Below are 57,671 nucleotides of genomic sequence, written 5' to 3'. Positions count from 1 at the left end.
CTGTTGGTGCACGCGGAGAAACCGGCCATCCTGCTGGGCAGCCAGGTGTGGACGACCCGGGGCACCGAGGCGGCCATCGACCTCGTACGCACCCTCAACATCCCCGCGTACATGAACGGCGCGGGCCGCGGCACCCTGCCGCCCGGCGACCCGCACCACTTCCAGCTGTCGCGCCGGTACGCCTTCTCCAACGCCGACGTCATCGTGATCGTCGGCACGCCCTTCGACTTCCGCATGGGCTACGGCAAGCGGCTGTCGCCGGACGCGACCGTCGTCCAGATCGACCTCGACTACCGCACCGTCGGCAAGAACCGCGACATCGACCTCGGGATCGTCGGCGACGCCGGGCTGGTGCTGAAGTCGGTGACCGAGGCCGCCTCGGGGCACGCTTTTAATGGATACAGCAATGGTGGGGCGTCCCGGCGCAAGGAGTGGCTCGACGAGCTGCGGGCCGCCGAACAGACCGCGATCGAGAAGCGGTTGCCCAGCCTAAAGTCCGACGCCTCGCCCATCCACCCGTACCGGCTGGTCAGCGAGATCAACGACTTCCTCACCGAGGACTCCATCTATATCGGCGACGGCGGCGACATCGTCACCTTCTCCGGTCAGGTCGTGCAGCCCAAGTCGCCGGGCCACTGGATGGACCCGGGACCGCTCGGCACGCTCGGCGTCGGCGTCCCCTTCGTGCTCGCGGCCAAGCAGGCGCGGCCCGACAAGGAGGTGGTGGCCCTCTTCGGTGACGGCGCCTTCTCCCTCACCGGCTGGGACTTCGAGACCCTCGTCCGCTATGACCTCCCCTTCGTCGGCATCGTCGGCAACAACTCCTCCATGAACCAGATCCGTTACGGCCAGGCCCAGAAGTACGGCCAGGAGCGCCAGCGGATCGGCAACACCCTCGGCGACGTCCACTACGACAAGTTCGCCCAGATGCTGGGCGGTTACGGCGAGGAGGTCCGCGACCCCGCCGACATCGGCCCGGCACTGCGGCGCGCCCGCGAGTCGGGCAAGCCGTCGCTGATCAACGTCTGGGTCGACCCGGACGCGTACGCCCCCGGAACCATGAACCAGACCATGTACAAGTGAGGTGGCCGCCATGACCGGCACGACGGGAACACCGCCCAAGGCTCTCGAAGGCATCCGCGTCCTGGACATGACCCACGTCCAGTCCGGGCCCTCCGCGACCCAGTTGCTCGCCTGGCTCGGCGCGGACGTCGTCAAGCTGGAGGCGCCGACCGGTGACATCACGCGGGGGCAGCTGCGCGACCTCCCGGACGTCGACTCCCTCTACTTCACGATGCTCAACTGCAACAAGCGGAGCATCACCCTCAACACCAAGACCGAGCGCGGCAAGGAGATCCTCACCGAGCTGATCCGGCGCTCCGACGTCATGGTCGAGAACTTCGGACCGGGCGCGGTCGACCGCATGGGCTTCACCTGGGACCGCATCCAGGAGATCAATCCGCGGATCGTCTATGCCTCCATCAAGGGGTTCGGGGACGGCCCGTACACCAACTTCAAGGCGTACGAGGTCGTCGCGCAGGCCATGGGCGGGTCGATGTCGACCACCGGTTTCGAGGACGGGCCACCGCTGGCGACGGGGGCCCAGATCGGGGACTCGGGCACGGGCGTCCACGCCGTGGCGGGGGTTCTCGCGGCGCTGTACCAGCGGGAGAACACCGGGCGCGGTCAGCGGGTCAATGTGGCCATGCAGCACGCTGTGCTCAACCTCTGCCGGGTGAAGTTGCGCGACCAGCAGCGCCTGGCACACGGCCCGCTCGCTGAATATCCCAACGACGACTTCGGCGACGAGGTTCCCCGGTCCGGGAACGCGTCCGGCGGCGGGCAGCCCGGCTGGGCGGTCAAGTGCGCGCCCGGCGGGCCCAACGACTACGTGTACGTCATCGTGCAGCCCGTCGGCTGGCAGCCGCTCAGTGAGCTCATCGGCAGGCCCGAGCTGGCCGACGACCCCGAGTGGGCGACCCCGGAGGCCCGGCTGCCCAAGCTGGGCAAGATGTTCCAGCTGATCGAGGAGTGGTCCGCCACGCTCCCGAAGTGGGACGTGCTGGAGAAGCTCAACGCACACAACATCCCGTGCGGGCCGATCCTGTCCACCAAGGAGATCATCGAGGACCGCTCGCTGGTCGCCAACGAGATGGTCGTCACCGTGCCACACCCCCAGCGGGGCGACTTCAAGACCGTGGGCAGCCCGCTCAAACTCTCCGACTCCCCCGTGGACGTGACCAGTTCACCCCTGCTGGGCGAGCACAACGAAGAGGTCTACGTCGGCGAGCTCGGTCTCGGCGACGAGGAGCTGCGCCTGCTCAAGTCGAACGGAGTGATCTGACGTGATGGCCGAAGACCGCGCCCTGAGGGTGCGCACGCTTCTCGACTCCGTGCGGGCCGAGGGACGGACCGCGCTGACCGCGCCCGAGGGCAAGGTGATCGCCGACGCGTACGGGATCGCCGTACCCGGTGAGGAACTGGCGACCGACGTCGACGAGGCGGTGGCGTACGCGGCGCGCTTCGGCGGGCCGGTCGTGATGAAGATCGTCTCCCCGGACATCCTGCACAAGACCGACGCCGGCGGTGTGATCGTCGGCGTGGAGGGCGCCACGGACGTACGGGCCGCCTTCCACCGACTCGTCGACAACGCGCGCGCGTACGACGCGCGGGCCCGGATCGAAGGCGTCCAGGTCCAGGAACTGCTCCCCAAGGGGCAGGAGGTCATCGTCGGCGCGGTGACGGATCCGACGTTCGGGAAGGTCGTGGCGTTCGGGCTCGGCGGGGTGCTGGTCGAGGTCCTCAAGGACGTCACCTTCCGGCTCGCGCCCGTGGACGCCGACGAGGCGCTGTCCATGCTGGACTCGATCCGGTCGGCGGAGATCCTGCGCGGGGTGCGCGGCGCGCCGGCCGTGGACCGGTGGGCGATCGCCGAGCAGATCCGGCGGGTGTCCCAACTCGTCGCGGACTTCCCGGAGATCGCGGAGGTGGACCTCAACCCGGTGATCGCGACGCCCGAGGGTGCCGTCGCCGCCGACATCCGGGTCATCCTCGCCCAGTCGCAGCCGCCACCCCGCAGGACGTACACGCGCGACGAGATCCTCACCTCCATGCGCCACCTGATGCAGCCGAGCTCTGTTGCCGTGATCGGTGCCTCCAACGAGCAGGGCAAGATCGGCAACTCGGTGATGCGCAACCTCGTCGACGGCGGCTTCGCCGGGGAGATCCATCCGGTGAATCCCAAGGCCGATGACATTCTGGGCCGCAAGGCGTACAAGAGTGTCACGGACGTTCCCGGTGAGGTGGATGTGGCGGTCTTCGCGATACCCGCCAAGTTCGTGGCCGCGGCCCTGGAGGAGGTGGGACGCAAGAAGATCCCCAACGCCGTACTGATTCCCTCCGGGTTCGCGGAGACCGGCGAGCACGAACTCCAGGCGGAGATCGTGGCGATCGCCGAACGGCACGGCGTAAGGCTGCTGGGTCCGAACATCTACGGCTACTACTCGACGTGGCAGGACCTGTGCGCCACGTTCTGCACGCCGTACGACGTCAAGGGCGGGGTCGCGCTGACCTCGCAGTCCGGTGGCATCGGCATGGCCATCCTGGGCTTCGCGCGCACCACGAAGACGGGCGTGTCGGCGATCGTGGGCCTGGGCAACAAGTCGGACCTGGACGAGGACGACCTGCTGACCTGGTTCGGCGAGGACCCGCACACCGACTGCATCGCGATGCACCTGGAGGACCTCAAGGACGGCCGCGCCTTCGTCGAGGCCGCGCGCGCGACCGTGCCCAAGAAGCCGGTCGTCGTCCTCAAGGCGGGCCGTACGGCGGCGGGGGCGAAGGCCGCCGGGTCGCACACCGGTGCGCTGGCGGGCGACGACGCCGTGTACGACGACATCCTGAAGCAGGCCGGCGTCATCCGGGCGCCCGGTCTCAACGACATGCTGGAGTACGCGCGCGGGCTGCCCGTACTTCCCGCTCCCCAGGGCGACAACATCGTGATCATCACCGGGGCCGGCGGCAGTGGCGTACTGCTCTCCGACGCGGTGACCGACAACGGCCTCACCCTGATGGAGATCCCGCCGGACCTGGACGAGGCGTTCCGGAAGTTCATCCCGCCCTTCGGGGCCGCGGGCAACCCGGTGGACATCACCGGGGGCGAGCCGCCGTCGACGTACGAGGCGACGATCCGGCTCGGTCTTGAGGACCCGCGCATCCACGCGCTCGTCCTCGGTTACTGGCACACCATCGTGACTCCCCCGATGGTCTTCGCGGAGCTCACCGCGCGCGTGGTGGCCGAGTTCCGGGAGCGCGGCATCGAGAAGCCCGTGGTGGCGTCGCTCGCGGGGGACGTCGAGGTCGAGGAGGCCTGCCAGTACCTCTACGAACGGGGCGTCGTGGCGTACCCGTACACGACGGAGAAGCCGGTGGCGGTGCTCGGCGCGAAGTATCGCTGGGCGCGGGCGGCGGGGTTGTTGGGGGGCGGCGCATGAGGTGAGCGAGGAAGGGGTCGGCCGACGGTGCGCGTCGGCCGGCTCCGGGACCCGTGCGCACACGAAAGGCATTGGACAGGGGGCGCTGGCCAGCACTTTCGACGCAAGGGGCGACATATGACAACCACCGACTTCTCGACGTCCGTCCCCTACAGGGAGGTGACGGACCGCAACGGCCGCGTGTACCGGATCGGCGAGACCGACCGGGACATCATGGGCCGGCCACGATGGACCATGGTGCTCTTCCCGTGGATGGGCATGCTGGGCATCAGCTCCTCGGAGTACGCGTTCACGTCGGCCGAGGACACCCTGCACGAGGCACACCTCTGGAACAGTGGGCACATCTTCTGGCTGATGGGCGTCTGGGTGTTCTTCCAGGCCGCCGTCGCCTTCCCCGCCGGACAGCTGCGGGAGAGCGGGAGGCTTCCCGCGCGGTACGCGATGATGCTCGGCGCGCTGGGCACGATCTGCGGTTACCTCTCGCTGGCGTTCGCGCCGCACGTGATCGTCGCCTACATCGGCTTCGGCATGTTCAGCGGCATCGGCGCCGGTCTCGTCTACGCGACCTGCGTGAACATGGTCGGCAAGTGGTATCCGGAGCGCAAGGGCGGCAAGACCGGCATGGTCAACGGCGGTTTCGCCTACGGCTCGGTGCCCTTCGTGTTCCTGTTCACCTCGTACATGGACCTGGGCAACTACGAGGGCGTCCTCGTGATGGTGGGCCTGATCTGCTGTGCCGTCGTGGCGTTCGCCGGCTGGTTCTTCAGGGACCCGCCGAAGAACTGGTGGCCGGCGCACGTCGACCCGCTCAGGCTGACCGACGACCCGAAGATCCGCCGGGCGCTGGAGAAGAACCCGCCGGCGGTCAAGCAGTACACCCCGAAGGAGGCTTCCCGCACACCCGTTCTATGGATGATGTGGTTCTGTCTGCTGTGCACCGCCGGCATCAACATCTTCGGCATCGCCTTCCAGGTGCCGTTCGGCAAGGACATGGGCTTCGCGGGCGGGATCGTGGCCACGGCGATGTCCCTGAAGGCCATCGTCAACGGCACGGGACGCGGCGTGATCGGCTGGATCTCCGACAAGTTCGGCCGCCGCAAAACACTGATCATCGTGTGTCTGGTGCTGGGGACCGCCCAGTTCGGGGTGCTGGTCTCCGGCCAGATGGGCAGCATGCCGTTCTTCCTGTTCTGCTCCATGGTCTCCGGCTTCGGCGGCGGGGCGATCTTCCCGCTGTTCGCGGCGATGACCGCCGACTACTTCGGCGAGAACAACAACGCCTCCAACTACGGAATGGTCTACAGCTCGAAGCTGATCTCGGGCCTGGTGGGATCCGGGATGGGCGCGGTCGTGGTCGACGCGTGGGACTACGAGGGCGCGTTCGTCATAGCGGGCTCCGTAGGGCTGGCCTCCGCGGTTCTGGCGCTCTTCCTGAAAGCACCGGGCAGGCCGAAGGCCCGGCGAGTCGCACCCAACCCGCAACCGCTCGGCGAGGAGATGGCGTGACATGACGGCTGACCCCGTCGCACCGCCATGATGGCCATCAGCGTCTTCGAATAGGCGTACGGCTCGGCGGCCGGCGGTGTGTCGATGGTGGCGGCGATCGCGCTGCTGCTGTGGCAGCCGGGGCGGACATCCGGGGTCACCACTTCCCCGGAACCTCAGCCCGCCGGCTGATCCGTCGCGTATGTGAGGAGGCCCTCCCCGGGGCGGGGAGGGCCTCCTCCTGTGTGTGCTCGACGTCCGTCAGCACTTCTCCCGCAACGAGTGCAGATGGTCGCTCGAACGACGTGCGAACGTGAAGGACTCGGTCGGGTTGTCGTGCTCGACCTGCCAGTGGTGGGCCAGGCGTTCGCCGCGCAGCCGGGTCACGGCGGAGAGGAACCGCTGGTAGTCGATGTCGCCGTCACCGACGTCGGTCATCCGGTAGCCGTACTGGTTCGCCGGGTCGCTCACGCCGTCCTTGACGTGGAAGAGCGGGTAGCGGTGAGGCTGCCTGAGGACGTAGTCGAGCGGCTCGAAGGGGGCGGCGGTGCCGTCGGGCCGCCGCGAGAAGCGGAACTGGCCCGAATACGCCCAGAAGATGTCCATCTCCAGGTAGACGAGGTCGGGGTCGGTCTCGGCGAGCAGCACGTCGTAGAGGCGGACCTTGGGGTTGTCGGTGGCGAAGGAGAACTCCTCCGAGTGGTTGTGCTGGTAGAACTTCATGCCGCGGGCCCGCGCCGCCGCGCCGTAGGTGTTGAACTCCTCGGCCGCCCGCTTCCACGCGTCGACCGTGGAGCCGTAGCGGAACGGGCCGGAGGCGGTGCCGATGTGCTTGAGGCCGAGGGCCTGGGCGTCGTCGAGGACCTTGGTGAGGTTCTGGGCGAAGGTGTAGGCGTTCGGGTCGTCGGCGTAGTAGCCGACGTGGCTGCCGATCGGGTTCAGGCCGTGGTTCCGTGCCAGCCGCTTGAGCTGGGCGAGCGTGATCGGGCCCGCCGAGCCCTGGGTGTACCCGGCGAACTCGACCTCGTCGTAGCCGTACTTCTCCAGTTCGGCGAAGACGGGCGCGAAGCCCAGCGTGGAGACCTTGTCGCGCAGGCTGTAGAGCTGGATGCCGAGCCTGCCGGGCGGCAGGACGGGACGGCCACGTCCTGCCGCGGAGGTGTCGGAGACGGTGGCTGCCGTGGCCGGTGAGGCGGCGGCCCCCAGCAGTGCGGCGGCGGTGGCGCCCGCGGCCACGCCGAGCATGCCTCGTCTGGTGAGGCGGTGGGTGAGTTCGGGATCCGTCTGGGAGGTGCGGCTCATGCTGGAACTCCTCGGTGTCGGAGGGCGTTGTCAGTGGTGAGTGCTTCACTTGTGACCAGTCAGAACAGTCAGAACAGTCGGACCGGTCAGAACAGTCAGGACAGACCGGCCAGTTGGAGCAGCAGTGCTTTCACGTCGGTGGCCTCGATGCGGCCGTCGACAGCGTGGGGGGTGGAGCAGATGAGGAGCGGACCGTCGTCGTCGCTCGCCGGAAGGCGGCCGTGGCTGCCGCGAATAGGTGAGGGATCCAGGGGCACGACCGCCATGCGGTAGCGCAGCCCGAGTTTCTTGCGGGCCAGCGCCGTCGCCGCCTTGACCTTCACATAGGGGTCGAGCGGGTCCATGAAGAGTTCGACCGGGTCGTAGCCGGGTTTGCGGTGGATCTCGACCAGTCGCGCGAAGTCGGGCGCGCGGGCGTCGTCGAGCCAGTAGTAGTACGTGAACCAGGCGTCCGGTTCCGCGACGGCGACGAGTTCGCCCGCGCGCGGATGGTCGAGGTGGTGGGCCTTCTTGCCCTCGTCGTCCAGTAGTTGCTCGATACCGGGCAGGCCGTCGAGGGCGGCCCTGGTCGCGTCCAGGTCCTCCGGCCGGCGGACGTAGACATGGGCGATCTGGTGGTCGGCGACCGCGAAGGCGCGGGAGGCCATCGGGTCGAGGTACTCCATGCCGTCCTGCGTGTGCACCTCCAGCAGGCCGGCGCGGCGCAGGGCGCGGTTGATGTCGACGGGGCGCTCCGCGCGGGTGATGCCGTACTCGGACAGGGCGACGACGGTACGGCCCTCGGCGCGGGCGTCGTCCAACAGCGGGGCGAGGGCCGCGTCCAGGTCGGTGGCGGCCTTGAGGGAGCGTGGGTCGTCGGGGCCGAAGCGCTGCAGGTCGTAGTCGAGATGCGGGAGGTAACACAGTGTCAGGTGGGGGTGGCGGGTGCGCAGGATGTGCCGGGTCGCGTCGATGATCCAGCGGCTGGAGACCAGGTCCGCGCCGGGTCCCCAGAAGTGGAAGAGGGGGAAGGTGCCGAGTTTGTCGGTGAGTTCGTCGTGCAGGGCGGCGGGCCGGGTGTAGCAGTCCGGTTCCTTGCGGCCGTCGGAGTAGTAGATCGGGCGGGGGGTGACAGTGATGTCGGTGTCGGCGCCCATGGCGTACCACCAGCAGATATTGGCGACGGTGTAGCCGGGGTGCGCGCGACGGGCGGCGTCCCAGAGTTTGTCCCCGGCGACCAGACCGTTGTGCTGCCGCCACAGGAGTACGTCGCCGAGCTCGCGGAAGTACCAGCCGTTGCCGACGATGCCGTGCTCCGACGGGTGGGTGCCGGTGAGGAACGTGGACTGGGCGGCGCAGGTGACGGCGGGCAGGACGGTGCCGAGGGGCGCGCGGGAGCCGGACCGGCCGAGCGCCTTGAGGTGGGGCATGTGGTCGAGGAGACGCGGGGTGAGGCCGACGACGTCGAGGACGAGGAGGGGCACGGGGTGCTTGGCGTCGCTCTCGCCGTCGGTGCCTGGGTGGGCCCGGGAGGGCAGGTCGGCTTCGGCACCGGGAGAGGCGGGGCTGCTCATGGGAGCTCCTTCAGGCCAAGGTCGGTCAACAGGTCGCGAGCCAGGGCGAGTTCGGCGGCGATGCCGTCGGCGAGCTGGGCCCGGCCACGGGGCCTGAGCTCGGGCGGGAGCGCCTGCCAGGTGTAGGTCTCGACCTCCAGATGGCGGGTGAGGGGGTTCGGACCGCCGACGAGCCGGGTCAGCGCGGCCTTCAGGACGGGAAGGGTGGAGGTGAGGGGCGCGGCGGGGGCCGCGTGCAGGGGGACGTGGAAGTGGGCGCGCCAGGGGGCGCCGTCAGGGAGGGTGTCGCCGGCGAGGGCCTCCCCGAGGTCGTCGGTGCCGCGCAGGCCGGCGGCGGTGGCCGTGCGGGTCTGGTGCAGGAAGCGGGGTTCGTCGAACGCGGCTAGGGCCGCGCGGACCTCGGGGAGGTGGGGGTGCTCGGCGTGCAGGGCGGCCGAGAGCTGGGACTTGACGACGGGGATGCCGGCTTCGACGAGTGCGTCGACGGCGGTGTGCGGGTCTTCGAAGGAGGTGGCGAGGTGGCAGGTGTCGACGCAGATGCCGATCCGGTCGTGGGCGATCGCGGTCAGCGGGGTGATGGCGTCGTGGGTGGTCTCGACGACGCAGCCGGGTTCCGGCTCCAGACCGACACGGATGGAGCGTCCGGTCAGCTCCTCCAGGGCGTCGAGGCGTTCGGCGAGGGCGAGCAGGGCGGTGCGGGCCGCCTGTGCGGTGCGCTGGTCGTAGACGGTGCGCCAGGCGAGCGGGAGGGTGGAGATGCTGCCCTCGGTGACGTCGTCGGGGAGAAGTCCGGCCAGGACGCGGGCCAGGGCGGAGGTGTGGTCGAGGCGTTCGGGGTCGGCCCAGTCGGGTTTGTAGACGCGGTACTTGACCTCCTCGGCGCCGAATCCCTGGTACGGGAAGCCGTTGAGGGTGACGACCTCGAGGCCGCGTCGGTCGAGTTCGGTGCGCAGTCGGCGCAGCGCGGACGGGTCGGTGACGAGGGCGTGCGCCGCGTCCCGGGCGAGCCACAGGCCGATGCCGAGCCGGTCGCGGCCGAGGCGCCGGCGCACGGGTTCGCAGTGGTCGCGCAGTTGCGCGAGGACGCCGTCGAGGGTCTCGGCGGGATGGACGTTGGTGCAGTAGGCGAGGTGGACGATGCTGCCGTCGGGGTGCCGGAAGCGCATCGCTCACTCCCCGCCGCGCAGGACGGAGTTGCCCTCGTGGGTGCCGGAGGTGTCCGGGACATCGAGGATCAGGCGGCCGCTGAGACCGTAGAAGGCCACGGGGTTGCGCCACAGCACCTGGTCGACGTCGTCCTCGCCGAAGCCGCTCGCCAGCATGGCGTCGGCGACGCTCCGGGTCTTGAGGGGGTCGCTTCTCCCCCAGTCCGCGGCGGAGTTCACGAGGACCTTCTCGAGGCCGAACTCCTTGAGGATCACTACCATCCGCTCCTCGTCCATCTTGGTGTCCGGATAGACCGAGAAGCCCAGCCAGCAGCCGCTGTCCCTGGCCTCCTTGACGGTGGTCTCGTTGAGGTGGTCGACCAGCACCCGCTCGGGCGGCAGGGCGGATTCCCGGATCACGTCGAGGGTGCGGCGCAGGCCGGCGAGTTTGTCGCGGTGCGGGGTGTGGACGAGGGCCGGCAGTTGGTGGTCGGCGGCGAGCTGGAGCTGTGCGGCGAGGGCGGTGTCCTCGGCCGGGGTCATCGAGTCGTAGCCGACCTCGCCGACGGCCACCACCTGATCCTTGACGAGATACCTGGGCAGTTCTTCGAGAATCGGGACACAGCGCGGGTCGTTCGCCTCCTTGGGGTTGAGGGCGATCGTGCAGTGGTGGGCGATGCCGTACTGGGCGGCCCGGAAGGGCTCCCAGCCCAGCAGGGAGTCGAAGTAGTCGAGGAAGGAGGAGGGCGAGGTGCGGGGCTGGCCGAGCCAGAAGGACGGCTCGACGACGGCTCGGATGCCCGCGGCTCGCATGGCCTCGTAGTCGTCGGTGGTGCGGGACGTCATGTGGATGTGGGGGTCGAAGAGGCGCATCAGGACTCCTTGCCGTCGAGGCCGCGGGTGCCGGGGCCGGCGGGCGGCGTGGTCGTGGGGCCGGTCAGGGTCAGGACGCGGTGCAGGTCTTCGGGCACGGGGCGGCCGGCGGCGGTGCGTTCCTCGGCGTAGTCGTGGAGCATGCGGGCGAGTTCCGCGTCGGCGCGGGCGCGGCGGTCCAGGTCGGCGACCTCTGCCACGGGCACGCCCGTGAACAGGCACTTCAGGACGGCGTGCCGCCAGGCGTGGGCGGGCAGATGCCGGGCGGTGTAAGGGCCGACGGCGGCGGCCAGGAGCCGGGTGTCGTTGGTGCGCAGGGCGTCCTCGACCAGCGGGAGCGCTTCGGGTCCGGGCACCAGGTGGGGCAGGGCGTACAGGACGGCGCGGCGTTCGGCGGCGGTGCCCTGGACGTAGACGCGGGAGAGGGCGCCCGGGTCGGCGCGGGCCGCGTCGAGGATCAGGACACGGACGGCGTCGGCGTACTCCGGGCCGCAGCGGCGTCCGGCTTCGGCGAGCCGGAGTTCCCATACGGAGATGGGCCCGTGGGTGCCTCGGTGGGCGGCGGCCTCGTCGAGGGCCTGGTCCAGCCAGGCGTGGGCGGCTTCATCGAGGCCGGTGACGACATGGTGGTGCAGGTCGGACGGCCGGGTGCGGGCGAGGGTGGTGCCCTGGGTGCCGGCCGCCGGGGACGCCGGGTGGGCGTGCGCGCGGGTCATGGGGTGCTCCCTTGTGAGGGCGCGGCTGCGTTACGGAGGTAGGGAAGGGAGATTTCGGCGAAGTGGGGGCCCGCGTGGGAGTGGCGGGGCAGTTCGACGACGGTCAGGCCCTGGTAGCCGGTGGCGGCGAGGGCGGCGAGCACGGGCGGGAAGTCGATCTCCCCGTCCCCGAACGGGAGGTGTTCATGGAGGCCGCGGCGCATGTCCTCGATCTGGACGTGGCGCAGCCAGGGAGCGGCGGCGCGTACGCAGTCGGCGGGTGGGAGCGGTTCGAGGCACTGGCAGTGGCCGATGTCGAGGGTCAGACCGAGGGGCTCCGGGTCGCCGAGGGTACGGCGGAGCCGGTGGAAGTCCGCGAGGGTGGCGAGGAGGTGGCCTGGTTCGGGTTCGACGGCGAGCGGGACGCCGGCTGTGGTGGCCGCGTCCAGCACCGGGCTGAGTGCCTCGGCCAGGCGCTTCCATGCCGTGTCCTCGTCGGTGCCGGTCGGGGTGGTCCCGCTGAAGCAGTGGACGGCGTGGGCGCCGAGGTCGGCGGCGACGCGGACGGCGCGGGTCAGCAGGTCGACGCGCCGGGCGCGGTCGTCGGGGTCGGGGTCCAGCAGGCAGGGCCCGTGTTTGCGGCGCGGGTCGAGGACGTAGCGGCCGCCCGTCTCGACGGTGACCGTCAGGCCGAGTTGGTCGAGCCGGTGCGCGAGGCGACGGGTGCGGGCCGGGAGGTCAGGGGCGAGCGGGTCGAGGTGCATGTGGTCGAGGGTCAGTCCGACGCCGTCGTAGCCGAGGTCGGCGAGCAGGGCCAGTGCGTCGTCGAGACGGAGGTCGGCGAGGCCGTTGGTGCCGTAGCCGAAGCGGAGGGCGGTGGTGTCGGGGCCGCCTGCACCGTTCTCCGGGTGGGGAGCCTCGGAGTTCATGTGACGCTCACCTTCCTCGCGAATCTCGCCGCGAGCGGGGCCAGGGACGCGGTGAGCAACGCGGTGGCGGTCGCGCCGGAGCGGGCGGCGAGGGCGGACTGGAGGGGGATCGTGGCGCGGATGCCGCCGCCGACGGCTCGTTGGGTGAGCGGGGGTGACGGATTGAGGGTGGCGTGGAAGTAGGGGCGGGCGGCGGTGGCGTACGCGGTGGCGAGAGTGGCCGCCAGAGCGGTGCGCAGGGTGCCGGCGGCGGGGGGCTTGAGGGTGCCGGGCCCGGTGCCCTGCCTGGCATCCGGCCTGCCGTTCGGCCCGCTGGACGGGTGTGCCAGGAGTCGCGTGAGTACGGCGGTCGTGGCCAGGGCGCCGAGGGGAGCCAGGGGTGAGCCGCCCTGGGTTTCGCCGCGCGAGACGGTGGTGACGGCGAGGGTGTGCGTGCTCAGCAGGGCGGCGGACGGCAGGGCTTGGCGCACGCGGCTCGTGGCAGTCGACGGTACGGCGGCGAGGGCGGGGGCGGCGGTCCTTCCCGCTCCGGCCGTGCCCTGGGTGCCGACGGCCGTCGCGGACTGCGCGCCGGTGCCCGTAGGACGGGTCGTGCCCCTTGGTTTGCTCCTCCCCCTGGTTCCCCTGGTTCCCGTGGTCGCCGCGGCGCCGAGCAGCAGGTCGAGGCCACGGGCGGTCGCCATGGCGAAGGGGCCTGCCGGCGTGTGCTTCAGGGCGAGGTCGTACGCCCAGACGGTCGCGGCCAGCGGGACCGCCACGGCGAGGGCGGGTCGGCCGGCGCAGGCTGCCAGGGACAGGCCCGCGCCGGTGAGGGCGCAGGCTGCGGTGAGGGCCGCGGTCGGGCGGATCCGTCCGGAGGGGAGGGGACGGTGCGGACGTTCGACGGCGTCCTCGGCCCGGTCGGCCCAGTCGTTGAGGGCCATGCCCGCCTCGTACAGGCACAGGGAGGAGCAGATGGCGAGCAGGGTGCGGGAATCGGCTCGCGCGCCGGCCGCGGCAGCGCCCGCGAGGGCGTCCCCGGGGACGGTGAACAGGGCCGGGAGACGCAGCAGTTCGGCCCAGGCGCAGGCGCCGGCGCCGGCGGCACGATGTGAGGGCCGGGCGCCCATCGGTCCGGCGGGGCCGCTCGGTGAGACCCGGGTGTGCGACGCCTCGCCGCCCGCCCGGCGCACCGTGGGGCCCTCACCGGGGGCCCGGGTCGGGGTGACCGGGGCCTGCGATCCGGCGCCACGGGTCGGAGTGACCGGAACACCCGACCCAACGGCACTGCGCGGCGGCGCGACGGGCACGTCGGAGGCGTCCGGCTCGTCGGTATGGGTCGGGCTTTCGGCAGGGGGTGGGTCGGGCGGGCCGCTGCGTCCGACGGGGACGATAGGGCGGGCGGCGCCATTCACGTGTCCGGGCTCCGGTCCGGTGCGGCCGGCCATCAGCCTTCCCCCCTCTCATCCGCAGCCGGGTCCGGGATATCCCCGGCCCGCTCGCGCGGACGCGAACCGGATCCACCGGCCCGCAACCGCTCCGCGAACCCCACGAGTGCGGCGTACTGTTCGCCCAGCGCCGCCGGGCCCTCTCCCACCGGGTCCTTGAAGTAGAAGCCCAGCTCGGTCAGCGGTCCGGCCAGGCCCTGTTCGTGGGCGCGGGCGGTCAGGCGGGCCAGGTCGAGGATCAGGGGGGCGGCCAGGGCCGAGTCGCAGCCCTGCCAGATGGTCTGGAGGATCATGCGGGCGCCGAGGAAACCGTCGAAGGCGATGTGGTCCCAGGCGGTCTTCCAGTCGCCGAGCACGGGGACGTCGTCGATGTGGACCTCGCCCTCGGGGACGGTGCCGAGGGTGTCGGCCAGCACCCTCTCCTTGCCCGCGTTCTTCGCCGCTGCGGCGGCCGGGTCGGCGAGGGCGGCTCCGTCACCGCCGCCCAGCAGATTGGTGCCGGACCAGGCGCGGACGGCGAGGGCCCGCTGCGCGAACATGGGGCCCAGTACCGAGCGCAGCAGTGTCTGGCCGGTCTTCCCGTCGCGCCCCGCGTAGGGCAGCCCGCTGGTCGCCGCCGGGGCCGCGAGCGCCGGGTGGTGCAGTCCGGTGGAGGGGGTGAAGTTGACGTAGGGGCAGCCGGCGCGCAACGCGGCCGCCGCGTACAGCGAACTCGGGGGCAGGGACCGGCCGTCGGCCGCGGGTTCGGTGGAGGCGACGTTCACCACCACCGCCCGCGCCAGCACGTGTCGTCGTACGAAGTCCCGTAGGTCCGCGGCGAAGGCGGCGATGAGTTCCTCCTCGCTCCGTGTGTCGCCGGGGAGCGGGCCGCCGGGTGCGATCTCCCGGTCGGCGGCGCCGAGTTCGGACTGGACCGCTGCCGCGAGGCCGGGCGGTAGGACACCGCCCGCCGCGAGGGTCTCCGCGCGTTTGGGCAGCGGGCAGTCCACCGTGTCATGGCCGCCGAAGACCAGCGAGGCCAGCGGCGGCAGGCCGCTGTCGGCGAACGCGGGAGTCTCGGTGACCAGGCCGGTCGGCGGGTGCAGGCCCGCGGTCACGGCGGCGCAGCCCGCCACGACGGTGGTGGCGACGGAGCCGCGGGCGCCGATCAGCCAGACACCGACGCGCGGTGCGGAAACGGACGCGGACATGGGCAGCCTCCTTCTCGAACACGACGTACGCACCCCGAGGTGGGGAAGTTGACGGCGGGCGGAGGTCCGGCGTCCCCCGCCCGCCGCCGTTCAGTCGCCCTGCGAAGCCGTGGGTGCCGGGGACTTCGCGGGCAGTTCCTTGATCCGGATGTCACGGAACGACACCCGGTCGTCGGCTCCGTGGTTCTGGATACCGATGTGTCCGTCGCCGAGGCTCCGGGCCGGATCGGTGTTGGTGAAATCGTTGATCTTCACGCCGTTGAGCCAGATGCGGAGGCGTTCGCCCTCCACGCGGATCTCGTACGTGTTCCACTCCCCCGGCGGGTTCAGCGCCCGGTCGCGCCTGCCCAGGTCCGCGGACTGGAAGCCGTAGACGGACCCGGTGGTCTTCTCCGGGACGTCGCTGGCGTCGATCTGGATCTCGTAACCGTTGTTGACGGCGGACCACGGGTCGTCGGAGGGCGGGAAGCCCACGAAGACACCGGAGTTGTCGTCGCCGGACTCGCCGGACATCTTCCAGTCGAGCTTCAGGGAGTACGCCCCGAAGCCCCGGTCGCCGTACCAGAGCATGCCCATCCCGCCGGACGACGTGATCGTGCCGTCGGCGCCCAGGTCGAAGGAGCCCGGGCCGGCCTGCTTCCAGCCGGAGAGTGAGGCCGGGCTGCCGTCGAAGAGCGGTCGGTATCCGCTCTCCGGCCGGCAGTCCGCCTGGGCCTCGCCGACCGCGTACCGGATCCCGCCCAACAGGTGCCGACGGAACGCCGGTTCGGCGTAGGACTCCTTTGTGTGGCCGAGGCCGGTGTAGAAGGCGCGGCCGCCCTGGTAGGTCTGGCACCAGGCGATCGGGTGATCGCCGTTCATGGTGCCGCCGGTGTACGACGACTCGTCGAGGGAGGCCAGGACATGGGCGCGGTCCCGGGGGTTGGAGCGGTAGTTGTACCACTCGTCGGTGCGATCCCAGGTCTGCGGCAGGTCCGAGGTCGCCGGATGGGCCCGGTCCTCGACGGTCACCGTCGCGGGCTGGATCGCCGGGTGGGACTGGAAGTAGGCGCCGGCCAGGCCGCCGTAGAACTCCCAGTCGTACTCGGTGTCGGCGGCCGCGTGGACGCCGACGTAGCCGCCGCCCCGGTGGATGTACCCCTCGAAGGCGCGCTGTTGGGCGGGGGCGAGGACGTCTCCCGTCGTGGAGAGGAATACGACCGCGTCGTACCGCCGCAGGTTGCGTGGCGTGAACGCGCCCGCGTCCTCGGTGGCGTCGACCTCGAAGCCGCCGGTCTCGCCCAGTTCCCGGACCGCCGCGACGCCTTCGGGGATCGAGTCGTGCCGGAAGCCGGCCGTCTTGGAGAAGACCAGCACCCGTGCGCCGGCCGCTGACTCCGAGGTGGCGGGCTGTGAGGATGCGGGTTCCGAGACGCAGCCCAGGAGCAGGGCCGCGCCCACAACCGCCGTACTGAAGCGCCCGGTTGAGCGCATGAGGATCACCGCCTCTCAGCTCGTGGTGAAGACGAAGTCGTCCACGTCGTAGAGGGCTCCGGTGCCGCTTCCCTTGAAGACCAGGTACAGCGTGGTCGTGCCCCTGGGGGCGCGGGACAGGTTGGCGGTGACGTCCTGGAAGGTCTCCCAGCCGCCGGTCACCGGGACGGTCGCCTTGCCGAGCAGGGTGCCGCGCGCGGACCCGGCGCGGACCTCCAGCGTGCCGCCGGCGCCGCCCGAGGAGACGCGTGCGGTGATCTTCTGGGCGTTGCTCAGCACGTACGGCGTGAAGGCGATCCAGTCGCCGTTGTCGATGTCTCCGACGGTCTTGCCGCCGTGCGCGGTGTCCTTGGCGACGACCGAGACGCCGGAGGAGTCGCTGAAGTGCTCGGCCTGGCGGTGCCGGGGCTGGACGACGCTCTGGTCGTGCGTGGTGAGCGAGGCCTGGCCGCCGCCTCCGCCGTCGGTGTACTCGGCGTCGACGACACCGAAGATGTTGGCGTCGTCGTCGTGGCCGCCGTCGGCGCTGGTCTGGAGGGTGCCGGTGCAGCCCTCGGCCGAGGTGATCGGGTGGCCGTGGCTGTCGTGGCCGAGGACGAAGTTGACCTTCACCTTGGAGCAGTCGATGGTGCCGTCCTCCGGGTCGGTGACCCTCACCTTGAACGGGATCGCGTCGCCGAAGCTGAACAGCTGACCGTCCTTGGGGAGTTCGAGGGTGACCTGGGGCGCGGTGTTGCCCACCACGATCTGCACGCTCGCGCTGCCGGTGCGGCCGGACGGGTCCTTGGCGGTCAGGGTCGCCGAATAGGTGCCGTTCTTCTTGTACCTGTGCGTCGGGTTCGCCGCGGTCGACGTACCGCCGTCGCCGAAGTCCCAGCTGTAGGTGAGGGCGTCGCCGTCCTGGTCGGTCGTGCCCGCCGAGGAGAAGCTCGCCTTCAGCGGTGCCTGACCGGAGGTGCGGTTCGCGGCGGCCTGCGCGACCGGGGAGTGGCCGTCGGTGGCGTTCTCGATGCGGTACAGGGCGGAGTGCTCGTCGCCGCCGAACCAGGAGAGGCCGTAGTCGAGGACGTACAGCGCACCGTCCGGGCCGAAGGCCATGTCCATGATCTGGGTGCCGGTCCACGGGACGTCGTTGATCGACTGCACGGTGCCGTTGTCGTCGCTGGTGATCCGCTTGATCCACTGGCGGCCGAACTCCCCGGCGAAGAAGTCGCCGTCGTAGGCCTCGGGGAACTTCACGGGCGAGTCGAGCGCGGCATCGTAGTGGTAGACCGGGCCGCCCATCGGGGACTCGGAGCCGCTGCCGAACTCGGGTACGGATCCGTCGTTGTACGGGATCCAGGCGGGCTGGGCCGGCGGCAGGTCGGTCAGGCCGGTGTTGTGCGGGGAGGTGTTCTTCGGGGCACCGCAGTCGAAGGCCGCGCCCGAAGCCTTGGTCGCGAAGTCGTAGTCGACGTAGGCGTCGTTGTTTCCCGTGCAGTACGGCCAGCCGAAGTTCCCCGGCTTGGTGACACGTGCGAATTCGACCTGTCCAGCGGGTCCGCGGGCCGGGTCGGCGGCGCCCGCGTCGGGGCCGTAGTCGCCGACGTAGAGGATGCCGGTCTTCTTGTCGACGCTGAAGCGGAACGGGTTGCGGAAGCCCATCGCGTAGATCTCGGGCCGTGTCTTGTCCGTGCCGGGCGCGAAGAGGTTGCCGTCGGGGACCGCGTACGAGCCGTCGGCGTTCACCTTGATGCGCAGGATCTTGCCGCGCAGGTCGTTGGTGTTGCCGGCCGAACGCTGGGCGTCGAAGGCGGGGTTGCGGCCGTCCCGCTCGTCGATGGGCGTGAAGCCGTCCGACTGGAACGGGTTGGAGTCGTCGCCCGTCGACAGATACAGGTTGCCCGCCGCGTCGAAGTCGATGTCGCCGCCGACATGGCAGCACAGGCCGCGGGAGGCCGGGATGTCGAGGATCTGCTTCTCGCTGGCCTTGTCGAGGGTGCCGTCGGTGTTCAGCACGAACCGGGACAGCCGGTTGACCCCGTCGAAGGGGGCGAAGTCGGCCGCGGTACCGGTCTCGGGCGCGTCGCCCGCCGGGGTGTTCAGCGGGGGCGCGTAGTAGAGGTAGATGAAACGGTTCTCCGTGAAGTTCGGGTCGACGCCCACGCCCTGGAGGCCCTCCTCGTCGTGGGAGTAGACGTCGAGCTTGCCGGCCAGGCGAGTGTTGCCGGCCGCGTCGGTGATACGGAGCTCGCCGTCGCGTGAGGTGTGCAGCACCGAGCGGTCCGGGAGGACGGCCAGCGATATGGGCTCGCCTACCTCCGGTTCGCCCTTGGCGAGGGTGACCTGCTGGAAGTCCTCGGCCGCCGCGGCCGGAGCGGCGGGTGCCGCGGCCGGGCCGATGTCGGCCGCCGCGGCCTGCGGCGCGGTGAGGGTGAGCGACGCGCCCGCCAGCAGGGCCCCGCTGAGCAGGGCGGCTGCCTTACGGAACGACAGGCGTCGTCTGTGGGTCTCGTTTCTGTCGGTGCTGGTGGTGCGGTCGTACGTGTGCACGGGTGCCTCCAGAAGGGGCCGGTTGTCCATGCGGGTACCTTGCGCCGGGGTGCGCCGTCACCCCGGAACTCACAGAAGAAAACGAGGAGTTGGACTAGTCGTTGCCGCCGAACGCCGCATCGAAGGAGGCCGACGGCGGCTCGAAGTCGTACGCCTTGAGGTGGGTCAGCGCCTCGGGGGCGCCCTGAAGCCGATCCATGCCGGCGTCCTCCCACTCCACGGAGATCGGGCCCTGGTAGTCGATGGAGCGCAGCATCCGGAAGACGTCCTCCCAGGGGACGTCGCCGTGGCCCGCGGAGACGAAGTCCCAGCCGCGGCGCGGGTCGCCCCACGGCAGATGGGAGCCGAGGCGGCCGTTGCGGCCGTCGAGCCGCTTGCGGGCCTCCTTGCAGTCGACGTGGTAGATCCGGTCACGGAAGTCCCACAGGAAGCCGACCGGGTCGAGGTCCTGCCACACGAAGTGGGAGGGGTCGAAGTTGAGGCCGAAGGCGGGCCGGTGGTCAACGGCCTCCAGCGCGCGGTGCGTTGTCCAGTAGTCGTACGCGATCTCGCTGGGGTGGACCTCGTGCGCGAACCGCACGCCCTGCGCGTCGAAGACGTCGAGGATCGGGTTCCAGCGCTCGGCGAAGTCCTCGTACCCTCGGTCGATCATGGACTCGGGGGCGGGCGGGAACATGGCGACCAGGTGCCAGATGGCGGACCCGGTGAAGCCGATCACGGTGTCGACGCCGAAGGCGGCCGCGGCGCGCGCGGTGTCGGCGATCTCGGCGGCGGCCCGACGCCGGACCCCTTCCGCCTCGCCGTCGCCCCAGATCCGGGCGGGCAGGATCGCCTGATGGCGTTCGTCGATGATGGCGTCGCACACCGCCTGGCCGACCAGGTGGTTGGAGATCGCCCAGCACTTCAGCCCGTACTTGTCGAGCAGGGCCCGCCGGGAGTCCAGATACGACGGGTCGGCCAGGGCCTTGTCGACCTCGAAGTGGTCTCCCCAGCAGGCGAGTTCGAGTCCGTCGTAGCCGAAGTCGCGTGCCAGACGGCAGACCTCTTCGAGCGGGAGGTCCGCCCACTGACCGGTGAACAAGGTGAAACTGCGCGGCATGTGTGTACGCCTCCTCAGCCCGCGACGGGTGTGTAGACGGAGTTCTTCTCCGCGCTCTCCTCCACGGCCGCCAGCACGCGCTGCACCTGCAGCCCGTCGGCGAAGGAGGGTTCGGGGCGGCGGCCCTCGGCGATCGCGTGCACCAGGTCGCGGGCCTGGTGGACGAAGGTGTGCTCGTAGCCGAGGCCGTGGCCCGGCGGCCACCATGCCTCCAGATAGGGGTGTTCGGGTTCGGTGACCAGGATGCGCCGGAAGCCGGCGTGCGCTCCGGGTTCCGTGCCGTCGTGGTAAGCGAGTTCGTTGAGACGTTCCAGGTCGAAGGCCAACGAACCGCGTTCGCCGTTGAGTTCGATGCGCAGGGCGTTCTTGCGGCCGGTGGCGTAGCGGGTGGCCTCGAAGGAGGCGAGGGCACCCGAGGCGAAACGGCCGGTGAACAGGGCGGCGTCGTCGACGGTGACCCGTCCGGTGCCGCTGGCGGAGACCGCGGCCAGACCGCTGGTCGGTCCGCCGGGCAGCGGGCGTTCCCGGACGAAGGTCTCGGTGAGTGCGGAGACTCCGGCGAGCTGTTCGCCCGTCAGGTACTGCGCGAGGTCGACGATGTGCGCTCCGAGGTCGCCGAGCGAACCGGAGCCCGCGCTTTCCTTGCGCAGACGCCAGGTGAGGGGGAACTGCGGGTCCACCAGCCAGTCCTGAAGGTACGTCACCCGTACGTGCCGCAGGGTGCCGATGCGGCCCTCGGCGACCATGGAGCGGGCCAGCGCGGCTGCGGGAACCCGCCGGTAGTTGAAACCGACCATCGCCAACTGGCCGCGCTGGTACGCCGATTCGGCCGCGGCGGCCATGGTCTCGGCCTCCTCGACGGTGTTCGCGAGCGGTTTCTCACACAGCACGTGCTTGCCTGCGGCCAGCGCGGCGAGGGCGATCTCGGCGTGAGAGTCGCCGGGGGTGCAGATGTCGACGAGGTCGACGTCGTCCCGTTCGAGCAGGGCCCGCCAGTCCGTCTCGGCCGCCTCCCAGCCGTGCCGGTCGGCCGCCGCCCGGACCGCGGCCTCGTTCCGCCCGCAGATCACGGACAGGACCGGGCGGCTGGGGAGGTCGAAGACACGGCCCGCGGTGCGCCAGCCCTGAGAGTGGGCGGCACCCATGAAGGCATAACCGATCATGCCGACACGGAGTGACGGCTTCTCGGCCGCAGGCCTCTGCGGAGGCTGTGCCTCGGCCGTCTCCGGGCGTTTCGCCCCCGCCCCCTCTGACTGCTGCGGCTGTGCCATACGCGATGTCCTCCTCGTCGTGGCGCGGTGGGGGGTGCGGCCCGGTCCGTCGATGAACCGGGCTCCTTCGGCGGGACGCCTCACTTGAAGCCGGTGGACATGTACTGATCGACGTTGGTCTTGTCGACCACGGCCGAGTAGAGCGTGATCGACGAGGGGATCTCGTACTCGGCGAGGCCGCTCACACCCTTGGTCTGGCCGAGGTCGCGGGCGAGGTCGATCGCGGAGGCGGCCATCGTCGGCGGGTAGAGCACCGTCGCCTTCAGGACACCGTTGTCCTGCTTGATGGCCTGGAAGGCGGACAGCGCGCCCGCGCCGCCGACCATCAGGAAGTCGTCCCGTCCGGCCTGTTCGATGGCTCGCAGCGCGCCCACGCCCTGGTCGTCGTCGTGGTTCCACACCGCGTCGAACTTCGACTGCGCCTGCAGGAGCTGGGCCATCTTGGCCTGCCCGGACTCGACCGTGAAGTCGGCTGCCTGGCGGGCCACCTTCTTGATGTTGGGGTAGTTCTTCAGCGCGTCGTCGAAGCCCTGCGTGCGCTGCTTGGTCAGCTCCAGGTTGTCCAGACCGGCCAGTTCGATGACGCGGGCGCCGGACTTGCCCTTGAGTTTCTCGCCGATGTAGTGGCCGGCGTTGAGGCCCATGCCGTAGTTGTCGCCGCCGATCCAGCAGCGGTACGCCTGCGGGGTGTTGAAGATCCGGTCCAGGTTGATGACCGGGATGCCCGCGCGCATCGCCTTGAGGCCGACCTGGGTGAGCGCCTTGCCGTCGGCGGGCAGGACGACCAGGACGTCGACCTTCTTGTTGATCAGGGTCTCGATCTGTCCGATCTGCTGGGCGGTGTCGTTCGAGCCCTCGGTGATCTCCAGAGTGACCTCGGAGTACTTCTCGGCCCGCTTCTTGGCGTTGTCGTTGATGGCGTTGAGCCAGCCGTGGTCGGCCTGCGGGCCGGCGAAGCCGATGGTGACCGCCTTGCCGGGCTTGTCGTCGGCGGCCGGCCGGTCGTTGGCGGCGGGCTCGTCGTCCTTGGAGTCATTGCTGGTGCAACCGGTGAGGAGAGCGCCGGCGGAGACGGCGGCGGTCCCGAAGAGCAGTCCTCTGCGACTGGTGAAGCGGCTCGTGAACGTCGGCTCTGGCATGGCGGTGAACCCTTTCCTCAGGTCGTGCTCGCGGTACGGCGCTGGACCAGCACGGCGGCGACGATGATCGCGCCCTTGGCGATCTGCTGGACGTCGCTCTGCAGGTTGTTCAGGGCGAAGATGTTGGTGATCGTGGTGAAGATCAGGACACCGAGCACTGAGCCGGTGATGGTGCCGCGCCCCCCGGTGAGCAGCGTGCCGCCGATGATCGCGGCCGCGATGGCGTCGAGTTCGTACAGGTTGCCGTTGGTGTTCTGGCCCGAGCCGGACAGGATGATCAGCAGGAACGCGGCGATGCCGCAGCACAGCCCGGACAGCAGGTAGAGGTACAGCCGCTGGCGGCGGACGTCGATGCCGGCGAGCCGGGCCGCCTCCGCGTTGCCGCCGACGGCGACGGTGCGGCGCCCGAAGGTGGTCCGGTTCAGCACAAGCCAGCCGATGATCGTCACGACCGCGAACACCATCACCAGCGGCGGCACGCCGAGCACATAGGAGTCGCGCTCGCCGAGGTCGAGGATGTTCTCGACGGTGACGATCTGGGTGCGGCCGTCGGTGATCTGGAGGGCCAGCCCGCGTGCCGAGGCCAGCATGGCGAGGGTGGCGATGAACGGGACCAACCCGCCGTACGCGATCAGCAGGCCGTTGACCAGTCCGCATCCGACACCGACGAGTACCGCGGTGAAGAGGATGCCCGCGAAGCCGTACTCCTGGGTGGCGACCGTGGTCGCCCACACCGAGGAGAGGGCGACGATCGCGCCGACCGACAGGTCGATGCCCCCCGAGGTGATGACGAAGGTCATTCCGACGGTGACGACACCGATCACCGAGGCCTGGGTCAGGACGAGTTGGAGGTTGCGGGTGTCGAGGAACTCGTCGGGCTTGGTGATGCCGCCGATGACGATCAGCGCGGCGAGCACACCTAGGAGGGAGAGGGTGCGCACGTCGGCGCGGGCCAGAGTGTGCAATGGGCCACCTCGAACCGCCTCACGATCGGCTTGTTGTTCGACCTTTGATCCCGGCGAGTGCAGTTTGCTGACCATGGGCAACTCCCGTCATGAACGCCGCTAGATTGGCTACTGCCTTCACGCAACGGTCAGGGCTTGACCGTCATGAGGCCGGTCAACGGCCGACTGAGAAGCCACCTCCTTCGGGAACCGGCGGAGTCACGACGAGGTCGAGTACGCGAAACTCGTCCAGTTCCCGCGAAGGGCCGGAGTGGATCACCCGGCCCTCACGGAGAATCATCACCCGGTCAGCCAGCCCCAGAACTTCGGGAATCTCGCTGGAGACAAGGAGCACGGCGAGGCCTTGGTCCGCCAGTCGACGCACGACGGCGTACAGCTCGGCGCGGGCGCCGACGTCGACCCCGCGGGTCGGTTCGTCGAGCAGCAGCACCCGGCAGCCGCGCAGCAGCCAGCGGGCCAGGACGGCCTTTTGCTGGTTGCCGCCGGACAGGGTGCGTACCGGCACGGACGGGTTGTCGGGCCGCAGCGAGAGCTCGCGGGTCGCGGCCCGGGCCGCCCCGTGTTCGGCGCCCCGGTCGATCCAACCGCCGCGCGAGAAGCGGGACATGGAGGAGACGGAGACATTGCGGGTGACGGACTCCAGCATCAGCAGGGCCTGTGCCTTGCGTTCCTCCGGAGCGAGTCCGAGTCCGGCGCGGACGGCGGCGCGCACGCTGCCGGGCCGCAGTGCGCGACCGTCGACGAGGACGCGGCCGGCGGTGGGCCGGCGGGCACCGTAGATCGTCTCCAGGATCTCCGAGCGGCCCGAGCCGACGAGTCCGGCGAGGCCGACGATCTCCCCGGGCCGTACCCGCAGGTCGAGGGGTTCGAACTCGCCTTCCCGGGCCAGCCCTTCGACCTCCAGGACGGCGGCGGCCTGTGGGACGGTCGCGGGCCGGTCGGGGAAGACGTACTCGACGTTGCGGCCGGTCATCAGCGCGACGACCTCGCGGGTCGGTGTCGACTTGGCGGGCAGTCCGCCGGCGACGGCCCGCCCGTCCTTGAGCACGGTCACCCGGTCGCCGATCCGCCGGATCTCCTCCAGCCGGTGGGAGATGTAGACGACGGCGACACCGTCGGCGGTCAGGTCGCCGACGATCCGGAACAGGTTGTCCACCTCGTCCGGGTCGAGCGCGGCGGACGGTTCGTCCATCACGATGAGCCGCACGTCGTGCGAGAGCGCCCGGGCCATGGACACGATCTGCTGCTGCGCCGCCGACAACCGCCCCACCAGACGGGTGGGATCGATCTCCGGGTGCCCAAGTCGCTTGAGGAGAGCCGCCGTCGACGCTCGCGCGACCTTGCCGCGTACGACGAACCCGGCGGCCGTGGGTTCATGGCCGAGGTGGACGTTCTCGGCCACGGAGAGGTGCTCCACCAGGTCGAGTTCCTGGTAGATCGTGGCGATGCCGAGACGCATGGCGGCGATCGGCGAGCGGAGCGTGACGTCCTCGCCGCGCCAGCGGATGGTGCCGGTGTCCGGTTGATGGGCGCCGGCCAGGACCTTGATGAGCGTGGACTTCCCGGCCCCGTTCTGGCCGAGCAGACAGTGCACCTCGCCGGCCTGGACGTCGAGGTCGACGCCGTCGAGGGCCCGGACTCCGGGGAACGACTTGGTGATGCCGGACATGCTGAGCAGCGATGAATCTGATGCCATGGTGGTTCCCCTCGGCTGGCGTGCGGGCCGGTTCAGGGCGCCTGCGGGACAGGCGTTTTCAGGCAGGGCGAAGCAGAGCGCGGTACAGGTGTGTGCCGTGCGGGAGACGCTGGTGCGGCCGTACGTCGTCGGGCTAGGCGGGTGAGAACAGGTGGTCGCTGATGAGGCGGGCCGCGCCGATCACTCCGGCGGTGGGGCCCAACTCCCCCAGCACGATGGGCAGATTGCCGGTGGCGAGTGGCAGTGACTGGCGGTAGACCTGGGTGCGGATCGCGGCGAGCAGGGTGTGACCGAGGCCGGTCACCCCGCCGCCGATCACCACCAGGCCAGGGTTGAAGAAGCTGACCAGGCCGGCGATGACCTGACCGACGCGGTCGCCGCCCTGGCGGATCAGGTCGAGCGAGGTGGCGTCGCCCGCGGCGGCCGCTGCGGCGACGTCGATGGCGGTGAGGCCGCCGTTCGCCTCCAGTCGGGTCGCGAGTTCCGCCGAGCGCCCCTGCTGGGCCGCGTCGACGGCGTCCCGGGCCAGGGCGGCCCCGCTGAAGTAGGCCTCCAGGCATCCCCGGTTGCCGCAGGCGCAGGGGCGTCCGTCGGGCACGGCCTGGATGTGTCCGATGTCGCCCGCGCTGCCCGTCGTCCCGCGGTGGACGTCACCGCCGGCGACGATGCCGCAGCCGATGCCGGTGCCGATCTTGACGCAGAGGAAGTCACCCACGGAGCGTGCGACGCCCGCGTGCATCTCCCCCATCGCCATCAGGTTCACGTCGTTGTCGACCATGACCGGGCAGCCGAGTTCCTGGCTGAGCGCCTCCCGTACGGGGAAGCCGTCCCAGCCCGGCATGATCGGCGGAGCCACCGGTACGCCCTCGGGGAAGCGGACCGGTCCCGGGACGCCGATTCCGGCGCCGTCGAAACCCTCCGCGAGTCCCGACGCCTTCAACTTCGCGGCCATGGACAGGACTTGCTCGAAGACCGCGACCGGGCCCTCGCGGACGTCCATGGGCTGGTTGAGATGACCGAGGATCTCCAGCTCGGCGTTGGTGACGGCGACGTCGACCGAGGTCGCGCCGATGTCCACGCCGAGGAATCGCAGGCCTGGAGTGAGCCGGATGTTGTGGGAGCGGCGGCCACCGCGCGAGGCGGCGAGTCCGTCGGCCACCACCAGGCCGGTCTCCAGCAGCCGGTCCACCTCCACGGCCAGCTTGGACCGCGAGAGGTCGACCTGATCTCCCAGCTGTGCACGGGAGTTGGGGCCGCCGTCACGCAAGAGCTTCAGCAGCCGGGCCTGGTGGGCGTTCGCGGGTCGTGCCGTCATGCGTCTCACGAGCCCCTCCCCGCCTCAATCGGCCGCCTGCTGTGGTGCTTTCGAGGGGAACGTAGCAGCGGCTGCCGAACCTGGGAAGAAGCTGTGCACAGATTGCTGCGAACTTTCTCCACTCACAGGACAAAGGCCCTCGGGGGATTACGCGCCCTGGTGCCACTCGGACCGGCATCGCAGGATGGGCACGGCGCCGGGGCCGACCGCGGTCGGGGCGGGAGGAGGGAGGGACGCGGGCCGGCTCCTCGAAGTGACCGGCGCTTCCTGAACGGAGAGACGTCGGGGAGGCGGCCACCACCCGTGGGCCTACCGGCATGGGCCAACACTCGTGGGCTACACCCGTAGACCAACACGGGGACCTACACCCGTGGGCCTACGCTCGTGGGCCAACACCCGTAGACCAACACCCGTGGGCCCACGCTCGTGAGCCAACACCCGTAGACCAACACCCGTAGACCAACACCCGTAGACCAACACCCGTGGGCCAACGCTCGTGGGCCTACACTCGTAGACCAACACCCGGGGACCTACACCCGTGGGCCCACGCTCGTGGGCAACCACCTGTAGGCCAACCCCCGCAGGCCAACTCCCGTAGAAACTACGCCCGTTGACGCGCATGATACGAGCGCCGCGTGTGCTCCGTATGCTCCCGCATCAGCTCGGTGGCGCCCTGCTCGTCACGCTCGGCGATCGCGGCGATCAGGTTCCGGTGTTCGATCCAGGACTCCCTCCCGCGCTGCCGTGCGACCGGCGTGTAGTACCAGCGCACCCGGCGGTCGACCTGCGCGGCGAGTTCGGCGAGGACCGCGTTGCCGGCGAGCTCCATGATCGTGGCGTGGAAGCGGGCGTTCATGGCGACCGCGCCGTCCACGTCGTCCGCGGCGACCGCCTTCTCGCCCTCCGCGCACAGTTCCTCCAGGGCGGTGATGCCGGCGCTGCCCGCGTTCGCCGCCGCGAGCCGGGCGGCCTCGGCCTCCAACAGCGTGCGCACGGTGAGGAGTTGGTCGGCCTCGTCCTCGGTGGGTTCGTGCACGAAGGCGCCCTGGGCGGGCCGCAGATCGACCCAGCCCTCGGTGTTCAGCCGCTGCAGCGCCTCCCGCACCGGCTGCCGGGAGACCCCGAGGTGTCCGGCGAGTTCGCTCTCGACGAGATGCTGGCCGGGCTGCAGTGCACGGGTGGTGATGAGTTCGAGCAGCGCCTCGTAGACACGGTCGCGCAGCGGGCCGGGTCGTTCGAGCTTGGGCACTGCACCCTGCGGCAGTCCTGTCGACAGCATCGCGGTCCCCCTCCTCGGCGGGCCGTGCACCACAGCTGTGAAGCCGGTGTCAGCGGACACCCAGTATCGATTGTCTTTCGTCTACAGTCTACGGCGCACAGGGGCCACGGAAACGGGGAGTCGTTCTCGTCACACCTCGACGTGCCGCGTGCTCAGGGACAGCGCACGACCTGCCCGGCGTACGACAGGTTCCCGCCGAAGCCGAAGAGCAGCACGGGGTCCCCCGTGGAGATCGCGCCCTGCTCCACCAGCTTGGAGAACGCGAGCGGGATGCTCGCGGCCGACGTGTTGCCGGATTCGATGACATCGCGGGCGACCACGGCGTTCACGGCGCCGATCTTCTCCGCGAGGGGTTCGATGAGGCGCAGGTTGGCCTGGTGGAGGACGACCGCGGCGAGGTCGGCGGGGGCGAGTCCGGCCCGCTCGCAGGCCTGGCGGGCGAGGGGCGGCAGCCGGGTGGTGGCCCACCGGTAGACGCTCTGCCCCTCCTGCGCGAACCGCGCGGGCTGCCCCTCGATCCGCACCGCGTTCCCCATCTCGGGTACCGATCCCCACAGCACGGGCCCGATCCCGGGCTCCTCCCCCGGTGCCGCCGCCTCCACGACGGCGGCCCCCGCCCCGTCGCCGACGAGCACGCAGGTGGTGCGGTCGGTCCAGTCGGCCACCTCGGACATCTTGTCGGCGCCGATGACAAGTGCGCGGGTCGCCGCTCCCGCGCGGATGGTGTGGTCGGCGGTGGCCAGCGCGTGGGTGAAACCGGCGCAGACGACGTTGATGTCCATCGCGGCGGGCGAGGGGACGCCGAGCCGGGCGGCGACACGGGCGGCCATGTTCGGGGAGCGGTCGATCGCGGTGGAGGTGGCGACGAGGACCAGGTCGATGTCGCCGGGGGCGAGGCCGGCCGCCGCGAGCGCCTTGGCGGCGGCGTGGGCGGCGAGCTCGTCGACGGGTTCGTCGGGGCCGGCGATGCGGCGCGTGCGGATGCCGACCCGGCTCCTGATCCACTCGTCGTTGGTGTCGACCATGCCCGCCAGGTCCTCGTTGGTGAGGACCTTGGCGGGCTGGTAGTGACCGACGGCCGTGATGCGCGAGCCGTTCATGGGTGGATCCCCCTCGTTGCCTCAGGTAGCGGGATCTTCCAGTCTGATCAGTGACTCGCGGGTACGACGGCAGGTAATGCCACAGGAAACAGGCGCCGAGGTTGTCACTTCCGTCATCCCCTCGGGCGCCCGAACATATCCCGAACACTTCCCGAACGGTCACCCGGTGAACAACTGGGTCACCTTCTGTACGAGCTCGTAGACGCCGTAGGCGAGCGGCGCCCCCACCCACAGCCAGGCGAAGGCGATCAGCCCCCGCCTGTCAGGCGGACTCTGACTGCTGTCGCTGGACATCGACGGCCTCCTGCCTCGGTGCGGGGATGTGGTGACGGACGTTGACGGGCCGTACGAGTTCGTTGGCGACGAAGCCGACGACGAGCAGCCCGATCATGATGACGAAGGACAGGCCGTACAGCGACGAGCCGTGCTTGCCGGCGTCCTCCTGCCGGTCGGCGATCCAGTTCACGATCAGCGGGCCGAGGACGCCGGCCGTGGACCAGGCGGTGAGCAGCCGGCCGTGGATCGCGCCGACCTGGTAGGTCCCGAAGAGGTCCTTCAGATAGGCGGGGACGGTGGCGAACCCACCGCCGTAGAAGGACAGGATCACCAGCGCGCACAGGATGAACAGCGGTTTCGACGAGTCGCCGAACAGCGCGATCAGCGCGTACATCACCGCGCCCACGCCCAGGTAGACGCGGTAGATGTTCTTGCGGCCGATCAGGTCGGAGGTGGACGACCAGCCGATCCGGCCGGCCATGTTGGCCGCCGACAGCAGGGCGACGAAGCCGGCCGCGGCCGACACCGACACCGGGGTCGAGGTGTCCGCGAAGAAGTCCGTGATCATCGGCGCGGCCTTCTCCAGGATGCCGATGCCGGCGGTGACGTTCATGCAGAGCACGACCCACAGGCACCAGAACTGCGGGGTGCGCACGGCGCTGCGGGCGGCGACCTGCGGGCCCGCGAGGGCGCTCGGCGCCCCCTCGACCGGCTTCTCGGAGCGCGGCACCCGCACCAGCAGCACGCCCAGGGTCATGAAGACGGCGTAGGTGAGCCCGTGGACGAGGAACGCGAGCGCGATGCCCGAGCTGTCGCTGCCGAAGGACTCCAGCATCTGGGCCGACCAGGGCGAGGCGATGAGCGCGCCGCCGCCGAAGCCCATGATGGCGATGCCGGTGGCCATACCGGGCCGGTCCGGGAACCACTTGATCAGCGTGGAGACCGGGGAGATGTAGCCGATGCCGAGGCCGATGCCGCCGACGAACCCGTAGCCGAGGACGATCAGCCAGTACTGCTCAGTGGCCGCGCCGAGGGCGGAGATCAGGAAGCCGGACGAGAAACAGATCAGCGCCACGGTCATCGCCCAGCGCGGTCCGTTGCGCTCCACGAGCGTGCCGCCGAACGCGGCCGACAGGCCCAGCATGACGATGCCGAGTTGGAACGGCAGCGCGCTCTGCGTGCCGCTGAGGTCGAGGGCTGATTCGAGGGGCGGCTTGAACACGCTCCAGGCGTAGGCCTGGCCGATGGAGAGGTGGACCGAGAGGGCGGCGGGCGGGACCAGCCAGCGGCTCCATCCCGGGGGTGCGACTGGGGGACTCATGATCCCCGACGGTAGGAAGTCGGCGAGGAGTTGAGAAGGCGGCGCGTCGACGGTGTGCGATGAACGGTATCCAGAACGCGCCGAACGGTCAGACCGACCGGTTTCGCGTCCGTCCCGTCGCCCCCGGTCCTGCGCGAACCCTTGCTGCTCCAACTTCCATACTGTAGACAATATTTCGTCGACACAGTTCGACAGTTCCTCGGTACCCTCGACCGAACGGAGCTTCCTCGCATGAAAGTCGCAGTACTCGGCGCCGGAGCCATCGGCGCCTATGTCGGTGCCGCGCTCCACCGCGCGGGCGCCGACGTGCATCTTGTCGCCCGTGGACCGCATCTGGCGGCCATGAGGCGGCACGGAGTACGGGTGCTCAGCCCGCGCGGCGACTTCACCGCCCGTGCCCATGCCACCGACGACCCGGCCGAGATCGGCCCGGTCGACTTCGTCCTCCTGGGCCTGAAGGCCAACTCGTACGCGGCGTGCGGGCCGTTGATCGAGCCTCTCCTCGACGACTCCACCGCGGTGATCGCCGCCCAGAACGGCATCCCCTGGTGGTACTTCCACCGGCACGGCGGCCCGCATGACGGCCACCGCGTCGAGAGCGTGGACCCGAACGGCGCGGTCAGTGCGGTGCTCGCGCCCGAACGGGCCATCGGCTGCGTGGTCTACGCGGCGACCGAACTTCAGGGGCCGGGAGTCGTACGGCACCTCGAAGGAACCCGGTTCTCCGTCGGCGAGCCCGACCGCGGCATCTCGGCACGCTGTCTGGCCTTCAGCGAGGCCATGCGGGCCGGCGGTCTGAAGTGCCCGGTGGAGCCGGAGTTGCGCAACGACATCTGGCTCAAGCTGCTCGGCAACATCTCCTTCAACCCGATCAGCGCGCTGGCCCGCGCCACCATGCGGCAGATGTGCCTGCACGGCGGCACGCGCAAGGTCATCGAGATCATGATGTCCGAGACGCTCGCGGTCGCGGAGGCCCTCGGCTGCGAGGTCGGCGTCTCCATCGAGCGCCGTCTCGCGGGCGCCGAACGGGTCGGCGACCACCGCACCTCCACGCTCCAGGACCTGGAGCGCGGCAAGCCGCTGGAACTCGACGTGCTGCTCGCGGCCGTCGTCGAACTGGCGGAGATCACCGGCGTCCAGGTGCCCACCCTGCGGACCGTGCACGCCATCTCGGACCTGCTCGCGCTGCGGAGCGCCGCATGAGGAGTGCGTACGGAGAGCGTCGTATGAGGAGCGTCCTATGAGGAGCGTCCTATGAGGAAACGCGAACGGACCCCGAAGACCTACACCCGGCTCACCCACCCCCTGGTCCGGGACTCGCGCGACGAGCCGTTCCGGCAGGCGAGTTGGGAGGAGGCCCTGGACCGGGCGGCGCGCGGCATCGGGGCGGCGCGCGGCGCGTTCGGGATGTTCTCCTGCGCCCGCGCCACCAACGAGATGAACTACGTGGCGCAGAAGTTCGCCCGTGTCGTGATGGGCACCAACAACGTCGACTCCTGCAACCGGACCTGTCACGCCCCGAGCGTCGCCGGCCTCTCCGCCGCCTTCGGATCGGGCGGCGGGACGTCCTCGTACGAGGAGATCGAGCACACCGACGTCATCGTGATGTGGGGCTCCAACGCCCGCTTCGCGCATCCGATCTTCTTCCAGCACGTGTTGAAGGGCGTCCACAACGGCGCCCGCATGTACGCGGTCGACCCACGCCGGACGTCCACGGCCGAGTGGGCGGAGAGCTGGCTCGGCCTGAACGTCGGCACGGACATCCCGATGGCGCACGCGATCGGCCGCGAGATCATCCACGCGGGGCTGGCGAACGAGGCGTTCGTCGAGCGTGCGACCAGCGGCTTCGAGGAGTACCGCGAGCTCGTCGAGCCGTGGACGCTGTCCCTGGCCGAGAAGGTGACGGGTGTACCGGCCGCCGCCATCCGGGAGTTGGCGCACGCCTACGCCCGCGCCGAGCGTGCCCAGCTGTGCTGGACCCTCGGCATCACCGAGCATCACAACGGCACCGACAACGTCCGCGCGCTGATCAACCTCTGCCTGCTGACCGGGCACGTCGGCCGCTACGGCTCGGGGTTGCAGCCCCTGCGCGGCCAGAACAACGTGCAGGGCGGCGGCGACATGGGCGCCATCCCCAACCGGCTGCCCGGCTTCCAGGACATCCTCGACCCCGGCACCCGGCTGAAGTTCGAGTCCGCGTGGGACACCGTCATCCAGCCCCACTACGGCATGAACCTGACCGAGATGTTCGAGGCGATGGAGGAGGGCACGCTCAAGGCGGTCTACTGCATCGGCGAGAACCCGGCGCAGTCGGAGGCCGACAGCGAGCAGGCCGTGCGGCGCATGAGCCAGCTGGACTTCCTCGTCGTGCAGGACATCTTCCTCACCAGAACCGCCGAGTTGGCGGACGTCGTCCTGCCCGCCACCGCGGGATGGGCCGAGACCGACGGCACCACCACCAACAGCGAGCGGCGCGTTCAGCGGGTCCGCCGGGCCGTCACCCCGCCCGGTGAGGCACGCGAGGACATCGACATCATCTGCGAACTGGCCGCACGGCTCGGCCACGAGTGGAAGTACGCCGACTCGGAGGCTGTCTGGAACGAGCTGCGCTCGGTCTCCCCGGACCACTACGGGATGACGTACGACCGTCTGGCGGAGCACCAGGGCATCCAGTGGCCCTGCCCCGACACCGACAGGATCGAACCGACGTATCTGCACGGCCGGTTGTGGGAGTCCGACCCGGTCGAACGCGGCCGGCTCGCCCCCTTCGGGCTCGTCCAGCACGATCCCCCGGTCGATCTGACCGACGAGCGGTACCCGATCCGGCTGACCACCGGCCGACGGCTCGACTCGTACAACACCGGTGTCCAGAGCGGGAGTTTCGCCTCCCCGCTCCGGCGCGGCGAGTTCGTCGAACTGTGCCCGGAGGACGCCGAACGGTACGGAGTCGTGGTCGGTGAGGAGGTGCGGGTCAGCTCGCGGCGCGGCGCGGTCGTCGCGCCGGTGTGGATCGACACCGCCCTGCGGCCCGGGCTGGCCTTCATGACCATGCACTTTCCCGACGAGGTGGACACCAACCAGCTGACGATCGAGGCCAATTGCCCGATCGCGGGGACGGCGGAGTTCAAGGCGTCGGCGATCCGCATCGAGAAGCTTCCGGTCGTGACCTACGTGAGGTGAGGCAGTGGACCTGCACTTCGGTGACAGCAAACCGACGGACGAGGAGCGGGCCGCGGTCGACGCGCTGCTGGGCCCGCCCGAGTCCTCCTGGGAGGGGGCCGACCGCGATGAGATGAGGGCCGCCGACCTGAGGTGGGCCCGTGGAGGTCGCGCGGCCCGGGACCGCCGCGACCAGCTGTTGCCGGGGCTGCACGCGATCAACGACCGGATCGGCTGGATCAGCGAGGGCGCCCTGGGCTATCTGTGCCGGCGGCTGACGGTGCCGCCCGCGGAGGCGTACGGGGTGGCCACCTTCTACGCGATGTTCTCCGTGAGACCCAGGCCCGCGACCGTGCTGCACGTGTGCACGGACCTGGCGTGCGCGGCGGCCGGGGCGTCCGAGCTGTGCGCCGGGATCGAGTCCCGGCTGGGCCCCGGCAGCGGTGTCCTGGTGGAGCGCGGCCCCTGCCTGGGCCTGTGCGAACGGGCTCCGGCGGCACTCGCGATCAAGGCCGGCGATCCGGTGCGTACGGCGGTCTCGGCGCCGGCGACCGTACACCGGGCCGTACTCGCCGCGAGCGCACCCGACTCGGCCCCCGAGGAGCCGTCCGCGGCGATGGCGGTGCCGCAGGCGGGCGACCCCTCGCTGACCCTGCTGCGCCGCGTCGGCGTCGTCGATCCCGCGAGCCTCGACGATTACCGCGCCCACGGCGGCTACACCGCGCTGCGCCGGGCCTTCGAGCTGGGTCCCGCCGGGGTGATCCGCGAGGTGACCGACTCCGGCCTGGTCGGGCGTGGTGGCGCCGCCTTCCCCACCGGCCGCAAATGGCAGGCGACGGCGTCCCAGCCCGACCATCCGCACTACCTGGTGTGCAACGCCGACGAGTCCGAGCCGGGCACCTTCAAGGACCGCGTGCTCATGGAGGGCGATCCGTACGCGCTGGTGGAGGCGATGACGATCGCGGCGTACGCGACCGGCGCGCACCGGGGCCACCTCTACCTCCGCGGTGAGTATCCGCGGGCGATCCGCCGGATGCGGCACGCCCTCGACCAGGCGCGCGCCCGGGGTCTGCTCGGCGACGACGTACTCGGCCAGGGCTACGCCTTCGACATAGAGATCCGGCGTGGCGCGGGCGCGTACATCTGCGGTGAGGAGACCGCCCTGTTCAACTCGATCGAGGGCCACCGGGGCGAGCCGCGCTCGAAGCCGCCCTTCCCGGTCGAGAAGGGCCTGTTCGGCAAGCCCACGGTCGAGAACAACGTCGAGACGCTGGTCAACGTGGGGCCGATCCTCACGATGGGCGCCCCGGCGTACGCGGCGATCGGCACGGAGCGTTCCACCGGGCCGAAGCTGTTCTGCGTGTCGGGCAGCGTGGAGCGGCCCGGGATCTACGAGCTGCCGTTCGGTGCGACGCTGGGCGAGCTGCTCGCCCTCGCCGGGGTGCGCGGGGGGTTGCGGGCGGTGCTGCTCGGCGGGGCGGCCGGCGGTTTCGTACGGCCGGACGAACTGGACATCCCGCTCACCTTCGAAGGCACCCGGGAGGCGGGCACCACCCTCGGTTCGGGGGTGGTGATGGCCTTCGACGACACGATCCCCCTGCCCCGTCTGCTGCTCCGCATCGCCGAGTTCTTCCGGGACGAGTCGTGCGGGCAGTGCGTGCCGTGCCGGGTCGGGACCGTGCGCCAGGAGGAGGCGCTGCACCGGATCGTGGACCGCACGGGCGCCGCCGCGGCCGATGACATCGCCCTGCTCAGGGAGGTGGGCCGAGCGATGCGCGACGCCTCGATCTGCGGTCTGGGACAGACCGCGTGGAACGCCGTGGAATCCGCCATCGACCGTCTGGGGGCGTACGAATGACCGTGACACCGTTGGGGATTCCCCGCCGTCTGCTGGAGTTCACGATCGACGGGGAGGAGGCCAGGGTGCCCGAGGGGTCGACGATCCTCGACGCCTGCCGGGCGGCCGGGAAGGACATCCCGACCCTCTGCCAGGGCGACACCCTCACCCCGAAGAACGCCTGCCGGGTCTGCGTCGTCGAGGTCGAGGGGGCCAGGACCCTCGTCCCGGCCTGCTCCCGCAAGGCTGAACCCGGTATGGAGGTGCGGACCGACACCGAACGCGCCCGGCACAGCCGCAAGATCGTCCTCGAACTGCTGGCCTCCTCGGTCGACCTGTCGACCACCCCCCAGGTCGCCGAGTGGATCAAGGAGTACGAGGCGAAACCGGACCGCTTCGGCCCGGACGCGGCCCGGCTCGACGAGGAACCGAAGATCGACAACGACCTGTACGTCCGCGACTACGACAAGTGCGTCCTCTGCTACAAGTGCGTGGACGCCTGCGGCGACCAGTGGCAGAACACCTTCGCGATCTCCGTCACGGGCCGCGGTTTCGACGCCCGGATCGCCGTCGAGCACGACGCCCCGCTCACCGACTCGGCGTGCGTCTACTGCGGCAACTGCATCGAGGTGTGTCCCACGGGGGCGCTGTCCTTCAAGTCGGAGTTCGACCTGCGGGCGGCGGGTACCTGGGACGAGTCGGCACAGACCGAGACGACCACGGTGTGCGCGTACTGCGGAGTGGGCTGCAATCTGACGCTGCACGTGCAGGACAATGAGATCGTGAAGGTCACCTCGCCGCACGACAACCCGGTGACCCACGGCAATCTCTGCATCAAGGGCCGTTTCGGCTACCAGCACGTACAGAACCGGGGCTGATCAGGACATGGGACGAGTCACGGAACGACGCAAGGTGATCCGGATCCGGGACGGGGTGGTCTCCAGCCGCCCGGACACGCTCGTCGCCGAGGAACCACTGGAGATCCGGCTGAACGGCAAGCCGCTGGCGATCACGATGCGCACGCCGGGCGACGACTTCGCGCTCGCCGCCGGTTTCCTGGTGAGCGAGGGGGTGCTGGCCGCCGCGTCCGACCTGCTGAACATCGTCTACTGCGCGGGCGCGACGGTGGACGGTTCCAACTCGTACAACGTGGTGGACGTGCGGACGGCGCCGGACGTGCCGATACCCGACATCACGCTGGAGCGGAACGTCTACACCACCTCGTCCTGCGGACTGTGCGGAAAGGCGAGCCTCGACGCCGTCCGTACGACGGCCCGCTGGCCCATCTCCGACACTCCCCCGGTCCGTGTCGAACCGGAACTGCTCGCGCGCCTCCCCGACCGGCTGCGCGCGGCCCAACGGGTCTTCGACCGGACCGGGGGTCTGCACGCGGCGGCCCTGTTCACCGAGGAAGGGGAGCTGGTCGACGTCCGGGAGGACGTTGGCCGGCACAACGCGGTCGACAAGCTGGTCGGCCGTGCCCTGCAGAACGGGGACCTGCCGCTGTCCCGCACGATCCTGCTGGTGTCGGGCCGGGCGTCCTTCGAGTTGGCGCAGAAGGCCGTGATGGCGGGCATTCCGGTGCTCGCGGCGGTGTCCGCGCCCTCCTCCCTGGCCGTGGACCTTGCCGTCGAGACGGGCCTGACCCTGGTCGGATTCCTGCGAGGCAGTTCCATGAACGTGTACGCGGGCGAGGACCGCATCGCCCTGCGGGCCGCGGCCGCCCAGGGCTGACCGGTTCCCCCCGCTACACGGCGGCGGGGCCCCGAACGGCGGGGAGCGCCCCCTGCGCCGCAGGGGCTCCGCCTCACTCCGGCGCCCGGCCCGGGTCGAGCGCTCAGACGAAGCGCACCTCGGCCGCCGTCACCACCGTGCCCAGGCGCGGGAAGTCGAGCCGTACCGACGCCTCGTGCTCGGCGGAGGTGAGCGCCGCCATGGCGTCCTCGACGAAGACGAGGTCGAAGCCGAGGTCCGAGGCGGCGCGGGCGGTGGACTCGACACCGAGGTTGGTGGCGATACCGCCGAACACGAGTGTGGTGACGCCGAGTTCACGCAGACGCTCGTCCAGGCCCGTGCCGTGGAAGGCGCCGATCGTCCGCTTCACGATCTCGACGTCGCCCTCCCGGGCCAGACCGGTCACCAGCCCGCTGCCGGGCGGCTGCTCGGGGACGCCGGGACGCTCGACACGCACCACGACGACACGCGCGCCGGCCGCCCGGAATGCCGCGGCCAACTCCTCACCCACGGCGAGGACTTCGGTTCCCTTAAGGGGTTCGAGCGGCAGCGCGACGATGCGTTCCATCAGGTCGACGAGTACGAGGGCGGTGCGCGCGGGATCGAGCGCCAGGCCGGAATCGGCGGTGTGGGGTGCGGTCATGACGGAACGTTATCCGCCGCCAGCCCTCCGTACCGGAAATCCGGACCAACAGGCCCGTGAACTGGTCCCGTTCGGCCGGTGACGGCGGGGCGAGCACCGACGCGGAACCCGGCGCCGCAACGGCCCCCGTGACGGACACCGTGCTGTGGCTGCCCATGGACCCGACGAGTGACAGCCGCTAACGTCCCGGAGGGTGCCCGAGGACGTACGAGCACGACAGCGAACGGGAGCCGGGCTCGGCATACTGCTGGCCCTGGCTCTCGCGGCCGTGCTGCTCAGCGCGTTCCCCGACGACGACCGGGGGAACGCCGACGGCTGCGCCGCGCACACCGTCGGCGCGTGGTCCGCCGACGACCGCCTCACCACCGAGTTCGCCCGTTACGGCGACGACGCCACCCGGGCCGACGACTGGACCGGCGGCGACGGCACCCACTCGGTGCGGCTGCCGGACGGCCGGCTGCTGTGGCTGTTCTCGGACACCTACCTGGGCCAGGTGCACGGCCCGCCGAACCCGGTCGGCGAGTCCTACGCCTGGCGGGACGGCACCGCGCCCCTGGTGCGCAACTCGGCCGTCGTGATGCGCGACGGCCGGCTGGAGACCACGCTCCCCGCCCCTCTCTTCCCCGACCCGGGCCCCCGCCAGTGGCGCTGGCCGGTCGCGGCCCGCGTCGAGCCCCGCTCCCCCGGATCGTCCGAGCAGGTCCTGCGGGTGCTGCTGTGGGTGCGCACGGCGGGCGCGGCGCCGTGGGTGTTCGGGGTGCCCACCGCCACCGAGGTCGCCACGCTCTCGCTGCCCGACCTGCGGGTGGAGTCCGTCGTCAAGGTGCTCGACCAGCAGCTTGTCCAGGATCCGTCCCGGCGGGTGCTCTTCGGTACCACGCTGGTCGAACGGGGCGACTGGACCTACGTCTTCGGCGGCGACGACGGTCAGGCCGCGTCCCGCCCCGCCTCACACGCGTACGTGGCGCGGGTGCCCGCGGGCGGGCTCGGTGATCCCGCCGCCTGGGAGTACTGGGACGGCTCCGCCTGGGTGGCGCGCGCCCGTCCGGGTGCCGTACTCGGGGACGGGCGGCGCACCGGGGTGGGCAGCGCGTTCTCGGTGGTGCGCCGGGGCGGGACGTACCTCCTGTTCACGATGGCCGCGGGGACGCGGGGGCTGACCACGGTGACGTCGTACTGGGCCTGCTCCCCCACCGGCCCCTGGCGCGGCCCGGCGAAGGGCTTCACCCCCGCGCTGCCGCCCGGCCAGGTCGCCGCGTACAACCCGCAGGCGCACCCCGAACTGAGCGCCGGCGGGCGGCTGGTGCTCAGCTACGACGTGAACTGGCTGGAGCCCACCGGCGCCGCGGCGCAGCTCAGCCGGAATGTGTCCCTGTACCGACCGCGGTTCGTGACGCTGCGGCCGGTGCCGACGGGGTGACCTCCTCGGGCACATCGCGCGAGCGGCGCTTGGCGATGACCGCGCACACCATCAGCTGCATCTGGTGGAAGAGCATCAGCGGCAGCACGGCCAGCGCGGCCTGCGCGCCGAACAGGACGCTCGCCATCGGCAGCCCGGCGGCGAGGGACTTCTTCGAGCCGGCGAACTGGATCGTGATCCGGTCCTCCCGGCCGAAGCGCAGTCCCTTGCCGCCGTACCAGGTCAGGGTGAGCATCACGGCGAGCAGGACGGCCTCGACGACCAGCAGACCGGCGAGCCGGACGGGGCTCACCTGGTGCCAGATGCCCTGGACCATGCCCTCACTGAAGGCGGTGTAGACGACGAGGAGGATCGATCCGCGGTCGACCAGACCGAGGACCTTCTTGTGACGTGTGACGAACCCTCCGATCCAGCGGCGCAGCACTTGCCCCGCGAGGAACGGCACCAGCAGCTGCAGCACGATCTCCAGGAGCGAGTCGGCCGAGAAGCCGCCGGTGCCGCTGCCGAGCAGGGCGGCGGCGAGCAGCGGGGTGACGACGATGCCGACCAGGGAGGAGAAGGAGCCGGCGCAGATCGCGGCGGGCACGTTGCCGCGGGCCATCGAGGTGAAGGCGATCGAGGACTGGACGGTCGACGGGACCAGGGTGAGGAAGAGCAGGCCCTGGTAGAGCGGGTGGGTCAGGAACACCGGCACGAGTCCGCGGGCGGCCAGTCCCAGCAGCGGGAAGGCGACGAACGTGCACGCCAGCACCGTGGCGTGGAGCCGCCAGTGCTTGAGCCCGTCCAGGGCCTCACGGGTCGACAGCCGGGCGCCGTAGAGGAAGAAGAGGAAGGCGATGGCGGCCGTGGAGGCGCCGGAGGCCACATCGGCGCCCGTCCCGCGCGCGGGCAGCAGGGCCGCGAGGCCCACCGTCCCGAGCAGCAGCAGGATGTAGGGGTCGATCGGCATCCAACTCGGCCATCGCAGGCGTTTCACGGTGCTCCACTTGCTGATTGTCCTGGTGCGTGTGCGTGTGCGTGTTCGTGGGCCCGGAAGGGCCCCTCCCATCGTCCTCCCGCGGCCCTTGATCGGGAATCCTGCATACCACTCTGACTGTCATCATGTTGCGCGATAACCTGAGCTTGTGTATGACCCGTCCCAGCTGCGTACGTTCCTCGCGGTGGCCCAGACGCTCAGCTTCACGCAGGCCGCCCAGCGCCTCGGCCTGCGCCAGTCCACCGTCAGCCAGCACGTACGCCGTCTGGAGGACGCCACCGGGCGGCAGCTGTTCAGCCGGGACACGCACTCGGTGGAGCTGACGGAGGACGGCGAGGCGATGCTCGGCTTCGCGCGCCGGATCCTCGCGGTGCACGAGCAGGCGACGGCGTTCTTCACGGGGACCCGGGTGCGCGGCCGGCTGCGTTTCGGCGCGTCGGAGGACTTCGTGCTGACCCGGCTGCCGGAGATCCTGGAGGGCTTCCGCTACGACCATCCCGAGGTCGACCTGGAGCTGACGGTCGAGCTGTCGGGCACGCTGCACGAGCAACTGGTGGCCGGGAAACTGGACCTGGTGCTGGCCAAGCGGCGCCCCGAGGACCCGCACGGCCGGCTGGTGTGGCGCGACGAGCTGTCATGGATCGGCGCGGAACGACTGCGGCTCGACCCGGACCGTCCGGTGCCGCTGATCGTGTACCCCCCGCCCGGCATCACCCGGGCGCTCGCCCTGGAGGCCCTGGAACGCCAGGGCCGGGCCTGGCGCATCGCCTGCACCAGCGGCAGCCTCAACGGCCTGATCGCCGCGGCCCGCGCCGGCCTCGGCGTGATGGCCCACTCCCGGGGACTGATCCCGCCGGGCCTGGTACGGGCACCGGAGCGAGCAGAGCTGCCGGAACTCGGCCACGTCGACTTCGTCCTCGTCCACGGCCGCCGCCGCACCTCGGCCCAGGGCGCGGCGGACGCCCTGGCGGCGGCGATCCTGGCGGGCGGGGAACGCTTGCAGCGGCGGGGGACCTGACCGACGGAGCCGGGCACGCGGCGCGGCCGTGCGTTCCCTTGGTGACGGGGCTCGACCGGGCGGGGGTGGTCGCCGGGCTGACGGCCGTAGTCGGTGGGGCGCTGGTCAGGCCGGCCCGCGGTGGCCGGGGCCCGGTGACGGATCGGGCCGTCGGGACGCTGACGGAAGAGAGGGTCAGGCGCTGACGCCGGGGGCCGACCGCACACCCTTCGGACGGGCCTGTCAACAGAGCAGAAGGGCGTAATCGGGTCGTACAGATTCAGTGGAGATTGCGGGACCGAAACCCGTGCAACCGTCAGCTTTCTGTCCGACCCTTCCCCATGTGAGCGCATTTCGCGTTACTGACCAGCGCATACCTGAGCACTCTTCGTGTTCGTCCCCCCTCCCGCCCCTGTCCCGGGTGGGGTAGCTTTCACCGCGCTGCGGGGAGCGACACAAGAAGCCGGGAGCGGGGTTTGCGCGAGTTCACCAACCCTCCGTTGGCGTTGGCACCGCCGGTGGGCGGTCTGGCCGATGTCGTTTTCCAACATGCCCAGGAAGACCCTCTCTATATCGCGCTCGGCCGCAAGGGCGAGGACGGCGAGTGGCGGGATGTGACCTCCGCGGAGTTCCGCGACGAGGTCCTGGCCCTCGCCAAGGGCCTGCTCGCCCAGGGCATCCGCTTCGGCGACCGGGTCGCGATCATGTCCCGCACCCGCTACGAGTGGACGCTCTTCGACTTCGCGCTGTGGACGATCGGCGCCCAGGTGGTGCCGGTCTACCCCACCTCCTCGGCGGAGCAGTGCTTCTGGATGCTGTACGACGCCGAGTGCACGGCGGCGGTCGTGGAGAACGAGGACCACTCGATGACCATCGCCACGGTCATCGACCGGCTGCCGCGGCTGCGTCAGCTGTGGCAGCTGGACTCGGGCGCCCTGCAGGCGATGTACGACGCCGGCGCCCACATCGACGACGAGGTGGCGCACCGGCACCTGCGGGCGGTCACCCCGGACTCGGTCGCCACGATCATCTACACCTCCGGCACCACCGGCCGCCCCAAGGGCTGTGTCATCTCGCACGGCAACTTCATGTACGAGGCGGACACCGTCATCCGGCGCTGGGAGTCGGTGTTCCACTCCAAGAAGGGTGACGAGGCGGCGACCCTGCTGTTCCTCCCGCTCGCGCATGTCTTCGGGCGGATGGTGGAGGTCGCCGCGATCCGCGGCAGGGTGAAGTTCGGCCACCAGCCGCAGATGAGCGCGGCCGCCCTGCTGCCCGACCTGGCCGCGTTCAAGCCGACGTTCTTCCTCGGGGTGCCGTACATCTTCGAGAAGGTCTTCAACTCCGCCCGACGCAAAGCGGAGAAGGAGGGCAAGGCCGGGCCGTTCGGGAAGGCCGTCGAGGTCGCCGTGAAGTACGCGGAGGCCACGGAGGCGAAGGCCTGGGGCATCGGGCCGGGCCCGTCGGCGGGTCTGCGCATGCAGCACCAGCTTTTCGACAAGCTCGTCTACTCCAAGATGCGGGCGGCGATGGGCGGCCGCATCCGGCACGCGATGACGGGCGGCTCGGGCATGGACCGGCGGCTCGGTCTGTTCTTCGCGGGCGCGGGCGTGTACATCTACGAGGGCTACGGGCTCACCGAGACCACCGCCGCCGCCACCGCCAACCCGCCCGAGCGCACCCGCTACGGCACGGTCGGACAGCCCATCCCCGGCATGACCGTGCACATCGCGGACGACGGCGAGATCTGGCTGCGGGGCGACAACGTCTTCCAGGGCTATCTCAACAACCCCAAGGCCACCGACGAGTCCCTGCACGACGGCTGGCTGGCCACCGGCGACCTGGGCTCCCTGGACGAGGACGGCTACCTCACGATCACCGGCCGCAAGAAGGAGATCCTGGTGACCTCCGGCGGCAAGAGCGTGTCGCCCGGTGCCCTGGAGGAACGCGTCCGCGACCATCCGCTGGTCGCCCAGTGCATCGTCGTCGGCAACGACCGCCCGTACATCGCCGCCCTGGTCACCCTGGACCAGGAGGCCGTCGAGCACTGGCTGACGATGCGCGGCAAACCGCAGATGCCGGCGGCCCAACTGGTGCGCGACGCCGACCTGGAGACCGAGGTCAGGCGTGCGGTGGTCGCCGCCAACACCCTGGTCTCGCAGGCCGAGTCGATCCGCACCTTCCGCATCCTGGCCCAGCCCTTCACCGAGGAGCACGGTCTGCTGACGCCGTCGCTGAAGCTGAAGCGCAAGGCGATCGAGAACGCGTACGGCAACGAGGTCGAGGCGCTGTACCGGGCCTAGTGACGCCTAGCTGATACCTACTTTGAAGATGGTGAGGTCCAGGGAGCTGACCGGCTTCACCCGGATCAGCCGGGTCTCGCCTGGCCGCAGGGTCGCGCTGTAGGAGTCGGCGATCACGGGGCGGCGGCCGGGCGGTTCGCGGGCCGCGCGCTCGCGGCCGGGGCCGGGGGCGGGGGCGACTCGTTCGGCAGCGCCATAGAGATTCGCGGCACGAGGCGGCATGGTCAATGGTCCGGACCGAAGAGATCGGATGCGTTTCCGGCCAATCTCCGACCCATCCGCGGACAATCTGTGGCCAGTCCCGTACTCCTCACGCTGACCCATCAGTCAGTTCCGATGGATTCAGACGGATTCCGCGGTCAGGAATGCATCACGGCCCGTGATCGTTGACGATGGGAGTGACATCTGCCGACAACCGTAAGGATCAAGAGCTCGTGAGCAGCAAGGTCCCCCCGATCAACCTCAACAACGGCATCGAGATGCCCCAGCTGGGTTTCGGCGTCTGGCAGGTGCCGGACGACGAGGCGCAGCAGGCGGTCACCACCGCGCTGGAGGCCGGGTACCGCAGCATCGACACAGCGGCGATCTACGGCAATGAAGAGGGCACCGGCAAGGCCATCGCCGCATCCGGCGTCCCGCGCGAGAACCTCTTCGTCACCACCAAGCTCTGGAACAGCGACCAGGGGTACGACGCCACGCTGCGCGCCTTCGACACCTCACTGGAGAAGCTCGGCCTGGACTACGTGGACCTGTACCTGATCCACTGGCCCACCCCGTCCCGGGACTTGTACGTCGACACGTACAAGGCGTTCGAGAAGCTGCACGCCGACGGCCGGATCCGGGCGATCGGTGTCTCCAACTTCGAACCCGAGCACCTGGAGCGGCTGATCGCCGAGACGTCCGTCATCCCGGCCGTCGACCAGATCGAGCTGCACCCGCACCTTCAGCAGCGTGCGGCCCGCGAATACCACGCCGAGCAGGGCATCGCGACCGAGGCTTGGTCGCCGCTCGGCTCGGGCAAGGGCCTCCTGGAGGTCCCGGCGATCGTGGCCATCGCACAGAAGCACGGCCGCACCCCGGCCCAGGTCGTGCTGCGCTGGCACCTCCAGCTCGGCAACGTGGTGATCCCCAAGTCCGTGACCCCGGCCCGGATCAAGGAGAACATCGAGGTGTTCGACTTCAGCCTGGACACCGAGGACCTGGCGGCGATCAGCGCGCTGAACGAGGACCGTCGCCTGGGTCCCGACCCGTCGACGTTCAATCAGGCCTGAACCCACTCGGCCCAGCGCCCCGGGACCGCCGTAACGGCCCCCGGGGCGTTGTCGTACCCGGCCTGTGAACAGAAGTCGCGACGGACTCCCCTCCGGTGGGATTGACGCGGCCATGCCGAGGGGGCACCTTGGACCCGCAAGGTAAGGAAACTTTCCTAACAGAAGGGTCCCCCACAGTGCGCACCCGACCACTGACCCTCTCCATGGCCTGCGCGGCCGCCCTGCTCGCCGCCGGAGTGCTCCCCGCGACCGCCTCCGGCGCCACCTCACCGACATCCGCCCAGGAGGGCACGGTCAGCGCGGCCGACCTGCTCGCCAAGGTGACGAGTTGCTCGCAGATATCCAACGGCAAGTACCAGACCGACGACGACACTTCGGCCACGATCCCCGTGTGCGGCAAGAACGGCGCGGTCTTCTGGAAGGCCGACATGGACATCGACTGCGACGGCCAGCGCACCTCGAAGTGCAACGAGAACACCGACCCCTGGTACCAGGACGACACGGCCTTCCACCAGTCCAACGGCGCGCCGCTCAAGGCCGATTCACTGCCGTACGTCGTCGTGCCCAGCTCCAGCAGCATCTGGAACTACGCCGGCGCCGGCATCAAGGGCGGTGGCGTGGTCGCCGTGATCTACAACAACAAGGTCGAGTACGCCGTCGTCGGCGACACCGGCCCCACGCAGATAATCGGCGAGGCCTCGTACGCCACCGCCCAGGCCCTCGGCATAAACCCGGACCCGGCGACCGGTGGCACGGACTCCGGGGTGACCTACATCCTGTTCAAGAACTCCCAGGTCTCCCCCATCGAGAACCACGGCGCGGCGGTCACCCTCGGCGACCGCCTCGCACAGCAGTTCCTGCGGGACAACTGACCGCCGGATCTCGCTAGTTGGGCTGCCCGATCGGCCGTACGACAACCGTGTTGACGTCGACGCCGTCGGGCTGCCCGACGGCCCACACGATCGAGTCGGCGAGCTGGTCCGCGGTGAGCAGATGGCCGGGCGGCAGGCTGCCGTAGCTGTCCCAGAACGGGGTCTCCACCCGGCCCGGTGCGATCAGCGTCACGCCCACCCCGAACTCGGTCACCTGACGGCGGGTGTTCTCCGCGAGACCGGTCACCGCCCACTTGGTCGCCCCGTAGATGTTGCCCGGCCCGTGCACGAACCCGGCGACACTGCCGACCAGCACGATCCGGCCGCGGGTCTCCTTCAGCGCGTCGATCGAGGCGCGGATGAGCAGCGCGGGACCGAGCACATTGGTCAGCACCATCTCGGTCCAGCCCGCGGGGTCGCCCTCCGCGACGGTGTCGTGGGTGGCGAACCCGGCGTTGGCGACGACCGTGTCCAGCCGGCCGAACTCCTTGAGCGTACGGTCCACCGCCGAGCGCACGTCGTCGTAGTCGGCCGCGTTGCCGACGAAGGTCAACAGGCCGTCCGGATCACCGAGTTCCTCGGCGAAGCCGCGCAGCCGTGCCTCGCCGCGGCCGGTGACGGCCACCCGGTGTCCGGCGTCGAGCAGCCGCCGGGCGACCGCGGCGCCGATGCCGCTGCCGCCGCCGGTGATGAGCGCGACCGGAGAGTCGTGAGAGTCGGTCATGGGTTTTCCCCCTGTGCGTCGATGTGCTCAACGGATGCCGGGAGTCCATCAGTTGGAGCACTCTCGAAGTCAAGGGCGACGGAGGGAGCCGGGTGCCGGCGGTCGGCCTCAGCTCGTACGCTCCGCCGTGTACACCGTCTGCACCGCCAGGAGGAAGACGTCCCGTCGCCGGTGCACGCTCGCCGGGTCCTCGGGGTCGAGCAGTCGGTCGAGGGTGGCGCGGTCGGTGGCGTCGAGGTCGTCGCCGAAGCCGTCACGCAGGCGGGAGAGGACGGCTGCCGCATGGGCGCGGGCCCGGTCCGTGGTCGGCGCGGGCAGGTCGAGCAGGAAGCTGCGCGTACCGGTATGTCTCAGGCCCACGGCGGCCATCAGTCCCGGCCAGTCCTCGGTCTCGGAGACGGCATCGGGCAGGTCCGCGCGCATCCGCGCGAACCACTCCTCCTCCAGCACGTCCAGCCGCGCCTGCAGTCCCGGTCGGCCGATGCCGATGTCACGGGGCAGGAAACGGGCGGGCAGGCCGCCCTCCTGCAGCGCGAGCGTGCCGCCGGGCGCGAGCCGCGCGGCGAAGGCGGCGAGCGCGGCCCGCTGGTCGCCGAGGTGGTGCAGACTGCGGCTGGCCCACAGCAGGTCGGCCGGGTAGGCCAACTCGTCCAGCACACCGGGCAGTTCACCGGCGAGGGTGCCGAACCGGTCGGCGACGCCGAGCCGGGCGGCCCGGGCGCGGGCCCGTTCAAGGAGCGGCTCGCTGCCGTCGACCGCGACGACCCGGGCGCCTGGGAAGGCATCCGCGAGCAGGCAGGAGAGGACACCGGGTCCGCTGCCCGCGTCGACGATCAGCCCGGGATCGGTCTGCTTGTGCCCGAGCCATGCCAGAGCCCGCTCGTACAGGGGGGTGAACAGCTCCGCCTGCGACTCCAGCATCGGAGCATGTTCGTTCCAGTCGATGTCGGTGCCGCCGTGGCCGTGATCGTGGCCGTGATCGTGGCCGGGCTGGTGGTGCTGGTGGTGGCCGGAGTCGTCGTGTGGGTGCGTCATGGTGGTCAGCCTCTCGTCGCGAGACGGCCGGCGTGAGCCGACGCACCGCGCCGGGGCCATCACTGTTGCCGGCACGGCAAAAGGGAGGTGCCCACGCGTGCCCACGCGTGCCCACGCGTGCCCACGCCCGGCCGCACCACGGGGACCATGGACCGCCAAGTTGGCAATCCGCCGGGGCCAGGCCCGCGAGAGCCGGCCCCGGCGCATCACCTCAGGGCGCTACAGCGCCGGGTAGGCGTTCTTCATCAGCTCCTGGAACTGGGCCGAGAACCAGTGCCCGGAGAGCGGGGCGTTCGGCAGGGCGCCGGACATGCTGTTGCCGTTGCGCGGGTTGCCCGTGTAGGTCGGGTCGCACATCCGGTCGAAGCCCTTGCCCTCGTCGTTCGCGATCGCGCTGCTGGAGCCGTCGGACTCACCCGGGGGCTTGATCCAGACGTACGCGTCGATCCCGGCGGCCGGGGCGGCCTTCGGGCGTTCACCGAGACCGGCACCGGACTGGTTGCACCAGTTGCCGACGTGGATACGACGGTCGTAGCGGCCGCCGTTGACGTAGGTGTCGACGTCCGTCATCGCACCGGGGCCCGTGGGCCGTGCGGTGCCGCCCCAGCCGTTGCGGGAGGTGTCGATCAGCATGCCGATGCCGGAGTTGAAGCCGGTCGACACCAGCTGGTTGCGGAAGGCCTGGGCGAACGACAGCTCGTCCGTGTACCGGTTCCAGTCCACCCACTTCGACTCACGAACCGACTTGCCGGCCACCGAGTCGTTGATGGTGAAGTTGTTCTCCTTCAGGGCGCTGTAGTTGGCCGTGTTGGCGATGAAGCCGTGCACGTCGTTGACGGTGGCGCCCTCGGAGGTGGCGGCCTCCTTCATCACGGTGGCGCTGGCCGCGAAGTTGTCGTCCCAGCCGATCCAGCCGTGGTGTCCGGCGTCGATGTAGTTGTAGACGTTGGCCACGTCGCCGAGCTTGTTCAGGGCGTAGCCGACGCCCTTCTGGTAGTTGCCGTTGGCCTTCATCACGTCGCACTGCGGGGTGGCGGTGGGCCGGCTGCCGGTGTTGGTGACGAGGTTGGGCAGCGAGTCGATCTCGATGGTGGTGACGATCCGCAGCGCGGCGTACTTGGAGTCGGCGAGGATCGTCTTGATCGGGTCGATGTACTGCGTCTTGTACTTGTCGATCTCCGTCGGGCCGAGTTCGCCGTTGGAGGCGAGGGCGGCGCAGTCACGTCCGGGCAGGTCGTAGATCACCAGCTGGATGACGAGTTCGCCGGTGCCCTTCTGGCGCAGCGCCTCGTCGAGGTGGGCACGCAGGCCCATACCGCCGTTGACACCGTTGATCGCGGCGATCCGGTCCAGCCAGACACCGGTCGGCTGGTTGGAGATCCGGCTGCCGCCGGGCTCGGCGGCGGCCTTCGCGGCCCACTCGGGGTTCACGTACACCTTGGCGCCGCTGTAGGGGTTGTCGACCCGGGTGGCGCCACCGGGGTCCGTCGGGTCCGTGGGGTCTGTGGGGCCGCCGCCGTCGACGTTGCAGGTCACGCCGTCGAGGGTGAAGGTGGCCGGGATCGCGTTGGTGCCGCTGTAGGTGCCCTGGAAGCCGAAGCTGACCGAGCCGCCGGTGGCCAGCGACCCGTTGTAGCTCTCGTTGGCCGCGGTGACGGCGGTGCCGCTCTGGCTGACCTTGGCGTTCCAGCCGCTGGTGACCTTCTGGTTACCGGCGTACGCCCACTTCACCGACCAACTCGACTTGGCGGTGCTGTTGTTGGTGACGGTGACGTTGGCGGTGAAGCCGGTGTCCCACTGGTTCTGCACCTTGTAGTCGACGGTGCAGGGGACAGCGGCGACATCGACGTCCCCGGCGGCGGAGAACGCCGTCCCGGAGGCCCCGGCGACCAGCGCCAGGGCAGCGAACAACGCGGTTCTGGTACGACTCATGAGTGAGGGTTCCTTCTCGGTTGCGGGTGTCAGCCGTTCAGGGCGCGCAGATGATCACGCAGCCCGATTCCGTACGCGGTGGGCGTACCGTCGTAACTGGAGATCAGGGACGGACCGGTGGAGCAGTTCCAGGTGTTCCAGGTCCAGCCCAGGTAGGACAGGCCGCGGTCGTCGAACCACTTCATGACCTGGTCGACGAAACCGTGTGCGCAGGTGTTCTCGCCGATCTCCCCGGCCACGAGCGGCACTTGGGCGGCGACCGGGGCGAGCGTGGAGTTCCAGCAGCTCTCGTTCGAGCAGGTGTTGAAGTTGTACACGTGCCAGGCGGCGGCGAGATTGCCCGCCGGGTCGGTGGGCTTGTACGCGAGCCACTGGCTCAGGTCGTTCGAGTACGCGAGTCCGCCGGCCAGGATCAGGTTCTTGGCGCCGGTGGCCCGGATCGAGTCGACGAGATCCTGCATGCCGGCGACCTGGTATCCGATGCCGGGGCAGGTGCCGCCGTCCCGCCAGCACTGCCACGCCTGGGTGGTCGTGGAGGTCGCGCGGTCCGGGTAGGGCTCGTTGAACAGGTCGAACACCACGGTCGGGTCGTCCTTGAAGGTGCTCGCCACCGACGTCCAGAAGGACGGTGTGTACTGCATGTCGGGCATCGGCTTCTGGCAACTGGCGTGCACGTCGGAGCAGCCGGACGAGTTGCCGGTGTACTGGCCGTAGGTCCAGTGCAGTTCGAGCATCGGCGTCATGCCGTTCGCCCTGACCTTCGCCACCAGGTCCTTGACCGCGTTGACATAGTTGGCGCCGGCGTACTGCGGCTGGATGTTGGAAAGACCCAGCCAGCACTCCTCGTTGAGCGGGATGCGGACGGTGTTGGCCTTCCAGTCGGCGATCGCCCTGACCGAGGCGTCGTCGACCGGGCCGTCCCAGATGCCACGGCCCTGCACACACATGAACTCGCCGCCCGAGCGGTTCACGCCGAGCATGCGGCGGGTCCTGCCGGCGGCGTCCACCAGCTTGTTGCCGGAAACCCGCAGGACAGGGGCCGTGCCGTCACCGGGGTCCGGCGGATCGGTCGGATCCGGCGGGTCGGTCGGCCCGGAGTCGGCGTTGCAGAGGGTGCCGTTGAACTTGAAGGTCGTCGGTACGGCGTTGCTGCCCGACCAGGACGCGATGAACCCGGCACTGACGCTCGCGCCGCTGCCCAGCTGTCCGTTGTAGCTCTCGTTGGCGGCGGTGACCGTCGTACCGGACTGGGACCACTTGGCGTTCCAGCCCTGGCTGACCTTCTGGCCGCCCGCGAGGTCGAAGGTGAGGTTCCAGCCGCTCACCGCGGCCGTGTTGTTGGTGATCTTCACGGCACCCTGGAAGCCGGTGTCCCACTGGCTGGTGACGGAGTACTCCACCGTGCAGGCAGGGGCGGCCCCGGACGCCGTGACCGCCGGCACCGTCACGGACCCGAGGAGGGCGACCGCGCCGGTGACGGCTAAAAGTACTGAACGCGGGGGGTGTCGCATGAGCGACTCCTTGCAGATCAGGCGCGCCGTGACGGACGCGTCGACTGATGGAACCGCTCCCACTGGTGTCAAGGAAGGTAGCGCCAAGTGACGGCAAAGAACAGAGGAGTTACTGACTTTCCCTCAACGCCCCTTGTCGAATCTTTTCGACTCTTCAAGCACCTTGACCCCTACCACACCCGTCCCCACTATGGGAGCGCTCCCACTGGTTCAAGCCTTGACTTCTCCGAGCCGCAAGGAGGAACCAGCACATGCCCCCCAGCAAAAGACGCCGGGCCGCTCGGCGTATGTGGACCGCTGTCGTGGCGGCCCTCGCGCTTCCGTTCACGATGCTGAGTGCGGGTTCAACTCCTGCTCAGGCCGCGCCACTTCAGTGCAGCGTCGACTACAAGACGAACGACTGGGGCGCCGGCTTCACCGCGGAACTGACGATCACCAACCGCGGCACGGACGCCATCGACGGCTGGACCCTGACCTACGGTTACACCGGCAACCAGAAGCTGACGAACGGCTGGAACGGCACCTGGTCCCAGTCCGGCCAGACCATCACGGCGAAGAACGCCACGTACAACGCCAAGATCGCGGCCGGTGCCGCCGTATCCACCGGCGCGCAGTTCACGTACAGCGGCACCAACGCCGCTCCGACGAACTTCGCGGTCAACGGCACCAGTTGCACGGGCGCACACCAGCCGCCCATCGCCGTGCTGACCAGCCCCACCGCGGGTGCGGTCTACACCCAGGGCGGCGCCGTCCCGCTCGCGGCGACCGCCGCCGCCGCGGACGGCGCGACGATCAGCAAGGTGGAGTTCTACGACAACACCACGCTGCTGGGCACGGACACGAGCGCGCCCTACTCGTTCTCCGCTCCTGGCTTGACCGTGGGCAGTCATTCGCTGCTGGCGAAGGCGTACGACAGCCTGGGCGCGTCCGCGGAGTCCACGCCGGTCGGGATCACGGTCGCCTCGGGCCCCGTCGTGGTGGCCTCGACCAACCAACTGGCCGTCCAGCAGGGCAAGACGGCCACATACGACGTGAAGCTGTCGACGCAGCCGTCCGCCAACGTGACCGTGACCACCGCCCGCACCACCGGCAACTCGGGCCTCACCGTGACCGGCGGGGCGTCGCTCACCTTCACGCCGTCGAACTGGAGCACCACGCAGAAGGTGACGATCACGGCGGACTCGTCCGGGACCGGCGCGGCGACCTTCGAGTCGACGGCCACCGGTCACGGCAAGGCCTCGGTGACGGTCACCCAGATCGCGGCGTCGAAGGAGTACGACGCCCGCTTCCTGGAGCTGTACGGCAAGATCACCAACCCGGCCGGCGGCTACTTCTCACCCGAGGGCATCCCCTACCACTCCGTGGAGACGCTCATCGTCGAGGCGCCGGACAACGGTCACGAGACCACCTCGGAGGCGTACAGCTACCTCCTGTGGCTCCAGGCCATGTACGGCAAGGTCACCGGCGACTGGACGAAGTTCAACGGCGCCTGGGACATCATGGAGAAGTACATGATCCCCACCCACGCCGACCAGCCGACCAACTCCTTCTACAACGCCTCCAAGCCGGCCACCTACGCGCCCGAGCTGGACACCCCGAACGAGTACCCGGCGAAGCTCGACACGTCGGTCACGGTCGGCCCGGACCCGATCGCCGGCGAGCTGAAGAGCGCCTACGGCACCGACGACGTCTACGGCATGCACTGGCTGCAGGACGTCGACAACGTCTACGGCTACGGCAACTCGCCCGGCAAGTGCGAGGCGGGCCCCACGGACACCGGACCGTCGTACATCAACACCTTCCAGCGCGGCGCGCAGGAGTCGGTGTGGGAGACGGTGCCGCAGCCGACCTGCGACGCCTTCAAGTACGGCGGCAAGAACGGTTACCTGGACCTGTTCACGGGTGATGCCTCGTACGCCAAGCAGTGGAAGTTCACCAACGCCCCGGACGCCGACGCGCGCGCGGTGCAGGCCGCGTACTGGGCGGACGTCTGGGCGAAGCAGCAGGGCAAGGGCGGTGACGTCTCCGCGACCGTCGGCAAGGCCGCGAAGATGGGCGACTACCTGCGCTACTCGATGTACGACAAGTACTTCAAGAAGATCGGCAACTGTGTCGGACCGTCGACCTGCCCGGCCGGTACCGGCAAGGACGCCTCGCACTACCTGATGTCCTGGTACTACGCGTGGGGCGGCGCCACCGACTCCTCGGCGGGCTGGGCCTGGCGCATCGGTTCCAGCCACACACACGGCGGCTACCAGAACCCCCTCGCCGCCTACGCGCTGAGCTCCTACGCCGACCTGAAGCCCAAGTCGGCGACGGGACAGGCGGACTGGGCCAAGTCGCTGGACCGGCAGCTGGAGTTCTACCGCTGGCTGCAGTCGAACGAGGGCGCCATCGCGGGCGGTGCGACCAACAGCTGGGCGGGCCGGTACGCGACCCCGCCGACCGGCAGGTCGACGTTCTACGGCATGTACTACGACCAGCAACCCGTGTACCACGACCCGCCGTCCAACCAGTGGTTCGGCTTCCAGGCCTGGTCGATGGAACGGGTGGCGGAGTACTACCAGCAGACCGGCGACGCGGACGCCAAGGTCGTCCTCGACAAGTGGGTCGACTGGGCGCTGTCCAAGACCACGGTCAACCCGGACGGCACCTATCTGATCCCGTCGACGCTCCAGTGGTCGGGCCAGCCCGACACCTGGAACGCCACCAGCCCGGGCGCCAACAGTGGCCTGCACGTCACCGTCGCCGACTACACCAACGATGTCGGTGTGACCGCCGCGTACGCCAAGACACTGACGTACTACGCGGACCGCTCCGGTGATACCCAGGCCGCGACGACCGCCAAGGCGCTCCTCGACGGCATGTGGAAGAACCACCAGGACAGCCTGGGCATCGCCGTCCCGGAGACCCGCGCCGACTACAACCGCTTCGACGACGGCGTCTACATCCCGTCCGGCTGGACCGGGACGATGCCGAACGGTGACGCGATCAACTCCTCGTCCACCTTCGAATCCATCCGTTCCTTCTACGAGGACGACCCGGCCTGGTCGAAGATCGAGGCCTATCTGGCGGGCGGAGCCGCGCCCTCCTTCACGTATCACCGGTTCTGGGCCCAGGCGGACATCGCCCTGGCCATGGGCTCGTACGCGGAGCTTCTCGAATAGTCCCCGCCGGGCGCTCCGCGGGTTGGGCCGTGTTTTGACTGCGGGTCCGTTGTGGCTGGTCGCGCAGTTCCCCGCGCCCCTGACGGGGCGTGGGAGGCACCGCTTCTTCTCCGGAACCGCTTGGAAGTTTCGCGTACGTGGTCTCGTCACCTGACGACGAGGCCCGCCGGCCGGGCGGCCCCCTCCCGCACTGGGGGTCGCCCGGTCCTCGCACGCTTTCCTCCTGAACGGCCCTCCCGAAAGGAAGGTCCCCCACCGTGCGAAGAACCCGCATCCTCACGGCCGTGCTGGCGCTGGCGGCCGGTCTGCTCGCGGGCACGCCGCCCGCGCTGGCGGCCGGTCCCGAGCGAGCGTCGATCGCCGCCGACACGTACACCTGGAAGAACGCCCGCGTCGACGGCGGCGGCTTCGTCCCCGGCATCGTCTTCAACCGCGCCGAGAAGAACCTGGCGTACGCCCGTACCGACATCGGCGGCGCCTACCGCTGGCAGGAGTCGACGAAGACCTGGACACCGCTGCTGGACTCGGTGGGCTGGGACAACTGGGGGCACACGGGCGTGGTGAGCCTGGCCTCCGACACCGTCGACCCGAACAAGGTGTACGCGGCGGTCGGCACGTACACCAACAGCTGGGACCCGGGGAACGGGGCGGTCATGCGCTCGTCGGACCGGGGCGCGAGCTGGCAGCGGACGAACCTGCCGTTCAAGCTGGGCGGCAACATGCCCGGCCGGGGCATGGGCGAGCGCCTCGCGATCGACCCGAACCGGAACAGCGTGCTGTACCTGGGCGCGCCGAGCGGCAAGGGCCTGTGGCGGTCGACGGACTCCGGTGTCACCTGGTCGCAGGTGACCAACTTCCCCAACGTCGGCAACTACCAGCAGGATCCGAGCGACACCAGCGGCTACGCCAGCGACAACCAGGGCATCGCATGGGTCACCTTCGACGAGTCGACCGGCACCGCCGGCACCGCGACGAAGACCGTCTACGTGGGGGTCGCGGACAAGGACAACGCGGTGTACCGGTCCACGGACGCGGGCGCGACCTGGACCCGGCTGGCGGGGCAACCGACGGGATACCTCGCGCACAAGGGCGTACTGGACGCGAAGAACGGCTATCTGTACCTCTCCTACAGCGACAAGGGCGGCCCGTACGACGGCGGCAAGGGCCAGCTGTGGCGGTACGCGACCGCCACCGGCACCTGGACGAACATCAGCCCGGTCGCCGAGGCCGAAACCTACTACGGCTTCAGCGGACTGACCGTGGACCGGCAAAAGCCCGGCACCGTGATGGCCACCGCGTACAGCTCCTGGTGGCCGGACACCCAGATCTTCCGCTCCACCGACAGCGGCGCGACCTGGACGAAGGCCTGGGACTACACCTCGTACCCCAACCGCTCCAACCGCTACACGATGGACGTCTCGTCCTCGCCGTGGCTGACCTGGGGCGCGAACCCGTCACCGCCCGAGCAGGCGCCCAAACTCGGCTGGATGACCGAGGCGTTGGAGATCGACCCGTTCAACTCGAACCGGATGATGTACGGGACGGGCGCGACGGTGTACGGCACCGAGAACCTCACCAACTGGGACGGCGGCAGCCAGTTCACCATCAAGCCGATGGTGCAGGGGTTGGAGGAGACGGCGGTCAACGATCTCGCCTCTCCCCCGTCCGGCGCCCCGCTGCTCAGCGCGCTCGGTGACATCGGCGGGTTCCGGCACACGGACCTCACCAAGGTCCCGCCGATGATGTTCACCTCGCCGAACTTCACCACGACGACCAGCCTGGACTTCGCCGAGGCCACCCCGAACACGGTCGTGCGGGTCGGCAACCTCGACTCGGGCCCGCACATCGCCTTCTCGACGGACAACGGGGCGAACTGGTTCGCGGGGACGGATCCCTCGGGCGTGAGCGGTGGCGGCACGGTGGCCGCGGCGGCCGACGGCAGCCGGTTCGTGTGGAGTCCGCAGGGCACCGGCGTGCAGTACGCGACCGGGTTCGGCACCTCGTGGGCGGCCTCCGGCGGAATCCCGGCCGGCGCCGTCGTCGAGTCGGACCGGGTCGACCCCAAGACCTTCTACGGCTTCAAGTCCGGGAAGTTCTACGTCAGTACGGACGGCGGCGCGACCTTCACGGCCTCGTCCGCGACCGGCCTGCCCAGCGGGGACAGCGTGCGCTTCAAGGCGCTGCCCGGCACGAAGGGCGATGTGTGGCTGGCCGGCGGGGCGAGCGACGGCGCGTACGGGCTGTGGCACTCGACCGACGGCGGGGCCTCCTTCAGCAAGCTCTCCGGTGTCGAACAGGCCGACACCATCGGCTTCGGCAAGGCGGCCACGGGAGCGTCGTACCAGACGCTGTACACCAGCGCGAAGATCGGCTCGGTCCGCGGTATCTTCCGTTCCACCGACAAGGGCGCGACCTGGACCCGTATCAACGACGATACCCACCAGTGGGGTTGGACGGGTGGGGCGATCACCGGTGACCCGCGGGTGTACGGCCGGGTGTACGTGGCGACGAACGGCCGCGGGGTGATCTACGGCGACAGCTCGGACGCCGGCGGCGGAACGGATCCCGGGCCGGGTCCGGACCCCACCCCCACCGGTGCCTGCGCGGTGACGTACAAGGTCACCAACCAGTGGTCCGGCGGCTTCCAGGCGGACGTGCAGCTCGCCAACACCGGTTCGAGTGCCTGGAACGGCTGGTCACTGGGCTGGGCCTTCGCGGACGGCCAGAAGGTCACCCAGGCGTGGAACGCCGAGACCGCGCAGTCCGGTACGGCTGTGACGGCGAAGAACGTCGGCTGGAACGGGACCGTGGCGGCCGGCTCCTCAGTGGGCTTCGGCTTCACCGGAAGCTGGTCGGGGACAAACCCGAAACCGACCGCGTTCAAGCTGGGCGAGCAGAACTGCACGTTGAACTGAGGCCGTGGGCGCCCCCGCCCGGGCACGGGACCGGACGGGGGCGCCGCGGGCGGTTGTGGTGTGTGACGGAGTGCGGCTGCCCGCTCTCGGCCTAGTTCTGCGGTGCCAGGGTGCGAAGGACGCAGAACTCGTTGCCCTCGGGGTCTGCCATGACCGTCCAGTTTCGGTCTGGACCCTGGCCCACATCCGTCCTGGTGGCACCGAGGCCGAGCAATCTGGTCACCTCGTCGTCGGTGCTGCCGTCGATCGGGCTGACGTCGAGGTGTAGCCGGTTCTTCACGGTCTTGCCCTCGGGCACCTGGATGAACAGCACAGCGGGCGGCATCTGGCGGGCCTGAACATCCTCGACAGTCGGCACCCAGGAGCCGATCTCGACCTTGCCCTCGCTCCGGTCGATCACCTTGAAGTCCAGCACCGCGCACCAGAATGCCGCGAGCCTCTCCGGATCCTGACAGTCAACGGCCAACTCGGTGAACCTACTTGTCATGACGCTCCCAGATAGCGCGCGGACGGGGCACAGAGTATGGGCTATCCCGTCCGTCTGACGCATCCGAGATTTTCCGTGCCGGAACCTTCGTGTCTACACCGCCTGTCAGGCCGCCGCGGTTGGGGCTGCC

At 70.1% G+C, this 57,671-nt stretch carries 45 protein-coding genes (1 of these 45 only partly in view); 17 read left to right on the top strand and 28 right to left on the bottom strand.

All coding sequences use genetic code 11. The annotated features are described in order from the left end of the window. The 4 genes from AB0H86_RS29965 to AB0H86_RS29950 all read left to right on the top strand — a co-directional run. Positions 1-1,083: the 3' portion of a thiamine pyrophosphate-binding protein gene (locus AB0H86_RS29965; protein ID WP_362445502.1), read on the top strand. The gene continues 615 nt to the left of window position 1, outside the view; 1,083 of the gene's 1,698 nt are visible here — the last part of the coding sequence; its start codon lies off the left edge, out of view; its stop codon occupies positions 1,081-1,083. A 10-nt stretch (positions 1,084-1,093) separates the two neighbouring features. Next, on the top strand, positions 1,094-2,344 hold the full coding sequence (frc, locus tag AB0H86_RS29960; protein ID WP_362445499.1) for a formyl-CoA transferase: 1,251 nt from the start codon (positions 1,094-1,096) through the stop codon (positions 2,342-2,344). 4 nt (positions 2,345-2,348) lie between these two features. Beyond that, complete coding sequence (locus AB0H86_RS29955; protein ID WP_362445496.1) at positions 2,349-4,493, top strand: acetate--CoA ligase family protein; 2,145 nt, start codon at positions 2,349-2,351, stop codon at positions 4,491-4,493. A 117-nt stretch (positions 4,494-4,610) separates the two neighbouring features. Next, positions 4,611-5,999, top strand: a complete 1,389-nt coding sequence (locus AB0H86_RS29950; protein WP_362445493.1) for an OFA family MFS transporter — start codon at positions 4,611-4,613, stop codon at positions 5,997-5,999. 240 nt (positions 6,000-6,239) lie between these two features. Here the strand turns inward: AB0H86_RS29950 and AB0H86_RS29945 are convergent, their stop codons facing one another. The 20 genes from AB0H86_RS29945 to AB0H86_RS29850 form a co-directional block, all read right to left on the bottom strand. Next, on the bottom strand, positions 6,240-7,280 hold the full coding sequence (locus AB0H86_RS29945) for a sugar phosphate isomerase/epimerase (protein WP_362445490.1): 1,041 nt from the start codon (positions 7,278-7,280) through the stop codon (positions 6,240-6,242). Between the two features lie 95 nt (positions 7,281-7,375). Then, entirely contained in the window at positions 7,376-8,833 is a 1,458-nt protein-coding gene (locus tag AB0H86_RS29940) for a nucleotide pyrophosphatase/phosphodiesterase family protein (protein ID WP_362445487.1), read from the bottom strand. After that, on the bottom strand, positions 8,830-9,999 hold the full coding sequence (eboE, locus tag AB0H86_RS29935) for a metabolite traffic protein EboE (protein WP_362445483.1): 1,170 nt from the start codon (positions 9,997-9,999) through the stop codon (positions 8,830-8,832). Before eboE ends, AB0H86_RS29940 begins: the two co-directional genes overlap by 4 nt. 3 nt (positions 10,000-10,002) lie before the next feature. Beyond that, complete coding sequence (locus AB0H86_RS29930) at positions 10,003-10,851, bottom strand: TatD family hydrolase (protein ID WP_362445480.1); 849 nt, start codon at positions 10,849-10,851, stop codon at positions 10,003-10,005. Further along, positions 10,851-11,567 (bottom strand): EboA domain-containing protein, encoded by a 717-nt coding sequence (locus AB0H86_RS29925; protein WP_362445477.1) that lies wholly within the window; start codon positions 11,565-11,567, stop codon positions 10,851-10,853. Before AB0H86_RS29925 ends, AB0H86_RS29930 begins: the two co-directional genes overlap by 1 nt. After that, on the bottom strand, positions 11,564-12,475 hold the full coding sequence (locus AB0H86_RS29920) for a sugar phosphate isomerase/epimerase family protein (RefSeq protein ID WP_362445474.1): 912 nt from the start codon (positions 12,473-12,475) through the stop codon (positions 11,564-11,566). Before AB0H86_RS29920 ends, AB0H86_RS29925 begins: the two co-directional genes overlap by 4 nt. Next, on the bottom strand, positions 12,472-13,584 hold the full coding sequence (locus AB0H86_RS29915) for an SCO3242 family prenyltransferase (RefSeq protein ID WP_362445649.1): 1,113 nt from the start codon (positions 13,582-13,584) through the stop codon (positions 12,472-12,474). Before AB0H86_RS29915 ends, AB0H86_RS29920 begins: the two co-directional genes overlap by 4 nt. A gap of 317 nt (positions 13,585-13,901) precedes the next feature. Next, entirely contained in the window at positions 13,902-15,092 is a 1,191-nt protein-coding gene (locus tag AB0H86_RS29910) for an inositol-3-phosphate synthase (RefSeq protein ID WP_362445471.1), read from the bottom strand. 90 nt (positions 15,093-15,182) lie between these two features. Beyond that, a complete protein-coding gene (locus AB0H86_RS29905) occupies positions 15,183-16,565 on the bottom strand; it encodes a ThuA domain-containing protein (protein ID WP_362445468.1) in 1,383 nt (460 codons plus the stop codon). A gap of 15 nt (positions 16,566-16,580) precedes the next feature. Then, entirely contained in the window at positions 16,581-19,127 is a 2,547-nt protein-coding gene (locus AB0H86_RS29900; RefSeq protein ID WP_362445465.1) for a PQQ-dependent sugar dehydrogenase, read from the bottom strand. 64 nt (positions 19,128-19,191) lie between these two features. Next, a complete protein-coding gene (locus tag AB0H86_RS29895; protein ID WP_362445462.1) occupies positions 19,192-20,196 on the bottom strand; it encodes a sugar phosphate isomerase/epimerase family protein in 1,005 nt (334 codons plus the stop codon). A 14-nt stretch (positions 20,197-20,210) separates the two neighbouring features. Then, positions 20,211-21,467 carry a Gfo/Idh/MocA family oxidoreductase gene (locus tag AB0H86_RS29890; protein ID WP_362445459.1) on the bottom strand — a complete coding sequence of 419 codons (1,257 nt, stop codon included), beginning with the start codon at positions 21,465-21,467 and terminating at the stop codon, positions 20,211-20,213. A gap of 80 nt (positions 21,468-21,547) precedes the next feature. Further along, positions 21,548-22,606, bottom strand: coding sequence for a substrate-binding domain-containing protein (locus AB0H86_RS29885; protein WP_362445456.1), 1,059 nt, complete (start codon positions 22,604-22,606; stop codon positions 21,548-21,550). Between the two features lie 17 nt (positions 22,607-22,623). Next, positions 22,624-23,562: an ABC transporter permease gene (locus AB0H86_RS29880; RefSeq protein ID WP_362445646.1), complete on the bottom strand. Its 939-nt coding sequence runs from the start codon at positions 23,560-23,562 to the stop codon at positions 22,624-22,626. 163 nt (positions 23,563-23,725) lie between these two features. Next, complete coding sequence (locus AB0H86_RS29875; RefSeq protein WP_362445454.1) at positions 23,726-25,267, bottom strand: sugar ABC transporter ATP-binding protein; 1,542 nt, start codon at positions 25,265-25,267, stop codon at positions 23,726-23,728. 133 nt (positions 25,268-25,400) lie between these two features. Next, positions 25,401-26,582, bottom strand: coding sequence for an ROK family transcriptional regulator (locus AB0H86_RS29870; RefSeq protein WP_362445451.1), 1,182 nt, complete (start codon positions 26,580-26,582; stop codon positions 25,401-25,403). Between the two features lie 601 nt (positions 26,583-27,183). Next, on the bottom strand, positions 27,184-27,861 hold the full coding sequence (locus AB0H86_RS29865; RefSeq protein ID WP_362445448.1) for a GntR family transcriptional regulator: 678 nt from the start codon (positions 27,859-27,861) through the stop codon (positions 27,184-27,186). Positions 27,862-28,013: 152 nt separating this feature from the next. Then, positions 28,014-28,961: a beta-ketoacyl-ACP synthase III gene (locus AB0H86_RS29860; RefSeq protein WP_362445445.1), complete on the bottom strand. Its 948-nt coding sequence runs from the start codon at positions 28,959-28,961 to the stop codon at positions 28,014-28,016. Positions 28,962-29,120: 159 nt separating this feature from the next. After that, complete coding sequence (locus AB0H86_RS29855; RefSeq protein WP_362445442.1) at positions 29,121-29,255, bottom strand: hypothetical protein; 135 nt, start codon at positions 29,253-29,255, stop codon at positions 29,121-29,123. Continuing rightward, the gene (locus AB0H86_RS29850; RefSeq protein ID WP_362445439.1) at positions 29,224-30,558 is read right to left on the bottom strand and encodes an OFA family MFS transporter; all 1,335 of its coding nucleotides are present in this window, start codon (positions 30,556-30,558) and stop codon (positions 29,224-29,226) included. The genes AB0H86_RS29855 and AB0H86_RS29850 overlap by 32 nt, the downstream gene beginning before the upstream one ends. 231 nt (positions 30,559-30,789) lie before the next feature. Here AB0H86_RS29850 and AB0H86_RS29845 point away from each other — a divergent pair, with 231 nt between their 5' ends. From AB0H86_RS29845 to fdhD, 5 genes are read left to right on the top strand one after another with little or no spacing between them, the layout of a single operon-like run. Beyond that, the gene (locus AB0H86_RS29845; protein ID WP_362445436.1) at positions 30,790-31,761 is read left to right on the top strand and encodes a 2-dehydropantoate 2-reductase; all 972 of its coding nucleotides are present in this window, start codon (positions 30,790-30,792) and stop codon (positions 31,759-31,761) included. A 51-nt stretch (positions 31,762-31,812) separates the two neighbouring features. Beyond that, positions 31,813-33,738, top strand: a complete 1,926-nt coding sequence (locus AB0H86_RS29840; RefSeq protein WP_362445433.1) for a molybdopterin-dependent oxidoreductase — start codon at positions 31,813-31,815, stop codon at positions 33,736-33,738. Positions 33,739-33,742: 4 nt separating this feature from the next. Continuing rightward, positions 33,743-35,575, top strand: coding sequence for an NADH-ubiquinone oxidoreductase-F iron-sulfur binding region domain-containing protein (locus AB0H86_RS29835; RefSeq protein WP_362445431.1), 1,833 nt, complete (start codon positions 33,743-33,745; stop codon positions 35,573-35,575). Next, positions 35,572-36,432 carry a 2Fe-2S iron-sulfur cluster-binding protein gene (locus AB0H86_RS29830; protein WP_362445428.1) on the top strand — a complete coding sequence of 287 codons (861 nt, stop codon included), beginning with the start codon at positions 35,572-35,574 and terminating at the stop codon, positions 36,430-36,432. Before AB0H86_RS29835 ends, AB0H86_RS29830 begins: the two co-directional genes overlap by 4 nt. Before the next feature lie 7 nt (positions 36,433-36,439). Next, positions 36,440-37,288: a formate dehydrogenase accessory sulfurtransferase FdhD gene (gene fdhD / locus AB0H86_RS29825; RefSeq protein WP_362445425.1), complete on the top strand. Its 849-nt coding sequence runs from the start codon at positions 36,440-36,442 to the stop codon at positions 37,286-37,288. A 103-nt stretch (positions 37,289-37,391) separates the two neighbouring features. On the opposite strand, the gene AB0H86_RS29820 is transcribed toward fdhD, so the two are convergent. Beyond that, on the bottom strand, positions 37,392-37,931 hold the full coding sequence (locus AB0H86_RS29820; RefSeq protein ID WP_362445422.1) for an isochorismatase family protein: 540 nt from the start codon (positions 37,929-37,931) through the stop codon (positions 37,392-37,394). Between the two features lie 56 nt (positions 37,932-37,987). Between AB0H86_RS29820 and AB0H86_RS29815 the strand changes: the two genes are divergently transcribed. Then, positions 37,988-38,113 (top strand): hypothetical protein, encoded by a 126-nt coding sequence (locus AB0H86_RS29815; protein WP_362445419.1) that lies wholly within the window; start codon positions 37,988-37,990, stop codon positions 38,111-38,113. An 11-nt stretch (positions 38,114-38,124) separates the two neighbouring features. Beyond that, the gene (locus tag AB0H86_RS29810) at positions 38,125-39,351 is read left to right on the top strand and encodes a DUF4185 domain-containing protein (protein WP_362445416.1); all 1,227 of its coding nucleotides are present in this window, start codon (positions 38,125-38,127) and stop codon (positions 39,349-39,351) included. On the opposite strand, the gene AB0H86_RS29805 is transcribed toward AB0H86_RS29810, so the two are convergent. Next, positions 39,287-40,300 (bottom strand): bile acid:sodium symporter family protein, encoded by a 1,014-nt coding sequence (locus AB0H86_RS29805; protein WP_362445643.1) that lies wholly within the window; start codon positions 40,298-40,300, stop codon positions 39,287-39,289. The two genes, AB0H86_RS29810 and AB0H86_RS29805, sit on opposite strands and share 65 nt — an antisense overlap. A gap of 175 nt (positions 40,301-40,475) precedes the next feature. On the opposite strand from AB0H86_RS29805, the gene AB0H86_RS29800 reads away from it, so the two are divergent. Together AB0H86_RS29800 and AB0H86_RS29795 are read left to right on the top strand one after the other, a co-directional pair. Next, complete coding sequence (locus tag AB0H86_RS29800; RefSeq protein WP_362445413.1) at positions 40,476-41,345, top strand: LysR substrate-binding domain-containing protein; 870 nt, start codon at positions 40,476-40,478, stop codon at positions 41,343-41,345. A 455-nt stretch (positions 41,346-41,800) separates the two neighbouring features. Continuing rightward, positions 41,801-43,627 (top strand): AMP-binding protein, encoded by a 1,827-nt coding sequence (locus tag AB0H86_RS29795; RefSeq protein ID WP_362445410.1) that lies wholly within the window; start codon positions 41,801-41,803, stop codon positions 43,625-43,627. Between the two features lie 6 nt (positions 43,628-43,633). Here AB0H86_RS29795 and AB0H86_RS29790 read toward each other — a convergent pair whose 3' ends face one another. Then, positions 43,634-43,849, bottom strand: a complete 216-nt coding sequence (locus AB0H86_RS29790) for a hypothetical protein (RefSeq protein ID WP_362445407.1) — start codon at positions 43,847-43,849, stop codon at positions 43,634-43,636. Between the two features lie 212 nt (positions 43,850-44,061). Between AB0H86_RS29790 and AB0H86_RS29785 the strand changes: the two genes are divergently transcribed. Next, entirely contained in the window at positions 44,062-44,898 is an 837-nt protein-coding gene (locus AB0H86_RS29785) for an aldo/keto reductase (RefSeq protein ID WP_362445404.1), read from the top strand. A gap of 176 nt (positions 44,899-45,074) precedes the next feature. Then, positions 45,075-45,770 (top strand): glycoside hydrolase family 75 protein, encoded by a 696-nt coding sequence (locus AB0H86_RS29780; RefSeq protein ID WP_362445401.1) that lies wholly within the window; start codon positions 45,075-45,077, stop codon positions 45,768-45,770. A 13-nt stretch (positions 45,771-45,783) separates the two neighbouring features. On the opposite strand, the gene AB0H86_RS29775 is transcribed toward AB0H86_RS29780, so the two are convergent. The 4 genes from AB0H86_RS29775 to AB0H86_RS29760 all read right to left on the bottom strand — a co-directional run bounded on the left by AB0H86_RS29775 (position 45,784) and on the right by AB0H86_RS29760 (position 50,972). Then, complete coding sequence (locus tag AB0H86_RS29775) at positions 45,784-46,494, bottom strand: SDR family oxidoreductase (protein WP_362445398.1); 711 nt, start codon at positions 46,492-46,494, stop codon at positions 45,784-45,786. A gap of 108 nt (positions 46,495-46,602) precedes the next feature. After that, positions 46,603-47,529 (bottom strand): class I SAM-dependent methyltransferase, encoded by a 927-nt coding sequence (locus AB0H86_RS29770; RefSeq protein WP_362445395.1) that lies wholly within the window; start codon positions 47,527-47,529, stop codon positions 46,603-46,605. A gap of 219 nt (positions 47,530-47,748) precedes the next feature. Continuing rightward, positions 47,749-49,461 carry a glycoside hydrolase family 6 protein gene (locus AB0H86_RS29765; RefSeq protein ID WP_362445392.1) on the bottom strand — a complete coding sequence of 571 codons (1,713 nt, stop codon included), beginning with the start codon at positions 49,459-49,461 and terminating at the stop codon, positions 47,749-47,751. Between the two features lie 29 nt (positions 49,462-49,490). Beyond that, positions 49,491-50,972 (bottom strand): cellulase family glycosylhydrolase, encoded by a 1,482-nt coding sequence (locus AB0H86_RS29760; protein WP_362445389.1) that lies wholly within the window; start codon positions 50,970-50,972, stop codon positions 49,491-49,493. A gap of 251 nt (positions 50,973-51,223) precedes the next feature. On the opposite strand from AB0H86_RS29760, the gene AB0H86_RS29755 reads away from it, so the two are divergent. Together AB0H86_RS29755 and AB0H86_RS29750 are read left to right on the top strand one after the other, a co-directional pair. Next, positions 51,224-54,139: a glycoside hydrolase family 48 protein gene (locus tag AB0H86_RS29755; protein WP_362445386.1), complete on the top strand. Its 2,916-nt coding sequence runs from the start codon at positions 51,224-51,226 to the stop codon at positions 54,137-54,139. A gap of 257 nt (positions 54,140-54,396) precedes the next feature. Continuing rightward, positions 54,397-57,054, top strand: coding sequence for a cellulose binding domain-containing protein (locus AB0H86_RS29750; RefSeq protein WP_362445383.1), 2,658 nt, complete (start codon positions 54,397-54,399; stop codon positions 57,052-57,054). 91 nt (positions 57,055-57,145) lie between these two features. Here AB0H86_RS29750 and AB0H86_RS29745 read toward each other — a convergent pair whose 3' ends face one another. Further along, positions 57,146-57,541: a VOC family protein gene (locus AB0H86_RS29745; protein ID WP_362445380.1), complete on the bottom strand. Its 396-nt coding sequence runs from the start codon at positions 57,539-57,541 to the stop codon at positions 57,146-57,148. Positions 57,542-57,671: the final 130 nt, after the last annotated feature.

It is taken from the genome of Streptomyces sp. NPDC050997 (assembly GCF_040660135.1).
In the GTDB taxonomy this organism is placed as follows: domain Bacteria; phylum Actinomycetota; class Actinomycetes; order Streptomycetales; family Streptomycetaceae; genus Streptomyces.
The sequence above is the reverse complement of the archived record's forward strand: the minus strand, read 5'-3'. Positions and strand labels throughout refer to the sequence as shown.

Coding starts and splice junctions, on each gene's coding strand:
- frc (WP_362445499.1), top strand. CDS start 1,094: ATGACCGGCACGACGGGAACACCGCCCAAGGCTCTCGAAGGCATCCGC.
- AB0H86_RS29955 (WP_362445496.1), top strand. CDS start 2,349: ATGGCCGAAGACCGCGCCCTGAGGGTGCGCACGCTTCTCGACTCCGTG.
- AB0H86_RS29950 (WP_362445493.1), top strand. CDS start 4,611: ATGACAACCACCGACTTCTCGACGTCCGTCCCCTACAGGGAGGTGACG.
- AB0H86_RS29945 (WP_362445490.1), bottom strand. CDS start 7,280: ATGAGCCGCACCTCCCAGACGGATCCCGAACTCACCCACCGCCTCACC.
- AB0H86_RS29940 (WP_362445487.1), bottom strand. CDS start 8,833: ATGAGCAGCCCCGCCTCTCCCGGTGCCGAAGCCGACCTGCCCTCCCGG.
- eboE (WP_362445483.1), bottom strand. CDS start 9,999: ATGCGCTTCCGGCACCCCGACGGCAGCATCGTCCACCTCGCCTACTGC.
- AB0H86_RS29930 (WP_362445480.1), bottom strand. CDS start 10,851: ATGCGCCTCTTCGACCCCCACATCCACATGACGTCCCGCACCACCGAC.
- AB0H86_RS29925 (WP_362445477.1), bottom strand. CDS start 11,567: ATGACCCGCGCGCACGCCCACCCGGCGTCCCCGGCGGCCGGCACCCAG.
- AB0H86_RS29920 (WP_362445474.1), bottom strand. CDS start 12,475: ATGAACTCCGAGGCTCCCCACCCGGAGAACGGTGCAGGCGGCCCCGAC.
- AB0H86_RS29915 (WP_362445649.1), bottom strand. CDS start 13,584: ATGGGCGCCCGGCCCTCACATCGTGCCGCCGGCGCCGGCGCCTGCGCC.
- AB0H86_RS29910 (WP_362445471.1), bottom strand. CDS start 15,092: ATGTCCGCGTCCGTTTCCGCACCGCGCGTCGGTGTCTGGCTGATCGGC.
- AB0H86_RS29905 (WP_362445468.1), bottom strand. CDS start 16,565: ATGCGCTCAACCGGGCGCTTCAGTACGGCGGTTGTGGGCGCGGCCCTG.
- AB0H86_RS29900 (WP_362445465.1), bottom strand. CDS start 19,127: ATGGACAACCGGCCCCTTCTGGAGGCACCCGTGCACACGTACGACCGC.
- AB0H86_RS29895 (WP_362445462.1), bottom strand. CDS start 20,196: ATGCCGCGCAGTTTCACCTTGTTCACCGGTCAGTGGGCGGACCTCCCG.
- AB0H86_RS29890 (WP_362445459.1), bottom strand. CDS start 21,467: ATGGCACAGCCGCAGCAGTCAGAGGGGGCGGGGGCGAAACGCCCGGAG.
- AB0H86_RS29885 (WP_362445456.1), bottom strand. CDS start 22,606: ATGCCAGAGCCGACGTTCACGAGCCGCTTCACCAGTCGCAGAGGACTG.
- AB0H86_RS29875 (WP_362445454.1), bottom strand. CDS start 25,267: ATGGCATCAGATTCATCGCTGCTCAGCATGTCCGGCATCACCAAGTCG.
- AB0H86_RS29870 (WP_362445451.1), bottom strand. CDS start 26,582: ATGACGGCACGACCCGCGAACGCCCACCAGGCCCGGCTGCTGAAGCTC.
- AB0H86_RS29865 (WP_362445448.1), bottom strand. CDS start 27,861: ATGCTGTCGACAGGACTGCCGCAGGGTGCAGTGCCCAAGCTCGAACGA.
- AB0H86_RS29860 (WP_362445445.1), bottom strand. CDS start 28,961: ATGAACGGCTCGCGCATCACGGCCGTCGGTCACTACCAGCCCGCCAAG.
- AB0H86_RS29855 (WP_362445442.1), bottom strand. CDS start 29,255: ATGTCCAGCGACAGCAGTCAGAGTCCGCCTGACAGGCGGGGGCTGATC.
- AB0H86_RS29850 (WP_362445439.1), bottom strand. CDS start 30,558: ATGAGTCCCCCAGTCGCACCCCCGGGATGGAGCCGCTGGCTGGTCCCG.
- AB0H86_RS29845 (WP_362445436.1), top strand. CDS start 30,790: ATGAAAGTCGCAGTACTCGGCGCCGGAGCCATCGGCGCCTATGTCGGT.
- AB0H86_RS29840 (WP_362445433.1), top strand. CDS start 31,813: ATGAGGAAACGCGAACGGACCCCGAAGACCTACACCCGGCTCACCCAC.
- AB0H86_RS29830 (WP_362445428.1), top strand. CDS start 35,572: ATGACCGTGACACCGTTGGGGATTCCCCGCCGTCTGCTGGAGTTCACG.
- fdhD (WP_362445425.1), top strand. CDS start 36,440: ATGGGACGAGTCACGGAACGACGCAAGGTGATCCGGATCCGGGACGGG.
- AB0H86_RS29820 (WP_362445422.1), bottom strand. CDS start 37,931: ATGACCGCACCCCACACCGCCGATTCCGGCCTGGCGCTCGATCCCGCG.
- AB0H86_RS29805 (WP_362445643.1), bottom strand. CDS start 40,300: ATGCCGATCGACCCCTACATCCTGCTGCTGCTCGGGACGGTGGGCCTC.
- AB0H86_RS29790 (WP_362445407.1), bottom strand. CDS start 43,849: ATGCCGCCTCGTGCCGCGAATCTCTATGGCGCTGCCGAACGAGTCGCC.
- AB0H86_RS29775 (WP_362445398.1), bottom strand. CDS start 46,494: ATGACCGACTCTCACGACTCTCCGGTCGCGCTCATCACCGGCGGCGGC.
- AB0H86_RS29770 (WP_362445395.1), bottom strand. CDS start 47,529: ATGACGCACCCACACGACGACTCCGGCCACCACCAGCACCACCAGCCC.
- AB0H86_RS29765 (WP_362445392.1), bottom strand. CDS start 49,461: ATGAGTCGTACCAGAACCGCGTTGTTCGCTGCCCTGGCGCTGGTCGCC.
- AB0H86_RS29760 (WP_362445389.1), bottom strand. CDS start 50,972: ATGCGACACCCCCCGCGTTCAGTACTTTTAGCCGTCACCGGCGCGGTC.
- AB0H86_RS29755 (WP_362445386.1), top strand. CDS start 51,224: ATGCCCCCCAGCAAAAGACGCCGGGCCGCTCGGCGTATGTGGACCGCT.
- AB0H86_RS29745 (WP_362445380.1), bottom strand. CDS start 57,541: ATGACAAGTAGGTTCACCGAGTTGGCCGTTGACTGTCAGGATCCGGAG.